At 63.5% G+C, this 54,474-nt stretch carries 62 protein-coding genes and 1 pseudogene (2 of these 63 running past the window's edge); 41 read left to right on the forward strand and 22 right to left on the reverse strand.

All coding sequences use genetic code 11. The features are described from left to right. The 8 genes from tkt to SO139_RS06660 all read left to right on the forward strand — a co-directional run. Window positions 1-768, forward strand: the end of a protein-coding gene (gene tkt, locus SO139_RS06625; RefSeq protein WP_449378719.1) for a transketolase. The gene continues 1,263 nt to the left of window position 1, outside the view; 768 of the gene's 2,031 nt are visible here — the last part of the coding sequence; the start codon falls outside the window, past its left edge; it ends in the stop codon at window positions 766-768. Continuing rightward, window positions 765-1,772, forward strand: a complete 1,008-nt coding sequence (gene gap / locus SO139_RS06630; protein ID WP_449378718.1) for a type I glyceraldehyde-3-phosphate dehydrogenase — start codon at window positions 765-767, stop codon at window positions 1,770-1,772. Before tkt ends, gap begins: the two co-directional genes overlap by 4 nt. 32 nt (window positions 1,773-1,804) lie before the next feature. Further along, window positions 1,805-2,890, forward strand: a complete 1,086-nt coding sequence (gene fba, locus SO139_RS06635) for a class II fructose-bisphosphate aldolase (RefSeq protein WP_449378717.1) — start codon at window positions 1,805-1,807, stop codon at window positions 2,888-2,890. Between the two features lie 36 nt (window positions 2,891-2,926). Continuing rightward, window positions 2,927-4,387 (forward strand): form I ribulose bisphosphate carboxylase large subunit, encoded by a 1,461-nt coding sequence (locus SO139_RS06640; protein ID WP_449378716.1) that lies wholly within the window; start codon window positions 2,927-2,929, stop codon window positions 4,385-4,387. Between the two features lie 11 nt (window positions 4,388-4,398). Further along, complete coding sequence (locus SO139_RS06645) at window positions 4,399-4,806, forward strand: ribulose bisphosphate carboxylase small subunit (protein WP_449378715.1); 408 nt, start codon at window positions 4,399-4,401, stop codon at window positions 4,804-4,806. Between the two features lie 100 nt (window positions 4,807-4,906). Continuing rightward, entirely contained in the window at window positions 4,907-5,842 is a 936-nt protein-coding gene (gene cbbX / locus SO139_RS06650; RefSeq protein WP_498539803.1) for a CbbX protein, read from the forward strand. Next, complete coding sequence (gene rpe, locus SO139_RS06655; protein ID WP_449378713.1) at window positions 5,839-6,576, forward strand: ribulose-phosphate 3-epimerase; 738 nt, start codon at window positions 5,839-5,841, stop codon at window positions 6,574-6,576. Before cbbX ends, rpe begins: the two co-directional genes overlap by 4 nt. A 466-nt stretch (window positions 6,577-7,042) precedes the next feature. Then, a complete protein-coding gene (locus SO139_RS06660) occupies window positions 7,043-7,255 on the forward strand; it encodes a hypothetical protein (RefSeq protein WP_498539804.1) in 213 nt (70 codons plus the stop codon). A gap of 15 nt (window positions 7,256-7,270) precedes the next feature. Here the strand turns inward: SO139_RS06660 and SO139_RS06665 are convergent, their stop codons facing one another. Then, window positions 7,271-8,107, reverse strand: a complete 837-nt coding sequence (locus tag SO139_RS06665) for a universal stress protein (RefSeq protein ID WP_498539805.1) — start codon at window positions 8,105-8,107, stop codon at window positions 7,271-7,273. A gap of 203 nt (window positions 8,108-8,310) precedes the next feature. Here SO139_RS06665 and SO139_RS06670 point away from each other — a divergent pair, with 203 nt between their 5' ends. Continuing rightward, window positions 8,311-9,858 (forward strand): Do family serine endopeptidase, encoded by a 1,548-nt coding sequence (locus tag SO139_RS06670; RefSeq protein WP_498539806.1) that lies wholly within the window; start codon window positions 8,311-8,313, stop codon window positions 9,856-9,858. Between the two features lie 66 nt (window positions 9,859-9,924). On the opposite strand, the gene SO139_RS06675 is transcribed toward SO139_RS06670, so the two are convergent. Further along, entirely contained in the window at window positions 9,925-10,209 is a 285-nt protein-coding gene (locus tag SO139_RS06675) for a hypothetical protein (RefSeq protein WP_449378709.1), read from the reverse strand. A 330-nt stretch (window positions 10,210-10,539) separates the two neighbouring features. Between SO139_RS06675 and SO139_RS06680 the strand changes: the two genes are divergently transcribed. Beyond that, the gene (locus SO139_RS06680) at window positions 10,540-10,902 is read left to right on the forward strand and encodes a hypothetical protein (protein WP_449378708.1); all 363 of its coding nucleotides are present in this window, start codon (window positions 10,540-10,542) and stop codon (window positions 10,900-10,902) included. A 58-nt stretch (window positions 10,903-10,960) separates the two neighbouring features. On the opposite strand, the gene SO139_RS06685 is transcribed toward SO139_RS06680, so the two are convergent. Next, complete coding sequence (locus SO139_RS06685; protein ID WP_449378707.1) at window positions 10,961-11,212, reverse strand: DUF6496 domain-containing protein; 252 nt, start codon at window positions 11,210-11,212, stop codon at window positions 10,961-10,963. A gap of 129 nt (window positions 11,213-11,341) precedes the next feature. On the opposite strand from SO139_RS06685, the gene SO139_RS06690 reads away from it, so the two are divergent. From SO139_RS06690 to SO139_RS06700, 3 genes are all read left to right on the forward strand, one after another. Further along, window positions 11,342-11,791, forward strand: coding sequence for a DUF2231 domain-containing protein (locus SO139_RS06690; protein ID WP_449378706.1), 450 nt, complete (start codon window positions 11,342-11,344; stop codon window positions 11,789-11,791). Then, complete coding sequence (locus SO139_RS06695; protein ID WP_449378705.1) at window positions 11,788-13,122, forward strand: PQQ-dependent sugar dehydrogenase; 1,335 nt, start codon at window positions 11,788-11,790, stop codon at window positions 13,120-13,122. The genes SO139_RS06690 and SO139_RS06695 overlap by 4 nt, the downstream gene beginning before the upstream one ends. A 63-nt stretch (window positions 13,123-13,185) precedes the next feature. Further along, entirely contained in the window at window positions 13,186-13,389 is a 204-nt protein-coding gene (locus SO139_RS06700; RefSeq protein WP_498539807.1) for a hypothetical protein, read from the forward strand. Window positions 13,390-13,398: 9 nt separating this feature from the next. Here SO139_RS06700 and SO139_RS06705 read toward each other — a convergent pair whose 3' ends face one another. After that, complete coding sequence (locus SO139_RS06705; RefSeq protein WP_449378703.1) at window positions 13,399-13,593, reverse strand: DUF3072 domain-containing protein; 195 nt, start codon at window positions 13,591-13,593, stop codon at window positions 13,399-13,401. Between the two features lie 61 nt (window positions 13,594-13,654). Between SO139_RS06705 and SO139_RS06710 the strand changes: the two genes are divergently transcribed. The 3 genes from SO139_RS06710 to SO139_RS06720 are packed head-to-tail and all read left to right on the forward strand — an operon-like array spanning window position 13,655 to window position 14,419. Further along, entirely contained in the window at window positions 13,655-13,933 is a 279-nt protein-coding gene (locus SO139_RS06710; protein ID WP_449378702.1) for a hypothetical protein, read from the forward strand. A gap of 18 nt (window positions 13,934-13,951) precedes the next feature. After that, window positions 13,952-14,158, forward strand: coding sequence for a hypothetical protein (locus SO139_RS06715; RefSeq protein WP_449378701.1), 207 nt, complete (start codon window positions 13,952-13,954; stop codon window positions 14,156-14,158). A 60-nt stretch (window positions 14,159-14,218) separates the two neighbouring features. Continuing rightward, window positions 14,219-14,419, forward strand: a complete 201-nt coding sequence (locus SO139_RS06720; RefSeq protein WP_449378700.1) for a hypothetical protein — start codon at window positions 14,219-14,221, stop codon at window positions 14,417-14,419. A gap of 183 nt (window positions 14,420-14,602) precedes the next feature. Here the strand turns inward: SO139_RS06720 and SO139_RS06725 are convergent, their stop codons facing one another. Continuing rightward, entirely contained in the window at window positions 14,603-14,842 is a 240-nt protein-coding gene (locus tag SO139_RS06725) for a hypothetical protein (RefSeq protein ID WP_449378699.1), read from the reverse strand. 96 nt (window positions 14,843-14,938) lie between these two features. Then, window positions 14,939-15,196, reverse strand: a complete 258-nt coding sequence (locus tag SO139_RS06730; protein WP_449378698.1) for a hypothetical protein — start codon at window positions 15,194-15,196, stop codon at window positions 14,939-14,941. 159 nt (window positions 15,197-15,355) lie between these two features. On the opposite strand from SO139_RS06730, the gene SO139_RS06735 reads away from it, so the two are divergent. Beyond that, window positions 15,356-15,577, forward strand: a complete 222-nt coding sequence (locus tag SO139_RS06735; protein WP_254107440.1) for a hypothetical protein — start codon at window positions 15,356-15,358, stop codon at window positions 15,575-15,577. On the opposite strand, the gene SO139_RS06740 is transcribed toward SO139_RS06735, so the two are convergent. Both SO139_RS06740 and SO139_RS06745 read right to left on the reverse strand, forming a co-directional pair. Further along, entirely contained in the window at window positions 15,574-17,061 is a 1,488-nt protein-coding gene (locus SO139_RS06740) for an HWE histidine kinase domain-containing protein (RefSeq protein WP_449378697.1), read from the reverse strand. The two genes, SO139_RS06735 and SO139_RS06740, sit on opposite strands and share 4 nt — an antisense overlap. Window positions 17,062-17,074: 13 nt before the next feature. Then, the gene (locus SO139_RS06745) at window positions 17,075-23,362 is read right to left on the reverse strand and encodes a HAMP domain-containing protein (protein WP_449378696.1); all 6,288 of its coding nucleotides are present in this window, start codon (window positions 23,360-23,362) and stop codon (window positions 17,075-17,077) included. A gap of 284 nt (window positions 23,363-23,646) precedes the next feature. Between SO139_RS06745 and SO139_RS06750 the strand changes: the two genes are divergently transcribed. Continuing rightward, window positions 23,647-23,937 carry a hypothetical protein gene (locus tag SO139_RS06750; RefSeq protein WP_449378695.1) on the forward strand — a complete coding sequence of 97 codons (291 nt, stop codon included), beginning with the start codon at window positions 23,647-23,649 and terminating at the stop codon, window positions 23,935-23,937. A 4-nt stretch (window positions 23,938-23,941) separates the two neighbouring features. Here SO139_RS06750 and SO139_RS06755 read toward each other — a convergent pair whose 3' ends face one another. Beyond that, window positions 23,942-24,466, reverse strand: a complete 525-nt coding sequence (locus SO139_RS06755; protein ID WP_498539808.1) for a DUF4142 domain-containing protein — start codon at window positions 24,464-24,466, stop codon at window positions 23,942-23,944. A 95-nt stretch (window positions 24,467-24,561) separates the two neighbouring features. Here SO139_RS06755 and SO139_RS06760 point away from each other — a divergent pair, with 95 nt between their 5' ends. The 3 genes from SO139_RS06760 (at window position 24,562) to SO139_RS06770 (ending at window position 25,319) form a co-directional block, all read left to right on the forward strand. Continuing rightward, a complete protein-coding gene (locus SO139_RS06760) occupies window positions 24,562-24,759 on the forward strand; it encodes a hypothetical protein (protein ID WP_449378774.1) in 198 nt (65 codons plus the stop codon). A gap of 122 nt (window positions 24,760-24,881) precedes the next feature. Further along, window positions 24,882-25,016, forward strand: a complete 135-nt coding sequence (locus tag SO139_RS06765) for a hypothetical protein (protein ID WP_449378693.1) — start codon at window positions 24,882-24,884, stop codon at window positions 25,014-25,016. A 96-nt stretch (window positions 25,017-25,112) separates the two neighbouring features. After that, window positions 25,113-25,319 carry a hypothetical protein gene (locus tag SO139_RS06770; protein ID WP_449378692.1) on the forward strand — a complete coding sequence of 69 codons (207 nt, stop codon included), beginning with the start codon at window positions 25,113-25,115 and terminating at the stop codon, window positions 25,317-25,319. A gap of 141 nt (window positions 25,320-25,460) precedes the next feature. On the opposite strand, the gene SO139_RS06775 is transcribed toward SO139_RS06770, so the two are convergent. Continuing rightward, window positions 25,461-25,697: a hypothetical protein gene (locus tag SO139_RS06775; RefSeq protein ID WP_449378691.1), complete on the reverse strand. Its 237-nt coding sequence runs from the start codon at window positions 25,695-25,697 to the stop codon at window positions 25,461-25,463. Window positions 25,698-26,031: 334 nt separating this feature from the next. On the opposite strand from SO139_RS06775, the gene SO139_RS06780 reads away from it, so the two are divergent. Then, entirely contained in the window at window positions 26,032-26,214 is a 183-nt protein-coding gene (locus tag SO139_RS06780) for a hypothetical protein (RefSeq protein ID WP_449378690.1), read from the forward strand. Here the strand turns inward: SO139_RS06780 and SO139_RS06785 are convergent. From SO139_RS06785 to SO139_RS06810, 6 genes and pseudogenes are all read right to left on the reverse strand, one after another. Further along, complete coding sequence (locus tag SO139_RS06785) at window positions 26,203-26,676, reverse strand: DUF3147 family protein (RefSeq protein ID WP_449378689.1); 474 nt, start codon at window positions 26,674-26,676, stop codon at window positions 26,203-26,205. The genes SO139_RS06780 and SO139_RS06785 overlap by 12 nt on opposite strands. Beyond that, on the reverse strand, window positions 26,676-27,023 hold the full coding sequence (locus SO139_RS06790; protein WP_449378688.1) for a DUF3147 family protein: 348 nt from the start codon (window positions 27,021-27,023) through the stop codon (window positions 26,676-26,678). The genes SO139_RS06785 and SO139_RS06790 overlap by 1 nt, the downstream gene beginning before the upstream one ends. Next, window positions 27,020-27,589: a phosphatase PAP2 family protein gene (locus SO139_RS06795; protein WP_498539809.1), complete on the reverse strand. Its 570-nt coding sequence runs from the start codon at window positions 27,587-27,589 to the stop codon at window positions 27,020-27,022. The genes SO139_RS06790 and SO139_RS06795 overlap by 4 nt, the downstream gene beginning before the upstream one ends. Before the next feature lie 77 nt (window positions 27,590-27,666). After that, window positions 27,667-28,301 (reverse strand): annotated as a pseudogene (locus SO139_RS06800) (SDR family oxidoreductase); the annotation flags it as partial. 99 nt (window positions 28,302-28,400) lie between these two features. Beyond that, window positions 28,401-28,955 carry a DUF4142 domain-containing protein gene (locus SO139_RS06805; RefSeq protein ID WP_498539810.1) on the reverse strand — a complete coding sequence of 185 codons (555 nt, stop codon included), beginning with the start codon at window positions 28,953-28,955 and terminating at the stop codon, window positions 28,401-28,403. Window positions 28,956-29,055: 100 nt separating this feature from the next. Beyond that, on the reverse strand, window positions 29,056-29,283 hold the full coding sequence (locus SO139_RS06810) for a hypothetical protein (protein ID WP_449378685.1): 228 nt from the start codon (window positions 29,281-29,283) through the stop codon (window positions 29,056-29,058). Window positions 29,284-29,472: 189 nt separating this feature from the next. Between SO139_RS06810 and SO139_RS06815 the strand changes: the two genes are divergently transcribed. The 13 genes from SO139_RS06815 (at window position 29,473) to SO139_RS06875 (ending at window position 42,470) form a co-directional block, all read left to right on the forward strand. Beyond that, window positions 29,473-29,832: a PRC-barrel domain-containing protein gene (locus tag SO139_RS06815; RefSeq protein ID WP_498539811.1), complete on the forward strand. Its 360-nt coding sequence runs from the start codon at window positions 29,473-29,475 to the stop codon at window positions 29,830-29,832. 25 nt (window positions 29,833-29,857) lie between these two features. Next, the gene (locus SO139_RS06820) at window positions 29,858-30,016 is read left to right on the forward strand and encodes a hypothetical protein (protein WP_283036784.1); all 159 of its coding nucleotides are present in this window, start codon (window positions 29,858-29,860) and stop codon (window positions 30,014-30,016) included. A gap of 359 nt (window positions 30,017-30,375) precedes the next feature. Further along, entirely contained in the window at window positions 30,376-31,413 is a 1,038-nt protein-coding gene (locus SO139_RS06825) for an HlyD family secretion protein (protein WP_498539837.1), read from the forward strand. Further along, a complete protein-coding gene (locus SO139_RS06830; RefSeq protein WP_449378683.1) occupies window positions 31,410-33,029 on the forward strand; it encodes a DHA2 family efflux MFS transporter permease subunit in 1,620 nt (539 codons plus the stop codon). The genes SO139_RS06825 and SO139_RS06830 overlap by 4 nt, the downstream gene beginning before the upstream one ends. Window positions 33,030-33,240: 211 nt before the next feature. Next, the gene (locus SO139_RS06835; RefSeq protein WP_498539812.1) at window positions 33,241-33,978 is read left to right on the forward strand and encodes an SDR family oxidoreductase; all 738 of its coding nucleotides are present in this window, start codon (window positions 33,241-33,243) and stop codon (window positions 33,976-33,978) included. A 61-nt stretch (window positions 33,979-34,039) separates the two neighbouring features. Then, on the forward strand, window positions 34,040-35,041 hold the full coding sequence (locus SO139_RS06840; RefSeq protein WP_449378681.1) for an NAD(P)H-dependent flavin oxidoreductase: 1,002 nt from the start codon (window positions 34,040-34,042) through the stop codon (window positions 35,039-35,041). 150 nt (window positions 35,042-35,191) lie between these two features. Beyond that, window positions 35,192-36,787: a flavin monoamine oxidase family protein gene (locus tag SO139_RS06845; protein ID WP_449378680.1), complete on the forward strand. Its 1,596-nt coding sequence runs from the start codon at window positions 35,192-35,194 to the stop codon at window positions 36,785-36,787. After that, the gene (locus tag SO139_RS06850; RefSeq protein ID WP_449378679.1) at window positions 36,787-37,209 is read left to right on the forward strand and encodes a c-type cytochrome; all 423 of its coding nucleotides are present in this window, start codon (window positions 36,787-36,789) and stop codon (window positions 37,207-37,209) included. Before SO139_RS06845 ends, SO139_RS06850 begins: the two co-directional genes overlap by 1 nt. Window positions 37,210-37,232: 23 nt before the next feature. Then, a complete protein-coding gene (locus SO139_RS06855) occupies window positions 37,233-37,727 on the forward strand; it encodes a RidA family protein (RefSeq protein WP_498539813.1) in 495 nt (164 codons plus the stop codon). Window positions 37,728-37,821: 94 nt separating this feature from the next. After that, on the forward strand, window positions 37,822-39,261 hold the full coding sequence (locus SO139_RS06860) for a M20/M25/M40 family metallo-hydrolase (protein ID WP_498539814.1): 1,440 nt from the start codon (window positions 37,822-37,824) through the stop codon (window positions 39,259-39,261). 136 nt (window positions 39,262-39,397) lie between these two features. Next, window positions 39,398-39,808, forward strand: coding sequence for a hypothetical protein (locus SO139_RS06865; protein ID WP_498539815.1), 411 nt, complete (start codon window positions 39,398-39,400; stop codon window positions 39,806-39,808). 112 nt (window positions 39,809-39,920) lie between these two features. Continuing rightward, window positions 39,921-41,495, forward strand: coding sequence for an alkaline phosphatase D family protein (locus tag SO139_RS06870; RefSeq protein ID WP_449378675.1), 1,575 nt, complete (start codon window positions 39,921-39,923; stop codon window positions 41,493-41,495). Between the two features lie 156 nt (window positions 41,496-41,651). After that, on the forward strand, window positions 41,652-42,470 hold the full coding sequence (locus SO139_RS06875; protein WP_449378674.1) for an aldo/keto reductase: 819 nt from the start codon (window positions 41,652-41,654) through the stop codon (window positions 42,468-42,470). A gap of 57 nt (window positions 42,471-42,527) precedes the next feature. Here the strand turns inward: SO139_RS06875 and SO139_RS06880 are convergent, their stop codons facing one another. Continuing rightward, on the reverse strand, window positions 42,528-42,749 hold the full coding sequence (locus SO139_RS06880; RefSeq protein WP_498539816.1) for a hypothetical protein: 222 nt from the start codon (window positions 42,747-42,749) through the stop codon (window positions 42,528-42,530). 108 nt (window positions 42,750-42,857) lie between these two features. After that, window positions 42,858-43,304 (reverse strand): hypothetical protein, encoded by a 447-nt coding sequence (locus tag SO139_RS06885; protein ID WP_449378672.1) that lies wholly within the window; start codon window positions 43,302-43,304, stop codon window positions 42,858-42,860. A gap of 168 nt (window positions 43,305-43,472) precedes the next feature. Between SO139_RS06885 and SO139_RS06890 the strand changes: the two genes are divergently transcribed. After that, window positions 43,473-44,753 (forward strand): amidohydrolase family protein, encoded by a 1,281-nt coding sequence (locus SO139_RS06890; protein ID WP_474800929.1) that lies wholly within the window; start codon window positions 43,473-43,475, stop codon window positions 44,751-44,753. A gap of 89 nt (window positions 44,754-44,842) precedes the next feature. Then, the gene (locus SO139_RS06895) at window positions 44,843-45,115 is read left to right on the forward strand and encodes a helix-turn-helix domain-containing protein (RefSeq protein ID WP_449378670.1); all 273 of its coding nucleotides are present in this window, start codon (window positions 44,843-44,845) and stop codon (window positions 45,113-45,115) included. 7 nt (window positions 45,116-45,122) lie between these two features. Here SO139_RS06895 and SO139_RS06900 read toward each other — a convergent pair whose 3' ends face one another. Both SO139_RS06900 and SO139_RS06905 read right to left on the reverse strand, forming a co-directional pair. Continuing rightward, window positions 45,123-46,358: an aminotransferase-like domain-containing protein gene (locus SO139_RS06900; protein WP_498539817.1), complete on the reverse strand. Its 1,236-nt coding sequence runs from the start codon at window positions 46,356-46,358 to the stop codon at window positions 45,123-45,125. Between the two features lie 53 nt (window positions 46,359-46,411). Further along, the gene (locus SO139_RS06905; RefSeq protein ID WP_449378668.1) at window positions 46,412-46,945 is read right to left on the reverse strand and encodes a DUF3124 domain-containing protein; all 534 of its coding nucleotides are present in this window, start codon (window positions 46,943-46,945) and stop codon (window positions 46,412-46,414) included. A gap of 67 nt (window positions 46,946-47,012) precedes the next feature. Between SO139_RS06905 and SO139_RS06910 the strand changes: the two genes are divergently transcribed. The 4 genes from SO139_RS06910 to SO139_RS06925 all read left to right on the forward strand — a co-directional run bounded on the left by SO139_RS06910 (window position 47,013) and on the right by SO139_RS06925 (window position 52,437). Next, window positions 47,013-48,737 carry a cation:proton antiporter domain-containing protein gene (locus SO139_RS06910; RefSeq protein WP_449378667.1) on the forward strand — a complete coding sequence of 575 codons (1,725 nt, stop codon included), beginning with the start codon at window positions 47,013-47,015 and terminating at the stop codon, window positions 48,735-48,737. Between the two features lie 172 nt (window positions 48,738-48,909). Next, on the forward strand, window positions 48,910-49,986 hold the full coding sequence (gene ribB / locus SO139_RS06915; RefSeq protein ID WP_449378666.1) for a 3,4-dihydroxy-2-butanone-4-phosphate synthase: 1,077 nt from the start codon (window positions 48,910-48,912) through the stop codon (window positions 49,984-49,986). Between the two features lie 128 nt (window positions 49,987-50,114). Then, complete coding sequence (locus SO139_RS06920; RefSeq protein WP_449378665.1) at window positions 50,115-51,329, forward strand: acyl-CoA dehydrogenase; 1,215 nt, start codon at window positions 50,115-50,117, stop codon at window positions 51,327-51,329. 184 nt (window positions 51,330-51,513) lie between these two features. After that, entirely contained in the window at window positions 51,514-52,437 is a 924-nt protein-coding gene (locus tag SO139_RS06925; RefSeq protein WP_498539818.1) for an MBL fold metallo-hydrolase, read from the forward strand. A gap of 98 nt (window positions 52,438-52,535) precedes the next feature. On the opposite strand, the gene SO139_RS06930 is transcribed toward SO139_RS06925, so the two are convergent. Together SO139_RS06930 and SO139_RS06935 are read right to left on the reverse strand one after the other, a co-directional pair. After that, window positions 52,536-53,390: a DUF1499 domain-containing protein gene (locus tag SO139_RS06930; RefSeq protein WP_498539819.1), complete on the reverse strand. Its 855-nt coding sequence runs from the start codon at window positions 53,388-53,390 to the stop codon at window positions 52,536-52,538. Window positions 53,391-53,621: 231 nt separating this feature from the next. Next, window positions 53,622-54,474, reverse strand: partial view of a fatty-acid--CoA ligase gene (locus SO139_RS06935; RefSeq protein ID WP_449378662.1) — the 3' portion only. 776 nt of this gene lie beyond the right edge of the window; only the last 853 of its 1,629 coding nucleotides appear in the window; the start codon falls outside the window, past its right edge; its stop codon occupies window positions 53,622-53,624.

The following is a 54,474-nucleotide window of genomic DNA, read 5'->3' on the forward strand; positions in this document are numbered from 1 at the left end:
GCCGCGATGAACGGCATTGCGCTGCATGGCGGCTTCATCCCCTATGGCGGGACGTTCCTCGCATTCTCCGACTACAGCCGGCCGGCGATCCGGCTTGCAGCCCTGATGCAGCTGCGTGTCATCCACGTGATGACCCACGACTCCATCGGACTTGGTGAGGACGGGCCCACGCACCAGCCGGTCGAGCATCTCGCGGCGCTGCGCGTGATCCCGAATCTCCTGGTGTTCCGTCCCGCTGATGCCGTTGAGACGCTGGAAGCCTGGGACTGCGCGCTGGAAGCGACGACGCGTCCCTCCGTGCTGTGTCTGTCGCGTCAGGCTTTGCCGACCTTCCGCAGCGATGCGCGCGGCACAAATCGCGTTGCACGCGGCGCCTATCTCGTCGTCACGCCTGACGGCGGCCGCGATGTGACGCTGATTGCAACCGGCTCGGAGGTTTCGATTGCGATCGAGGCCGCGCGCCTGCTCGCGACCGAGCACATCCGCGCGGCTGTTGTCTCCGCGCCCTGCTTCGCGCTGTTTTGGGAGCAGCGAGAGGAGTACCGCGCTGCCGTGCTGGGCACTGCGCCGCGCGTCGGCATCGAAGCCGCGGTCCTCGGCGATTGGCCGCGCTGGATCGGCGCGGACGGCGAGTTCGTCGGCATGCGCGGCTTCGGCGCTTCTGCGCCGGCGCCTGTTCTCTACCGCGAATTCAACATCACACCACCGAGCGTTGCGGAAGCGGCCAGGCGCTCGGTCGCCCGCGCGAGGGAAGGAAAAGCAGCATGAGCTTGCGTGTCGGCATCAACGGATTTGGACGGATCGGCCGCAACGTGCTGCGCGCGATCGCAGAGTCCCGCCGCAACGATATCGAGGTGGTGTCGATCAACGATCTCGGACCGGTCGAAACCAATGCACATTTGCTCCGATATGACTCTGTCCACGGCCGCTTCCCGGGCGAAGTCAGGGTCGACGGCGACACCATCGACATAGGTCGAGGTCCAATCAAGGTGACCGCGATCAAGGACCCTTCGCAGCTTCCGCATCGCGCGCTCGGCATCGATATTGCGCTCGAATGCACGGGCCTCTTCACCTCCCGCGACAAGGCGGCTGCGCATCTTCAGGCCGGTGCAAAGCGCGCGCTGGTCTCGGCGCCCGCGAGCGAGGTCGATCTCACCGTCGTGTTCGGCGTCAACCATCTTAAGTTGACGGGCGATCACGTCGTAGTCTCCAACGCCTCGTGCTCGACCAACTGCCTCGCGCCGCTTGCCCAGGTGTTGAATGAGACCGTCGGCATCGAGAAGGGTTTCATGACCACGATCCACTCCTACACCGGAGATCAGCCGACCCTCGATACTCTTCACACGGACCCTTACCGCGCCCGCGCCGCGGCGCTGTCGATGATCCCGACATCGACTGGCGCGGCCAAGGCGGTCGGGCTGGTCCTGCCGGAGCTCAAGGGCAAGCTCGACGGCGTGGCGATCCGCGTGCCGACACCAAACGTCTCGGCGGTGGATTTCAAGTTCGTGGCCAGGCGCGCAACGAGCGCGAAGGAGATCAATGACGCCGTGCAGGCCGCCGCGAATGGCCGGCTCAAGGGCGTTCTGGGCTTTACCGGCGCGCCCAACGTCTCGACCGATTTCAACCACGACCCGCGCTCCAGCATCGTCCATCTCGACCAGACCAAGGTCATGGACGGCAATCTGGTGCGGGTGATGAGCTGGTACGACAACGAATGGGGTTTTTCCAATCGCATGGCCGACACCGCGGTAGCGATGGGCCGGCTGATCTGAACCGAAAGACGAGAAACGAACGGAGACGTCCCTTGGCTCGCATTACCCTTCGGCAACTGCTGGATGACGCAGCTCACCACGGCTATGCCGTTCCGGCGTTCAACATCAACAACATGGAGCAGGGCATCGCGATCATGCAGGCGGCGGCCGAGGTCGATGCGCCCGTGATCATGCAGGCCTCGCGCGGCGCGCGCAGCTATGCCGGCGATCTCATGCTCTCGCACATGATCGATGCGCTGGAGCGGACCTATCCGGACATCCCACTCTGCCTGCATCAGGACCACGGCAATGACGAGGCGACCTGCGCCAGTGCAATCGCCCATGGCTTCACCTCCGTCATGATGGACGGATCGCTGAAGGCCGACGCCAAGACGGCGGCTGACTACGACTACAACGTTGCAATCACCCGCCGCGTCGCCGACCTCGCGCACTGGGTCGGCGCCTCCGTCGAAGGCGAACTCGGTGTGCTCGGCTCACTCGAACATGGTGCAGGCGAGCAAGAGGATGGCCACGGTGTCGAGGGCAAGGTTAGCCACGATCAGTTGCTGACCGATCCCGATCAGGCCGTCGATTTCGTCCGTGCCACCGGGGTCGATGCGCTGGCGATCGCGATGGGCACCTCGCACGGCGCCTACAAGTTCAGCCGCAAGCCGGATGGCGACATTCTGGCGATGCGGGTGGTCGAGGATATCAATCGTCGGCTGCCGAACACGCATCTCGTCATGCATGGGTCTTCATCGGTGCCGCAACCACTCCAGGACATGTTCAACGCGTTCGGCGGCGAGATGCCCCAGACCTGGGGCGTGCCGGTGGAGGAGATCGTCCGCGGCATCAAGAGCGGCGTGCGCAAGGTCAACATTGACACCGACTGCCGTCTGGCGATGACAGCCGTGTTCCGCAAGGTTGCATCGCAGGCGCGCTCGGAGTTCGATCCGCGCAAATTCCTCAAGCCTGCGATGGACGCGATGCGCGATCTCTGCCGTGAACGCTTCGAGCAGTTCGGCACCGCGGGCCACGCCAGCAAGATCAAGGTCATTTCCATGAGCGAGATGGCGCGGCGATACCGCGCCGGCGAATTGGACCCGCGCATCGACGCCCGCGAACCCGTCGCGGCCTAATCAATCAGAAAGAGCAGAGAAGAGCAGGAGAGAGACATGAACGCACATGCAGGCACGGTCCGCGGCAAAGAGCGCTATCGCTCCGGCGTCATGGAATACAAGCGCATGGGTTATTGGGAGCCCGACTACACGCCGAAGGATACCGACGTCATCGCGCTATTCCGCGTGACGCCGCAGGAGGGTGTCGATCCAATCGAGGCCTCGGCGGCGGTCGCCGGTGAATCCTCGACCGCGACCTGGACGGTGGTGTGGACTGATCGTCTGACCGCGGCGGAGAAATATCGCGCCAAGTGCTACCGCGTCGATCCGGTGCCGGGCACGCCGGGCTCGTATTTTGCCTATATAGCCTACGACCTCGACCTGTTTGAACCGGGCTCGATCGCGAACCTCTCGGCTTCGATCATCGGCAACGTTTTCGGCTTCAAGCCACTGAAGGCGTTGCGACTCGAGGACATGCGCTTCCCGGTCGCCTATGTGAAGACGTTCCAGGGGCCAGCCACCGGTATCGTGGTCGAACGTGAGCGGCTCGACAAGTTCGGCCGGCCGCTGCTAGGGGCAACGGTGAAGCCGAAGCTGGGCCTCTCCGGGCGCAACTACGGCCGTGTCGTCTACGAAGCACTTAAAGGTGGGCTCGACTTCACCAAGGACGACGAGAACATCAACTCGCAGCCTTTCATGCATTGGCGCGACCGCTTCCTCTATTGCATGGAGGCCGTCAACCGCGCACAGGCCGCCTCGGGCGAGGTGAAGGGCACGTATCTCAACGTCACCGCTGCGACGATGGAGGATATGTATGAGCGCGCCGAGTTCGCCAAGGAGCTCGGCTCGGTCATTGTCATGATCGACCTCGTCATCGGCTACACCGCGATCCAGTCCATGGCGAAATGGGCGCGCCGCAACGACATGATCCTGCATCTGCATCGTGCGGGTCACTCGACCTATACGCGGCAGAAGAGCCACGGTGTGTCGTTCCGCGTCATCGCCAAATGGATGCGGCTTGCCGGCGTCGACCACATCCATGCCGGCACCGTGGTCGGCAAGCTCGAAGGTGACCCGAACACCACGCGCGGCTATTACGACGTCTGCCGCGAGGACTTCAACCCATTGAAGCTCGAGCATGGCCTGTTCTTCGACCAGTCCTGGGCGAGCCTCAACAAGATGATGCCGGTTGCCTCCGGCGGCATCCATGCCGGCCAGATGCACCAGTTGCTGGACCTTTTGGGCGAGGACGTCGTGCTGCAATTCGGCGGCGGCACGATTGGTCATCCCATGGGGATTGCTGCAGGCGCGACAGCCAACCGCGTGGCGCTGGAAGCGATGATATTCGCCCGCAACGAGGGCCGCGACTACGTCCACGAGGGGCCGGAGATCCTGGCTAAGGCAGCGCAGACCTGCACGCCGCTAAAGGCTGCGCTCGAGGTCTGGAAGGACGTGACCTTCAACTACCAATCCACCGACACGCCGGACTTCGTGCCCACGGCGCTGGAATCCGTTTGAGGAGACATGCGATGAAGTTGACGCAAGGGTGTTTTTCCTTCCTGCCTGATCTCACCGATGATCAGATCTACAAGCAGGTGCAGTACTGCCTCGCCAACGGCTGGGCCGTGAACATCGAGTTCACCGATGATCCGCATCCCCGCAACACCTATTGGGAGATGTGGGGTCTGCCGATGTTCGATCTCGCGGACGCCGCCGGCGTGATGATGGAGCTCGCCGAATGCCGCAGAGTTTATGGCGACCGCTATATCCGCATCAGCGGCTTCGATTCCAGCCATGGCTGGGAGTCGGTGCGGATCTCCTTCCTCGTCAACCGGCCTGCAAAGGAAGCCGAATTCGAGCTGGTGCGGCAGGAGGTTGCTGGACGCGCGATCCGCTACACCACCGTTCGCAAGCCGGTTGAGCACGCTTCGACTTAGAGAGCATTCATTTCCGCGCGGAGCTCTCCCTGCTCCGCTTCCTTGGCGGACAACTGCTTCGCCGTTCGTTCGCGGCGAAGCCCTTTTCTTCGAGATGCCCATGCTTGATCTGCCCGATGTGAAAGCCACCGAGACGAGCGAGGCCATTTTCGATCTCCGCAAGGAGGCCGAAGCGGCAGGAATCACCGAGACGCTGCGCGAGCTCGATCAGGAGCTGATCGGACTAAAGCCGGTGAAAAGCCGGGTGCGCCAGATCGCTTCGCTCCTCCTCATCGAGCGGATACGCCAACGCGCCGGCCTCGTCGCGGCGCCACCGACGCTGCACATGTCCTTCACGGGCAATCCGGGCACCGGCAAGACCACCGTCGCGCTGCGCATGGCAAAGATCCTTCACGGCCTCGGTTTCGTGCGGCGGGGGCAGGTGATCTCGGTGACGCGTGATGATCTCGTCGGGCAATATATCGGCCATACTGCGCCGAAGACGAAGGAGATCTTGAAGAAGGCAATGGGCGGCGTGCTGTTTATCGACGAAGCCTACTACCTGCATCGTCCCGACAACGAGCGAGACTACGGCCAGGAGGCGATCGAGATCCTGCTCCAGGTGATGGAGAACCAGCGCGAGGACCTCGTGGTCATTCTCGCCGGCTATGGCGAGCGGATGACGAATTTCTTTGCCTCCAATCCCGGCTTCCGCTCGCGCATCGCCCACCACATCGAATTTCCCGACTATTCGGAGCCGGAATTGCTCTTTATTGCGGACTTGATGTTACAGGAGCGGGGATATCGCTTCTCTACTGCCGCGCGCGAGGCTTTCGAAAGGTACATCGCGCTGCGCCGTACGCAGCCGTTCTTCTCGAATGCGCGTTCGATCCGCAACGCGGTCGATCGCATCCGCCTGCGGCAGGCCGATCGGTTGGTTACCGATCTCGATCGCATGCTTGGGATCGCGGATCTCGAGACCATCGATTCCTCGGACGTGCTGGCGAGCCGCGTATTCAGCGGCGGCGGGGCCGGTGAGCGGAGCGCAAAGCCATGATACCCGAGATTGTCATCGCCCCCTCGATCCTTGCCGCGAACTTTGCGAGTCTCGGTGAAGAGATCGCCGCGATCGATGCGGCCGGAGCCGACTGGATTCATTGCGACGTGATGGATGGGCATTTCGTGCCCAACATCAGCTTTGGTGTCGACGTGATCAAGGCGATCAGGCCGTTCACGACCAAGACGTTCGACGTTCATCTCATGATCGCGCCGGCCGATCCCTATCTCGAAGCCTTTGCCAGGGCAGGTGCCGACATCATCACGGTCCATGCCGAAGCCGGTCCGCATCTCGATCGCTCCTTGCAGGCGATCCGCGCGCTTGGCAAGAAGGCCGGCGTGAGCCTGTGCCCGGCAACGCCGGAAGCCGCGATCGAATACATACTCGATCGCGTCGACCTCATTCTTGTGATGACGGTCAATCCGGGCTTCGGCGGGCAATCGTTCCTGGGATCTCAGATCGAGAAGATCCAGCGTATCCGCGCGATGATCGGCGATCGGCCGATCCGGCTTCAGGTCGATGGCGGCGTCACGCGCGACAACGCGGCCGTCGTTGCGGCTGCCGGCGCGGATGCGCTGGTGGCGGGATCGGCGGTGTTCCGCGGCGACGGCAGTACCAACTACGCGGACAACATCGCCGCGATCCGACTGGCTGCGGAGGCCGGCCGGGTTCCGAAGCTGCAATATGGTTCGTCTTCGCTGGCGCGAAAGGGCAAGAGCGAGCTGATTCGATAATCGCGGGGCAAGCGACGCCTTCGGGGCGATGTAGGGTACGAAGTCGGGCATCCACTTGGTCGAACGGTATTCCGATCCGATCGGCTCAATCTCCGCTGCACCAAATGAGAGAGCCGCCGGTTCCAGTTCCGCGCGGCTCGGGAAGTCGCGAGCTGCATGCTGATCTGTCGCAGCCCCTGTGTACCGCCGTTACCTTGTTTGCGGCCATACGAGAAAATTTGTACCGAAAATTGCTGCATTTGGTTGTGACTTGCCCCACAGATGCCGCAACTTTGTGGCACCAACAGAATTGAGGGCTCGGCGAAACTTTCCCAAAGTTTGACCCAGGGCAATGCCAGCGGGTCGACGTTCGCGTTAACTCTTTCAGAGTAAAGAGTGGTCCACGCAACAAATGTTTCGCACGAGTGCAATGGGTGTGACGCAAACCGGCGAAATAAGCCGGGCGTAGCCAAGGTGGGAGATTCTCATGGAGAACGTGCGTCGGTACCGTGCTCTGGCGTCCTTGTGCCGTCAGCAGGCGGCATATCGACCCCTGCAGAGCTGGGATCTTCTCGGTCAGGCCGAGCATTTCGAACATCTCGCCGAAGCCGAGCTGAAGGCTCACTTCGATGCGTGCAATACAAAGGGCTCTGACGACGCAGCAGCCCCGACAGATTGGCAGCATACCGCCGCCGCGTGAGGCGCAAAGCTGGCGCTAATGCGACATCAGCGTCGGGACCGTCATGGTTTGCAGCATCGCGCGCGTGACGCCGCCCAGCACGCGCTCCTGCAAGCGCGAATGGCCATAGCCGCCCATCACGAGGAGATCGAGGCCCTCGTCGGCCGCGAGTGACAGGATGGTCGGCTGAATGTCGGCGCGGGTCGCCGACAGGCCGACGATCCGTGCTTCCAGCCCGAGCCGTGCCAGATGCCTTGCGAGCTGATCGGCCGGAGCCGCGCCGGGCCCTGACGTCGATTCGTTCACCGTCATGATGACGATCTCCCCGGCCCGCGACAGGAACGGCATCGCGTCGCGCAGGGCGCGCGCCGCGACGCGGCTGCCATCCCAGGCGATGCCGATACGCCGTGTCTTGAAGGGGGCGCGGAAGATATGCGGCAGGAACAGCACCGGCCCACCCGCCTGGAACAGGATTTCCTGCGGCAGGTCGCTGTCGAAGGATCCATGATCTGCATCGGGCTGCAGCACGACGCTGAGGTCATGGAGACGCGCCATCGCGCCCACCATGTCGATCGCATCCGCCGGGATCGCTCCGATTGGGTGGCAGTGATGGGAAATGCCGGCACGCTCGGCTTCCGTCTCGAACACCGTGAGCGCCGTTTCAGCGCGCTCCATCGCTCGTTCGCGCTCCATCTCGAACACGGCGGCCACCGCCGCTCCGCCTTCCATCACATAGGCCGTGCTGGTTGCGACATAGCCGACCGACACCGCATCGAGGTGGGCGTTGAAGCCGGCTGCGAGCGACACCGCGCCGTCGATGACCGGGCGCATTGGTCGTTCGGTCGGAATGTGGACGAGAATGTCTTTGATCATGGCGACGCCTCCGGCGGAGATCATTTCCACGCCGTAATTTTTCACCGATCCTTCGATGCGCGTTGACCTGCATCAAGCCGGCCAGCCGCGGCGGCGCGTCGCAGCTTCTTTGCCAAGAATTAATCGCGCGGACGGGACGTCGTAATGTTGCGTCGTCAATGTTGAGAGCAAGGCGACTGCTCATACAACATGGACATTTCGACATGAACGATCACATCAATTCCGATTCCGCCAAGCCGCGTGCGATCCTGAAACCCCGGCGCCTCGCGCTGCTCGGCACCGTGGCCGCGCTCGGCGTTGCCGTGCTTGCCGGTGCTTCGAACTCGCCGTTCAACGGCGCGTCCTTCACCTCGCCGGCGCTGGCTGCCGAGTCGGCGCAGACTCCACCCGGCTTTGCCGATCTGGTAGCCAAGGTGAAGCCCGCCGTGATTTCGGTGCGCGTCAAGATCGACCAGACCGACGACAAGAATGCGATGCTGCAGCAGAACCGGATGGATTCGGATGAGGATTCACCGTTCGATCAGTTCCCGAAGGAGTTCGGCTTCCGCCTGCCGAAGGGCATGCAGCAGATGCCCAATGGCATGCCGCAGCGCCACCGCGTGATCACCGGCGAGGGCTCGGGCTTCTTCATCTCGGCCGACGGCTACGCGGTGACCAACAATCACGTCGTCGACCACGCCCAGTCCGTGCAGGTGACGGCGGACGACGGTACGATCTACACGGCGAAGGTTGTCGGCACCGATCCGAAGACCGACCTCGCGCTGATCAAGGTCGACGGCAAGAAGGACTTTCCGTTCGTGAAATTCTCCGAGCAGCGCCCGCGGATCGGCGACTGGGTGGTTGCCGTCGGGAACCCGTTCGGCCTCGGCGGCACGGTGACGGCGGGCATCGTCTCGGCCAATGGCCGCGACATCGGCGCGGGTCCCTATGACGATTACATCCAGATCGACGCGCCCATCAACAAGGGCAATTCCGGCGGTCCGGCCTTCGACATGAACGGCAACGTGATCGGCGTGAACACTGCGATCTTCTCGCCGTCTGGCGGCTCGGTCGGCATCGGCTTCGACATTCCGGCCAATACCGCGAAGCTCGTCGTCGCCCAGCTCAAGGACAACGGCTCGGTCACGCGCGGCTGGCTTGGCGTCCAGGTGCAGCCGGTGACGGCTGATATTGCCGACAGCCTCGGGCTGAAGGAAGCCCGCGGCGCGATCGTCGATACCCCGCAGGACAACAGCCCGGCGTCCAAAGCCGGCATCGAGGCCGGTGACGTCATCGTTGCCGTCAACGGCACGGCGATCAAGGACTCCCGCGATCTTGCCCGTACCATCGGCACGATGGCGCCGGGCAGCTCGGTAAAGCTCGACGTCTGGCACAAGGGTGAGAGCAAGACCGTGAGCGTGAACCTCGGCGAGCTTCCGAACGAGCGTCAGGCCAAGGCGAATAGCAAGGCGGACGAAGGTCAGCCGACCGCAGGCACGCCGCGTCTCGGCCTCAGCCTCGCTCCGGCCGGGGACGTACAGGGCGCGGGCCAAAAGGGTGTCGTCGTCACCTCGGTTGATCCGGAAGGCCCAGCGGCGAGCCGCGGCATCCAAACCGGCGACGTCATCCTCAATGTCGGCGGCAAGGCTGTCGCCAGCATCGACGACGTCCGCGCTGAGCTGAAGCAGGCGAAATCCGCTGGCAAGCGCAGCGTGCTGTTGCAGGTGAAGAGCGCGGAGGCGACGAAATTCGTCGCGGTGCCACTCGCCTGAGCAAAGGAAGTTTGCGCAAAAAGTAAAGAGGCGGCCTTGCGGCCGCCTCTTTCGTATCGGCTCGGCTTACCAGCAGCGGTGTCGCAAGCCGTCTGGACCGATATAGGTCATGCCGGGTTCGCAATACCCGCCGCGGAACGGCGCGGTCGCAATCGCACCTGCCGTTCCGATCGCGCCGCCGACCACGCCGGCGGCTAGGTCGCCCGGCCAGAAACCCGAGCCCTCATGGTAGTAAACCTCTCCATGGTGGTTCCTTGCGGCTACCGAACGCGCGTGAGGCTCCTGCGCCAACGCAGGCGCAGCCATGGCGGTGGTGAGGACTGCGGCTGCGGCAAATCGTTTCCAGTTCATGTGCTGTCTCCGTTGTCTTCACACGCCGGACCAACACCTGCCGCCGATAATCGTTTCGGGAACGCTGCTGGTTTGATTTGGAAGTTTGGCCGCGTTCCACGATGATCGCCATCGGCGAAAGCGGCTCAGTTGAGGGGATAAGCCGGCGGCGACCGATAACATTCGCGTTAACGGATCTGTTACGGACAGGGTTCGGCCCAAAAATCCACATTCACTCAAAGTGGTCGCGAGTCGCCTTTGCGACTCGGCGGGCGAGCAACGGTTGCATCGGCGGAACTCCCCGAGGGGGCTGCTTTGTGGAACCGGACCTCGTCAGGGATCGGTGCAACGATGGATCGATTGAAGGCCTTCAGCAGGCGCGCGTTACTGCTGGTGCCGCTTGTGCTCTGCACCCAAAGCGCGCTGGGTCGCGACGACGGACGCTATGCGGATTCGCCGCTCAAGCCATGGTTCGACAGCCTGCGCAGCCATCTCGGTCCATGTTGCTCAGATGCCGATGGCGTGGCTGTAGCCGATCCCGATTGGGAATCATATGGGGGGCACTATCGCGTGCGCATCGACGGTCAGTGGGTCGAGGTGCCCGATGAGGCCGTTATCACGGAGCCAAACCGCGCCGGGCGAACCATGGTCTGGCCGGTGAAAACGGCGTTCGGCATTTCGATCCGCTGCTTCATGCCCGGCACCATGATCTGAAGGGCAGGCATCGACATTGCGCGGCGCACGAGAACTTCGCGCGCCGCCGGATGTCGTCTCACCCGGAACGCTTCTTGCTCGACTTCTTCTTCGAGCTCTTCCGTTTCGACGTCTTCTTCTTCGGGACCTTCTTGCCCTTCTTGCGCGCCTTCGACAAGCCGATCGCGATCGCCTGCTTGCGGCTCTTTACGCGCCCACCGCGTCCACCACGACCGCTCTTGGCCGTGCCTTTCTTGTAGCGACGCATCTCGCTTTCGACGTCCTTGCCGGAGCTTCTCGAATAGCGCCGTTTCTTTGCCTTGCGTGCCATGAGCATCCTCCCTTCAAGGACAGAACCGCTCCACATATGCATGGTTCCGTTTGGAGCGGCCGAGATAGGAACGGCCGCGATATGAAACTGTTGGTCCAACACGCATTCCTCAGCGTGAGGTTCTCAGTCTTGACGACCACCGATCTCGGCCCCACCGTCCACATTGCCAAGCATCCGATCCATCCAATGCTGGTGCCGTTTCCGATCGTCTGCTTCGTCGGAACGCTGGTCACCGATCTTGCCTATTGGCGGACGGCGGACGTGATGTGGGCGAACTTTTCATCCTGGCTGCTGCTGGCGGGCCTTGTCATGGGAACGCTGGCCGCGATTGCCGGGCTGACGGATTTTCTCAGCAATCGCCTGGTGCGAGCGCATAGCGCAGCCTGGCTGCATCTGGCCGGCAATGTGCTGGTCATGGTGTTGTCGCTCGCCAACGCCTTCGTCCACAGCCGCGACGGCTGGACCTCGGTCGTGCCCACTGGGCTGATCCTTTCCGCCATCGTGGTGCTGCTGTTGTTGTTCACGGGCTGGCAGGGCTGGACGATGGTCTATCGTGACCGGATCGGGATCGCGCGATGATGTCGTTCTCGTGCAAACGGCAGATCGCGAAGCTCGCACTTGCCGGAACGTCTCTGGCGCTTCTCGCTGGCTGCAATGATGGCGGTGGCGATCCGGCGGCGCAGGTCGGATCGCAGCCCAATCTGCCCGCGATTCAGCAATATTTGTTTCCGCCCATGAACGTTGCCCGCATCATCGGCTGGAAGGAGAACGAGACGCCGGCTGTAGCGAAAGGCTTGAAGATCAAGGCCCTCGCCAAGGGATTGCAGCATCCGCGATCGATCTTCGTGCTGCCCAATGGCGACGTGCTGGTGGTCGAGTCCAAATCGCCGGCGATCGAGCCGGTCCATCGTCCCAAATCCGTAGTCATGGGCTGGATCGAGAAGATGGCGACGTCCGGCGGCGAGGAGGCAGCGAGCAACCGGATCACGCTGTTGCGCGACAGCAATGGCGACGGCGTACCGGAGGTGCAGAGCACCTTCCTCGATCAACTCAAATCGCCCTTCGGCGTGGCGTTAGTCGGCAACGATCTCTACGTCGCCAACACCGATGCGATCGTGAAATATCCTTACCATGAGGGCGACACCAGGATCACCGCGTCCGGCACGGTGTTGACGCCGTTGCCGGGCGGTCCGATCGACCACCACTGGACCAAGGCGATGATCGCGAGCCCGGACGGCTCGAAGCTCTATGTCGGCGTCGGCTCCAACAGCAACATCGTTGAGAACGGGATCGGCGCCGAGCGCGATCGCGCCGCGATCTGGGAGGTCGATCGTGAGACGGGACGCTCGCGCCTGTTCGCGGAAGGTTTGCGCAATCCAACCGGGCTCGGCTTCGAGCCGCAGAGCGGAAAACTCTGGACTATCGTCAACGAGCGCGACGAGCTCGGTCCCGATCTCGTGCCCGACTATCTGACCTCGGTGAAGGACGGCGGCTTCTACGGCTGGCCGTACAGTTATTATGGCAAGCACCTTGATCCGCGCGTGCAGCCGCAGCGGCCGGATCTCGTGGAAAGCGCGATTGTACCCGACTATGCGCTGAGCTCGCACGTCGCTCCCCTGGGGCTTGCCTTCTACACAGCGAGCGCGCTGCCAGAGAGCTACCGCGGCGGCGCCTTCGTCGGCGAGCACGGTAGCTGGAATCGCCAGACGCTCAACGGCTACAAGGTCGTGTATGTACCGTTCAGGGACGGCCAGCCCGACGGCAAGGCACAGGACGTCGTGACCGGCTTTCTCGACAGCGACAACAAGGCGCGCGGTCGCCCGGTGGGGCTGGCGGTCGACAAATCCGGTGCGCTTCTGATTGCGGATGATTCCGGCAACACCGTCTGGCGCGTCACCGCCGGCGGTTGACGCGTGGCGGAGAACAAAATCATCCCGCGCGGAACGGACCGGCAGCAGTGCGGATTAACCGCAATGGTCACGATCAACATCCTCGACAGGCCGATCGAACGCATCCGCGAGACCTGCGAGATGATGGGCGCGCGCGACAAGTTCGAACGCGCGCTCCCTGAGCTCGAGACCTTCCTCGAAGCGGAGATCGCCAGAGGGGAGACGGGCGAGGCGCGGCTTACCTATGACGGGCTCTGCTTCCTCAATGAGGCCTTTGCGCGGAAGTGAGCCGGCAGGTCAGAACGAATTGGCAAGCTCGATCTCGGCCTCCAGCGCCTGGATGCGCTTTGCGGCCTCGTCGAAGCTGAGATCCCTCGCATACTGACCGGGCTGATAGGCCTCCTCGCTGAGCCGCCTCAGCCGCAGGACCTGGGCCCGCGTCATCTGCGCGGTGAGGAAATCCTTGGCGTCGTATTTACCTTCCACTCGCATTTCCACTCTCCATCCCTGAATCGTGACTTGACTATATGTTCTTATTTTGTTCTAACAAGCCATGGACAACAGAATTAATGAAATTCGTCGTAAAATCAGTGCTTTAAGGTCGGGTATGATCGACCTTGAGACGTCGGTGCGCGACCTGGTCAACCGCGATCGCGATTGCAGCGAAAGCGCGGTGCGATTGCTCGGATTGCGCCAGGACATGAAGCGGCTGATCGCCGACTGGAAGTCGGCCGGTGGCGGCGATTTCGTGCCTAATATCGGAGAGCGGGTAAGACTACGCGCCGAGGTGAAGAATGCGGGCAAACCGCAGCGCATCGCTGCTCGCTGCTAAACTTTTCGGAGGCTCGCCGTGGATGAGGACCCGGACTCGTACCGGATTCTGAAACTGCGTGCAGAGATTCTCGAACTGGGCTCAGCCATTCGCCAGTTGCAGCGTGCGGGCCTCGACGATGCCGCAGCCCTGCTTTTGATTGCGCGAAAGCGCGCGATGCTCGAAACCCTCGTGAAGTGCGAGCCGCAAAGCATAGCGCTGTCCCGTTCCGACCTTAAGCCTTAACATGCCTGACATCCGACGGGGCTATGTCGGACACGTCCCGCGACGTGCCGGAGTTTTCCGATGTCGGACACCGAGACGACAGCGCTGCTGCGCGCGGTTCTCGCTGAGATCTGCGCGGGCATACCCGCATCCGAGACGGCCGCGCGCGAGCGCGTTGCCGCGACAGTCATCGAGATGATCCGGATGGGCTGCTGCTCGGCCGACGAACTCAGTCGCGCCGGCCGCGATGCGCTCAACCGTGCCCCCACGATGTGGCGCTAAATCATGATCCGGAAGCGTCTGGAGCGTTTTTTCCGAAGAGATCATGCTTAAACAACATCCCAAAGCGCGATGACGATTCGTCCTCATCTCATTGCGCCTTAGTTAGCCGCATCGCGCGTCGGATCCTGTCAAGCAAGAAAAAGCCCCGCAGATGCGGGGCTCTTCCGGGTGGTGCAAATGCGCTCACTTCGAGCTGCTCGGCGTGTTCATGCTGCCGGCTTGATTGGTGCCCGGGCCGACATTGCCCTGGCTCGATGGATTGGCGGCTCCGCCGCCGCTCGATTTCATGTTCGCACCGGTCGTGGTCTGCGACGACGTCGCGGACGAATGGTGCTTTTTGTGCGTTTTGGCTTGGGCAGCCAATGGCGCGGCGGCGAGGCCGGTGGCCAGGATCATGGCTAAGGCGAGCTTGGTTTTGTTCATGCGCGGAACTCCCTTGAGTAAAATTGACGCAGGGAGCCAACAGCGATTGGGCGCGAGAGTTCCAGCGCGAGCTCAACATGCGCCGTCGCGCGTGCTTCAAGTTTCCTTGTCATCCATCAAAACGAATACGGCACCGGTCAGCGTTGCGCCGATCGCAAAGCTCGTCACGAGTGTGATGACGAACACGAAAATGGTCGGGCTTCCGCCAGCCCTGAGCAGTGTCGCAACGGCAGGATTGATGAGCACCAGCGCGAGGCCGAAGGTGAGTCCGAGAGCGGCGCCCATCATCGCCTGCGTCATCAACGTGATGGCGCCGGCCGTCGAAACCAAACGTGGCGATTTTCGCGTTCGCATTGTCGCCCTCGGCAATCGTCCGGAAAAACGCACTGGATCATCGCGAGTTCCTCTGAGGCCGCGTCTTCCTGAACAAATATTCATAGTGCGCGATCTTCAGGTGGCGTTCATGAGAGGCGTGAGAAGGTCGGGACTGAAGCAACGACAAGGAAAGCTCGAATGGGAAAGGTGATCTTTCTGTACCGCTCCCTTGCCTATCGCAACGCGGCGGCGGAAATGCTGCGCAAGGCGCGCACGCTGCCGCGTGGTGCGGAGCAGCGCGCCGCGCGAAGCTACGCAATGGCATTGCGCGATCTGGAGCGGAGCGAAGCCTGGCTTGAGGGGCGCATCGCTGATGCGCCGTTGCAGATGCAGGCGGTGAGGGTGCGGGCCCGGCGCTAGCCCGAGGCGCGCTGCAATTCGCCGGCGATCGCTGCGTCGAAATTTCCGGCTGCCGGCAGCGTCGCCTTCCGTGTCAGCGGCACTTCGAGGCGGCACAGAAGACCCTCGGCGCGCCAATCGAATTGCGCCTGTCCGCCGAGTTGGGACTCGACGCTCGCGAGCAGGCTCTTGGTACCAAAGCCGCGCGCCTTCGGCTGCCTGACCAGGGGCCCCCCGGATTCCTCCCAGGTCAGCGCGAGCATCTCGCCACTCACCTCCCAGCCGATCGCAAGCCGCCCCGACCGTGTCGACAACGCGCCGTATTTGGCCGAATTGGTGAACAGCTCGTGCAGCGCCAGCGCCAGCGTTTGCGCGGTAGCCGGCACGAGCTGCACTTCGGGACCCGACAGACGGATCTGGCCGCCGAGTGAATAGGGCGCGAGCTCCTCCTCGATGAGCTTGTTGATCTCGGCGCCCTGCCAGCTCGACAGCGACAGGATGGTGTGCACGCGCGCCAGCGCATTGATACGTCCTTCGACGGCATTGACGTAGGTCTTGACGTCGTCGGCGCGGGTCAGCCGGACGATTGATTGCGCGAGCGCCAGGGCGTTCTTGGCGCGGTGGTCGACTTCGCGGGCGAGCAGGTTCTGCCGATCTTCGGCGCGCTTGCGCTCGGTGATGTCGACAGTGACGCCGCTCACCCGCACCACGCGACCGTTTCCGTCCAGCGTTGCCGCCGCCGTTCCGACGCACCAGCGCACCTCGCCATCCGGCCGCTGAATGCGGAATTCGGCTTCGTAGGCGCGCGTGCCCGTGTTGAATTCGGCGATCGCCTTGCGGAATTGATCGACATCGTCGGGGTGCAGCAGCGCCTGCACGCTGGCCGAGGTGACGTAGAAGGTCTCCGGGCTGACGCCGAAGATGCGATACTGACCTTCGTCCCACATCCAGTCGCCGTTGATCCAGTCCCAGTCCCAGGATCCCATCTTGCCGGCGGCGATCGCCATGCTGCGCCGTTGCTCGCTCTCGAGCAGCTTGGCGGTGGAGCTCTCAAGCTCGGCGGTGCGCGCGCGAACGCGATCCTCCAGTTCCTGGTTCAGCCGCTCGAGCTCGCGCGTCTTGCGATAGAGTTCAGCGAACACCTTGATCTTGGCTCGCAGCACCTCCGGCACGACCGGCACCGGAACGTAGTCGACCGCGCCCATCTCGTAGCCGCGCAGGCGATCGATGTCGGAAACCTGGATTGCCGAGATGAAGATCATCGCGATCTTCTGGAAGCGCGGATGCTCGCGGATCATCGCCGCGAGCTCGAAGCCGTCGAGCTCGGGCATGCACACGTCGACCAGGATCACCGCGATCTCGCTCTTCAGCAGGATTTCCAGCGCCTCGCGGCCGGAGGAGGCGATCACGAGGTTCTCGCCGAGGTCCTTCAGGATCACCTCATAGGCGAGCAGCTTGGCCGGCTGGTCGTCGACGAGGAGGATGTTGACCTTTTCGTGGTCCATATTCGGATCCCACTCAGCGATGCAGCCACATGCGGATCGCAAGCAGCAATTGATCGGTGTTGACGGGTTTGGCGAGATAGTCGGAAGCGCCCGCTTCCAGACATTTCTCCCGATCGCCCTTCATCGCCTTCGCGGTCAGCGCGATGATCGGCAGGCGCAAAAAGGCCGGGTTCTCCCGAATCACGCCGATGGTCTGATAGCCATCCATCTGCGGCATCATGATGTCCATCAGCACGATCGCGATCTCCGGATTGGATTCCACCAGCGCCACCGCCTCGCGGCCGGTGGTGGCGGTCAGCACCTTCATGCCGCGACGTTCCAGCACGCTCGACAGCGCGAAGATGTTGCGGGCATCGTCGTCGACGAGCAGGGCGGTCTTGCCGATCAGGTCCTCGTCGGAACTGTTCAGCTTCTCCAGCATGCGCTGCTTCTCGGTCGGCAGCTCCGTGATCACCCGGTGCAGGAACAGCGCGGTCTCGTCAAGCAGGCGTTCGGGCGACTCCACACCCTTGACCACGATGCTGCGCGCCATGGTGTGGAGCTCGGCATCCTCTTCGGCCGAGAGCTCGCGCCCCGTGAAGACCACGACCGGAATGTTCGACAGCCTCTCGTCGCTGCGGATTTGGTCCAGCACCTCGAACCCGCTCATGTCCGGCAAGCGTAGATCCAGCACCACGCAATCGCAAGGAGCGTCGCGCAGCGTCGAGAGCGCGCCAGCGCCGGTGTCGGTCGCCACGATCTCGATGTCGTCGTGATGCAGCAGCTCGCGGATCGAGAGCTGCTCCGCTTCGTTGTCCTCGACGATGAGGAGCCGCTTGCGCCGCGGCCTTGCGTATTCCTTGATCTGGGTCAGCGCGGCGGAAACGCCCTCGGTCGTCGTCGGCTTGTTGACGAAGGAGAAGGCACCGCGAGCGAGTGCGTGCTGGCGGTCCTCGTCCAGCGTGATGATCTGCACGGGGATGTGGCGGGTCAGTGGATTATGCTTGAGCTGGCTCAACACCGTCCAGCCCAGCATGTCCGGCAGGAAGACGTCGAGCGACACCGCCGTCGGCTGATATTGCTTGGCGAGCTCCAGGGCTTCAGCGCCGCGTGCGGCGACCAGCACCTTGAAACCCTTGTCGCGGGCGAGATCGACCAGCACGCGGGCATAATGCGGGTCGTCCTCGACGATCAACAGAATGGTGTCTCCCGGCTCGAGATTGAGCCGGTCGTCAGGAAGTTGCTCGATGACCCGCTCGGGCGCAGTCGCCTGCGCCTGGAGCGCGGGCGGCTGGTTGGCCGTGGGCGCGGCCCGTGGCGCGAGCGTCGGCCCCGAGTATTTGAGCGGCAGGTACAGCGTGAAAGTGGAGCCCTTGCCAGTCGCGCTGCGCAGATGGATCTCGCCGCCAAGCAGGCTTGCGAGCTCGCGGCTGATAGCGAGCCCGAGGCCGGTGCCGCCATATTTGCGACTGGTGCCGGCGTCGGCCTGCTGGAAGGCCTCGAAGATCAGCTTCTGCTTCTCCAGGGGAATGCCGATGCCGGTATCCGAGACCTCGAACGCGATCACTGCCGGTGCAGCGTTGAGCACGGGGTGATCCGGTGTCCAGCCGCCGGGCGCATCGGCGACCTTCAGGCGCACGCCGCCATCGGCCGTGAACTTGAAGGCGTTCGACAACAGGTTCTTCAGCACCTGTTGCAGCCGCTTGGAGTCGGTGACGATGCTGCGGGCGAGGTTCGGATCGACCTCGATGTTGAAGGACAGGTTGCGGTTCTCCGCCTCGTGCCGGAACGGACGCCCGACGGTCTCCAGCAGGTTCGCGGTCAGGATCTCCTCGGCATCGACCGTCACTGTGCCGGACTCGATCTTGGAAAGATCGAGAATGTCGCTGATCAGGTTCAACAGGTCGGTGCCGGCGCCGTGGATCGTGCGGGCGAACTCGACCTGCTTCGCCGAGAGGTTGCCATCCGGATTGTCGGTGAGCTGCTGGCCGAGGATCAGGATCGAGTTCAGCGGCGTACGCAGTTCGTGGCTCATATTGGCGAGGAATTCGGACTTGTATTTCGAGGTCAGCGCAAGTTCGGTTGCTTTCTCCTCGAGTGCGCGGCGGGCCTGTTCGATCTCCTGGTTCTTGCGCTCGACTTCCACGTTGCGCTCGGCGAGCTGCTGCGCCTTCTGCTCGAGCTGGTCGTTGGTCTGCTGCAATTCGCGCTGCTGGGCCTGGAGCTCACCTGCAAGCTGTTGCGACTGCTTGAGCAGGCCTTCGGTCTGCATCGTCGCCTCGATCGAGTTGAGCACGATGCCGATGGAGTCCGTGAGCTGCTCCAGGAAAGTCATTTGCGAGGTCGTGAATGAGGCGAGCGAGGCGAGCTCGATCACAGCCTTGACCTGGCTCTCGAACAGCACCGGCAGTACCACCAGATTCTTCGGCACGGCGCGCAGCAGCGCCGAGTTGACCGGCACCACGTCGGCCGGGATGTCCGCGATCACGCGCGGGCGCTTGTCGAGCGCACATTGCCCGGAGAGACCGTCACCGAATTGCAGCACCTGCGGATAGGGATAGGCGCCGTCGCCGGCATAGGAGGCTAGTAGGCGGAGCTGCGGGCTGTCCTCGTTCTCGATCTGGTAGATCACGCCGGTATGGGCATTCACCAGCGGCGACAGCTCGGAGAGCAGGAGACGGCCGACGGTGGTGAGGTCGCGCTGGCCCTGGAGCATGTTGGTGAATTTGGCAAGGTTCGTCTTCAGCCAATCCTGCTCGGTGTTCACGTCCGTGGTGAGACGCAGGTTGGTGATCATGGTGTTGATGTTGTCTTTCAGCTCCGCGACCTCGCCGCGGGCATCGACCTGGATCGACCGGGTCAGGTCGCCCTTGGTCACGGCGGTCGCGACCTCCGCGATGGCGCGCACCTGCGAGGTGAGATTCGCCGCCAGCAGATTGACGTTGCCGGTCAGGTCCTTCCAGGTGCCGGCCGCGCCCGGCACGTTGGCCTGGCCGCCAAGGCGTCCCTCGACGCCGACCTCGCGCGCCACCGACGTAACCTGATCGGCGAAGGTCGCGAGCGTCTCGGTCATGTTGTTGATGGTATCGCCCAGAGCGGCGACCTCGCCCTTCGATTTCACCGTGAGATTCTGCTTCAGGTCGCCGTTGGCAACCGCGGTCACGACCTTGACGATGCCGCGCACCTGCTCGGTGAGGTTCGCCGCCATGAAGTTCACGGTGTCGGTGAGGTCCTTCCAGGTGCCGGCGACGCCAGGCACCTGGGCCTGGCCGCCGAGCTTGCCTTCGGTGCCGACCTCGCGCGCGACGCGCGTCACCTCGCCGGCGAAGGCGTTGAGCTGGTCCACCATGGTGTTGATGGTGTTCTTCAGCTCGAGGATCTCGCCCTTCACATCGACGGTGATCTTGCGGGAGAGGTCGCCGCGGGCCACGGCGGTCGTGACCTCGGCGATGTTGCGCACCTGCGTGGTGAGATTTGCGGCCAGGAGATTGACGTTGTCGGTGAGGTCCTTCCAGGTGCCACCCACGCCGGGCACCACGGCTTGACCGCCGAGCCGACCCTCGGTGCCGACCTCGCGCGCGACGCGCGTCACTTCGGCGGCGAAGGAGCGGAGTTGCTCGACCATCGTGTTCAGAGTGTCCTTCAGCAGCAGGATCTCGCCGCGCACGTCGACCGTGATCTTCTTCGAAAGGTCGCCGCCGGCAATGGCGGTGGCGACCTCGGCGATGTTGCGCACCTGTGCGGTCAGGTTCGAAGCCATGAAGTTGACGTTGTCGGTGAGGTCCTTCCAGGTGCCGGCGACTTCAGGCACTTGTGCCTGGCCGCCGAGCTTGCCTTCGGTGCCGACCTCGCGCGCGACGCGCGTCACTTCCGAAGCGAAGGCGTTGAGCTGGTCCACCATGGTGTTGATGGTGTTTTTCAGCTCAAGGATCTCGCCGCGCACATCGACGGTGATCTTGCGCGACAAGTCGCCGCGCGCCACGGCAGTCGTCACTTCGGCGATGTTGCGGACTTGGGCGGTGAGGTTGCCCGCCATCGAGTTCACGCTATCGGTGAGGTCCTTCCAGGTCCCGGCGACGCCGGGCACGTTGGCCTGGCCGCCGAGACGGCCTTCGGTGCCGACCTCGCGCGCCACGCGTGTCACCTCGCCCGCGAAGCGGTTGAGCTGGTCGACCATCGTGTTCAGCGTGTCCTTGAGCTGAAGGATCTCGCCGCGCACGTCGACGGTAATTTTTCGTGACAAGTCGCCGCCGGCGATTGCGGTTGCCACTTCGGCGATGTTGCGGACCTGGGCGGTGAGGTTACCCGCCATCGAGTTCACGCTATCGGTGAGATCCTTCCAGGTGCCGGCGACGCCGGGCACCTCGGCCTGGCCGCCCAGCTTGCCTTCGGTGCCGACCTCGCGCGCGACGCGCGTCACCTCACCGGCGAAGGCGTTGAGCTGGTCGACCATCGTGTTCAGCGTTTCCTTGAGCTGAAGGATCTCGCCCGACACGTTCACGGTGATCTTCTTCGACAGGTCGCCCTTGGCCACGGCGGTCGCGACCTCGGCGATGTTGCGGACCTGGCCGGTCAGGTTCGAGGCCATCGAGTTGACCGAGTCGGTCAAGTCCTTCCAGGTGCCCGCGACGCCACGCACCTGAGCCTGACCGCCGAGCTTGCCTTCGGTGCCGACCTCGCGCGCGACGCGCGTCACTTCGCCTGCGAATGCGTTGAGCTGGTCCACCATGGTGTTGATGGTGTCCTTCAGCTCCAGGATCTCGCCGCGCACGTCCACGGTGATCTTCTTCGAGAGATCGCCGCCCGCGACGGCCGTCGTCACCTCGGCGATGTTGCGGACTTGCGCCGTAAGGTTCGACGCCATCGAGTTGACGCTCTCCGTGAGGTCCTTCCAGGTGCCGGCGACGCCGAGCACGTTGGCCTGGCCGCCGAGCCGCCCTTCGGTGCCGACTTCGCGCGCCACGCGTGTCACTTCGCCGGCGAACGCGTTGAGCTGGTCGACCATGGTGTTGAGCGTTTCCTTGAGCTGAAGGATCTCGCCCGACACGTTCACCGTGATCTTCTTGGAGAGGTCGCCGCTCGCGATCGCGGTCGCGACGTCGGCGATGTTGCGAACCTGCGCAGTCAAGTTCGAGGCCATGAAGTTGACGTTGTCGGTGAGGTCCTTCCAGGTGCCGGCCACACCGGGCACTTGCGCCTGGCCGCCGAGCTTTCCTTCCGTACCGACCTCGCGCGCGACGCGCGTCACTTCGGATGCAAAGGAGTTGAGCTGGTCCACCATGGTGTTGATGGTGTCCTTCAGCTCCAGAATTTCGCCGCGCACGTCCACGGTGATCTTGCGGGACAGGTCGCCGCGCGCCACGGCGGTGGTCACGTGGGCGATGTTGCGAACCTGCGCGGTCAGGTTGCCACACATCGCATTGACGGAGTCGGTGAGGTCCTTCCAGGTGCCGGCGACGCCGGGCACGATGGCCTGGCCGCCGAGCTTACCGTCGGTGCCGACCTCGCGCGCCACGCGCGTCACTTCCGAGGCGAAGGAGCGAAGCTGGTCCACCATCGTGTTGATGGCTTCCTTGAGCTGCAAAATTTCGCCGCGGACGTCGACCGTGATCTTCTTGGAAAGGTCGCCATTGGCCACCGCGATCGTCACCTCTGCGAGGTTGCGCACCTGGTTGGTCAGGTTGTTCGCCATCGAGTTGACGCTCTCGGTCAAATCCTTCCAGACGCCGGTCACTTCCGGTACCTGGGCCTGACCGCCGAGCTTGCCTTCGGTGCCGACCTCGCGGGCCACGCGCGTCACCTCGGAGGTGAACACGCCGAGCTGCTTGATCATGGTGTTGACGATGGTCGCCGATTGCAAGAATTCGCCGCGCAAGGGGCGGCCGTCGACGTCGAGCTTGACGGTTTGCAGCAGGTCGCCTTGCGCCACCGCCGCGACTGCGCGCGTCACCTCGCGGGTCGGCCATAGGAGATCGTCGATCAGCGTGTTGACCGAGCCTTCCATGTCGGCCCATGAGCCGGAGGCGAGACCGAATTTGACGCGCTGGCGCGTCTTGCCTTCACGCCCCACCACCTGGCCGACCAGCTCGAGCTGCTGTGCCATGCGCTGGTTCGCGGCGATGATCTCATTGAAGGTGTCGGCGATCTTGCCGTCGATGCCGAGATAGTCGCCGCTCATGCGCACGGAGAAATCACCGCTGCGCATCGCTTGCAATGCCAGCAGCAATTCCTGCCGGGAGTCGGCTTCCGGAGTGCCATTCACTTTTCGTTTGGGGACGCGACGACCGGATTGCGAAAGTGGTCCGGGATCGAGGTCGCTCATTTCATTCCCCCCGCAGGTGCGTTTCCGAATCCAAAGCAGTACGCAGTTCTGGAAATAGAACGTCAGCTAAATTCCAAATCAAGCTACAACATTGGAGCACGAATAACTGGAACCTGCCTCGCTCAGCCCGGCCGAAACAACGCGGGGGAGGGAACAGGGTTCCATCGATTTCAGGAATTTTTTCTTTGGCTTGCGAGCGTCGTTCCCAACGCGGAACGGCAGAACGGGACGTTCGGAACGGAGCGCGCGACCTCCGGTTAGCCCGTGAAAAGAAGGAGCGTGTTATGAGAATAGTAACCGTAGCCATTGCGGCCACCTTGCTGATCGCCGGCGCGGCCTATGCGCAAAACGGTGCACCGAGCGGCCGAGGGGCCGTCACGGGAGACCCGGCGGCGAGTTCAGCTACACCCGGCTCCGCACCGACAACGGGAGCGGCAACGCAGCCGAGCCGGAGCGGCAGCGGCACATCTACCTCGGGCGGCCGGGACAACAATGGCGACCAGGGCAGGGACAAGATGCCCGAGAGCAATCGCACCGTGAAGCCGGAGAGCGAGCAGCATCATCCCGAACGGTGAGTGTCTACTTGTCGGCCATCGTACGCGCGGCGTCCCTGAGCTGCGACCGCAGGACCGGCAATTGTTCGCGCGCGAAGACGCTGAGCGCGTCATTGTCGGGCGCTCGCAGATAGCGCTCGAGCAGGGCGATGGTCTCTTCATATTCGGCGACTTGCGCCGCGTAGAATTGCCTGACGCAGGTCGGCCCTTCAGAGTCGTCGGGGCCGGTGAGTGCGGCGCCCGCTGTCGAGGCCTTGCGAACGTTCGGCTCGGCGCCGATCGCTTGCTGGATCTGCTTCAGCGCCTTGTCGCGCTTTGCTGCATCCTCGGCCCGCGAGATCGCCAGGGTCTTGACCTCCTGATTGCCCCTGAGATCGGCGCTCTCGAGCAGGCCTTGCTGGAATCGCCCGAACGCATAGAGGCCGCTGATGACGTCGGTTGCCGTCGGTGTGCGCACGGAATCGTGCCCTGCCCATGTTCGCTCGTCGCTACTGTCGGCGAGCACGGCGGTGTTGATGAACAACAGGACGGTGGCGACGATCATGCGCATGGACCGTCAATAGCGGGTTGCAGCAGAAGTTCCCGCGACATTACGATCCGGTAAGGGCGGTTGCGTGCAGCACCCTTGCTTCCCACCTGTCCGATATGAAGCAATCCGATATTTTCAGGGAAAACGCCGAGAACTGCCTGCATCTTGCCGAGCGGGCCGAGGGACAACCCGCCTTCAAACGCTACCAGCGGATGGCGGAAGCCTGGTCGGCGCTGGCGGAGGAGCAGGACTGGCTCGACGGCGAAATCCCGCCAGTCACCCAACGCGTGCCGCAAAAGAAGCCGACATCATAGCCGCTCTCGCGTTCGTGAGTCCTCGTGTGAGACCGCTCACGGACGATGCGCGACCAACTGACGATGATCCGGAGTAAGGTCACTACAGACCCCGTTTGTTCATTTCCAGCAGGAGGATTGCAATGGCTCCCCGTCTGGCTCTGTTCGTCCTCATCATGGCGTTTGGCATTTCCGCCACCTTCGCGACGGTGACGACGCTGCGGCAAGTCCATTTGGCGCATTCGTCGCGGCCTGTCGCGCAGCATGCGCGCAGTTAGGCACGGTTGACCTCCCTGATTCCCCGCTGCTCCGGAACCATTGCGGTTGCGGCGCGTAAGCGTCTTTAAGACAGACGAAACGCGGGAAGTACAATCATGACGCATTCCAACCATGGCATCGTTCGCGACAAGCGCGCCGAGGAGCAGCCGCGCGACAAGCAGCGCGCGCAGTCCGTACACAAATCCGGTGCGAAGGGTTCGCCGTCGAAGGAAGCAACGCGCGATCCCGAGTTGAACGATCAGGCCAAGACGCCGGGGTCGGGCATGACCCCTGATGATTCCGGCACGCCGCCGACCGGTTGAGACCTAGAGGAACGAATTCATCTCGGACGCGTAAGTGGATTGCTTGCGGCTTCATACCCCGGTGGGCCGGAAGCAATCTCCAAGGACGGCCCTGGCATACCCGTGCCGGGGTCGTTTGCCGTTGTGCTCTCGCAAGTGCGATCAATCCTCGGCATCGCTCGGCGTGTGGCCGGCAGGGCCGCGACCGAACACGCCATAGTCGCTCGACTTGACACCAGCCAGGCCATCGATGCCGGCACTGGCGAGACCAAGCTTGAGAAGTTCGCGCACCGCGGCGGCGCGTGTCGGCATGCGGTGGCGGAAGCGGAAATCGTCGACTGCACTCAGTTCTTCAGGCGAGAGCATGACTTGCAGTCGCTCGGCGCGAAGATCGTTCATGTTCAGCCACTCAAAATTGGCAAGGTTAGTAGTTTACTCAACGAACCAACTCGGCGCGGGTTCCGCAAGCTCCTCAAATTTCGCCAAATGAGTGAATTTATCATGCAAAATCAATAACTTATGTAATTGCGGGAGCGGCTATAAGTGTGCATGCTGGACTTCAATATCGCTCCAAGAAACTGGAGAGAAGCGATGCCCGATCAGGTCAGACTGCCGCGCAGACTATCCGAAGAGCCCGAGGCGCCGGAGCCGCGCCGGCCAAGTCATCGGAGGGTGATTGAGCAACTCGACCGGTGGGCCAATAGCCCGGGCCTGCAACCCCCACGAGGTCGCGATGCGGAAACGGAAACGTTCTGATCCCCACACATTCGAGCAACGGCTCGAAGAGCACCGTCGCCGGCTCGAGGACGAGCTTGCAAAACTGCGAGGTGGACGGCAGCGCGAGTTGCTTCTGGCGCGTCTCGAGCAGCTTCAGTCTGCCGCCGAGATGCACGAGTTTCTGTCACTACGACGCTAGCCGGTCGGCAGATGTGTGGCCGTGCTGCCGGTCATGGCGTGCGACGCGCAGCTTGCGACGCAGCCACCACATCGACACGGCAACGATTCCCCACGCGAGCAGCGCGACTGCGAAGGCCACTGCAACGCTTGCCAGGACGGTGATGTAGAACACAGCTGCGAAGGTGACGAGGCCGACGCTTCCCAATCCGGCGCCCGCGGCATCGAGTGCGGCAGCCTGTCGGCCACGTCTTTCGCCGCTCAGACCAGCCTTCTCCTTCTTGTGGCGTTCGTGGCGATCGATCAGCGTGGCGCTGGCACAGAAGATCGCGGGCAGCGCGAGGAACAGGCCGCCCACGGACGTACCGAATTGCTTGCCGATGAGACCGGCCAGGACGGTCGCGGCACCGCCGAGCACGAAACGGATGAGATATTCGTACCAATGCGTTTGCTTCAGGGATGACGTCGACAGCTTGACGGGCATCACGTGAATCCCCCGAAGCTCGTCAGCAGGCCGAACGCGACGGCGAGCCAGACGACGAAAGAGATGATCGTCGCGGACAGTGCCGCCATGTGCCATCGCATCAGCAATTGGCACACGACGAAGCTGTAGCAGGCGAGCGCAACGGCGCCATAGATCATTGTCCAGCTTTCGGCCGCGGCGTAAGTCGCGCCATGCTGGGCGACGGCAATGCCGAGTGTCGCCAGCGCGACCGAGGGTGCGGCGCTCAACAGGCCGGCAAAGCTCTTGGGCCGCAGCATGTCGCTCAGGATCGCGAAGGCGGATACGATCAGGCCTCCCGCAACGAAGCGTAGGACCTGCTCGGTCACGGCCGTTCCCGCGCATTGCGCTTCATGAGCGCGCGCGGTCTCAACAGCCGCTCGACCGCGGCGCCGAGCGCAAAGCCCGCCACCACGTCGCTCGCCCAATGCGCCAGCAGGACGATGCGTGTCAGCGACAGTCCGATGGCAACGGCGCGCAAAGCGCGACGCGGACCGCGCGGTAACAGGCCAGCAGCAGAGGCAAGCGCACCCATGTGAACGGCATGTCCGGATGGAAAGGCGTCGCGCGATTTCCCCGACATCGGAATGCCGCGGCGATGGCCGCGGATGGTGAGCCTGTCCGGCCTGGTCTGATCAAAGACCGATTTCAGAATATGCGGCAGCACCGCCGTCACGAGCGACACCGCAAGCACGTGGTTGGCAACCGGCCGCGCTGCCGGACGTCGCGTCGAGGCGTAGAGCCAGCCGGCGGCGGCGAGGGCCAGCAGCACGTGCTCGTCGGCGCCCCAAGTGAGGGCCTCCGCGGCCTCTTCCATGCGTGGGTTGGCATGAGCGGCGATTTCATCGGCGATCGCAATATCGATCCGGGTCGGCTTGACTGTAGCGAGTGCCATCGTTGGTCGGTCGGCGAAGGAGCTCCGTGTCAAGGTTGTAAAGCGGGGGCGCGAGCGAAGTTCCGCTTCCGTGGCCTTTAAGGCTGCCCCGATCCGCCCGCCGAACCATAGATCTGCCCCGTGGCGTAGCTCGCGTCCGCTGCGGCCAGCTGCACATAGATCGAGGCGAGTTCCGCCGGCTGGCCGGGACGACCCATCGGCGTCTGGCCGCCGAACTTTTCCAGCTTCCGCCGGAGACCTGAAGCGGCGTCCAGATCGGGCCTGGCGCGACGCCGTTGACGCGGATACCGCTTGGGCCAAGCTGCTTTGCCAGCGACTTGACGTAGTTCATCGTCGCCGCCTTGGTCCGTGCGTAGTCGTAGAGGTCGGGCGAGGGATCGTAGGCCTGCTCCGACGTGGTGCCGATGATGCAGGCCCCCGGCTTCAGATGCGGCAGCGCCGCCTTGATGATCCAGAACGGCGCGTAGATATTGGTCTTCATTGTCGCATCGAAATCATCCGAGGAGACATCGAGGATCGAGTCGCGTGCCTGCTGCCGCGCGGCGTTGCAGACGATGACGTCGAGCCCGCCGAGGCCCTGCATCGTGCGTTCGACGAGCTCCTTGCAGAACGTTTCGCTCCGAAGGTCGCCGGGAATGGCAATGCCGATGCGGCCTTCCTTCTTGATCAGCGTGATGACGTCCTGTGCATCCGGCTCCTCGTTCGGCACGTAGACGCGCGATGACGATATCTCATCGCGCTCTTAGTGCTTTTAGTTAAGAGGCGGTGAGATGCCGACAAGTCTGTCGGCATTCACAAAGCGGCGCAGTTCTCACTTTCTGGACTGGCCGACGCTCGGCGCCTTGCCGAGCTCCTGTGCCATGTCGAAATGGTGTTTCAGTGCGGGCAGCGTCTTGCTGGCCCAGTTCTTCAGCTCGGGATTGTCGCCGCCATTGGCATAGCGCTCGAACAACGATACCGCGTCCTTGTGTGCGCTGGCTTGGTAGGAGTCGTAATCCGAGCTGAAATCCTTGCCTGATGCGCCCTTGAGTTTGTCGAGCTTGCTCTGATGCGAGCTGTCGAGGATCGTCGGCACCGTCGCCTGGACCTTGCCGCTGCTGACGAGCTGCTTCAGCTCCGTCGAGGTCTTGGTGTGATCGGTCACCATCTGCTGCGCGAAGGTCTTCTCCTGCGCATTGCCCTTCTGCTCGGCGAGCTTGCTTGATTCGATTTCGAACATGTCGCTGATCGCAACTTCCTTGACGAAATCGGCCGTGGCGGGAGCCACGCCGAGCACCGAGTTCACGCCGGTTTTCTCGCCGACCGATTGCGCGAGCACGGGGCCTGCGAGCAGGCAACAGCCGACTGCGATCAGTGTGCGTCTCATGGTCCTCATCCTCCGACTTGGCGGCGTTCAGAACGTGGTCGCTGCGCTGGTGTTGTGGGGCGACCAACATTCGGTTTGAGCGCTTGTTCCAATGCCCCCGCTAGTCAGTTGGATTGCGGCCGGTGCGCGGGTTGAGCGGCTTGGTCGGCGGCCGCCGTAGCCCTTCAGGCAGGAACGGCTCGCCGGCTTGCGCACTCGGCATCGCGCGCACGTCGGCGTAGCGCTGCGCCCTCTCATGCGGGGTCTCGTTGTTGTTAATCCGCCGCTTCACGTCGACGCCGCCGACGGGATCATTGACGCCATGCTGGATGTCGCGGAAGTCGCTCATGTCTCACTCCTTTCAAGGCAGGATGGATTCGAGCATATGGCGCGCGGTGCTCTTGAATTCGCGTCAGGGAAAACCGCTGCTTTTCAGCCTTGTTCCAGGCCGCGGCGGGGAACACGTGGCGGGAGCGCCGGAACGATCGCTTCGCGGTTTGGTTGATCCGCAAAAGCGAGTCTCAACGGAGATCTCACCATGATGGATCAAAGCGAAACAGGCGCGCTGATCGGCAGCGACAAGGTCGAGGGGACTTCGGTCTATGGCGTCGACCACAACAGGATCGGTTCGATCGAGCGCGTCATGATCGACAAGAAGAGCGGCAGGGTTTCTTACGCCGTGCTCGGGTTCGGCGGGTTCCTCGGGCTCGGCAACGATCACTATCCGCTGCCCTGGCAGTCTCTGAAATACGACACCGACCTCGGCGGCTACGTCACAGGCATCACCGCCAGGGAGTTGCGCGGTGCCCCGCACTACGGCGAGGCGGCCGAGTGGAACTGGAGCGACGAGGCCAAGGTGCGCGCGCTGAACGCCTACTATGGCGTGCCGATCATCTAGCGCAAATTCCGAATAGGAGTTTCCGATGAGCAGGGAAAAGCCCACGGACGATCCCCGACAGCAAAACGACTGGGGATCGCATGCACAGACGGACAAGCCCTGGAAAGGCAATCCGGAGAAGGAACAGAGATCGGGCGAGGCGAAGCCCGATCTGGAGAAGTGGCACGAGAGCAAGACGCATTGACCGTGCGAGGGCCGGGGAGTTCGTCTCAACGGGCGAAAGCGCGCGCCACTTTGTCGGTGTCATCGCCCGGCTCGACCGGGCGATCCGGTATTCCAGAGACGGTTGTGGCTTCGCGGATGAGCCGCGGCGTACTGGAGGCCCCGGTCAACCGGGCATGACGGCGGTCGCACGCGTGAAATGCGGACGAGCTGTCAGTACGTCTGAACTAATCGAGGTACTGAATCGTGGATGCTCAAACACGAGCGCGTGGGCCGTCCGCGGAGCAGCCGCTGTTGCCGGAGCAGCCGCTGTTGCCCCCGCACAAGGACAGCCCCCAGGACGTCTCGAACAAGGCCCGCGAGGCGGCGGATGCATCACCTGTGCCCTCGTTGCGCAACCGCCTGCGCGAGCACTGGCTGCTCACGGCCGCGGGTGCCCTCGTCCTGGTCGCTCTGCTCGTGGCCGGCATCGTCTACTGGCTCAACATCCGGCACTTTGAATCGACCGACGATGCTTTTGTGGCCGCGCGCAGCTTTTCCGTCGCCTCGAAGGTCGCCGGCTACGTCACCGACGTCCCTGTCACCGACAACCAGCACGTCAATGCCGGCGATCTGCTGGCGCGGATCGACGAGCGCGACTATCGGATCGCGCTTGACCAGGCCGAGGCGCAGCTCGCGGCCTCGCAGGCCAATATCGGCAACGTCGAGGCCCAGATCGACTCCCAGAAGGAGCAGATCAACCAGGCCAAGGCACAGCTCGAACAGGCCCAGGCCCAGCTCAAATTCGCGCAGGAAGAGGACGCGCGGGCGCAGGATCTCGTCCAGAAGGGCGCCGGCACTGTTCAGCGCGCGCAGCAGACCCACTCTGACCTTCAGGCGCAGCAGGCCAACACCGAGCGTGCGAAGACTGCGGTAATCAGCGCCGAGCTCGGCATCAAGACGCTTGAGGCGCAGCTCGAAGGTGCGAAGGCGCAGGCGAAGCAGTCCGAGGCGCAGCGCGATCAGGCCAGGCTGAACGTCGACTACACCAGCGTGCTAGCGGCGCAGCCTGGGCGCGTCGTCAAGCTCAGCGGTGCCAAAGGCACCTACGTCACGCCGGGCCAGAGCTTGATGATGTTCGTGCCCGATGATGTCTGGATCGTTGCGAACTACAAGGAAACGCAGCTCAAGGACATGCGGCCTGGCCAGTCTGTCGAGATCCGCGTCGACGCCTATCCCGACCGCAAGCTCACTGGTCGCGTGGCGTCGGTGCAGCCGGGCTCCGGCACGGCATTCAGCCTCCTGCCGGCGGAGAACGCGACCGGCAATTACGTCAAGGTGGTGCAGCGCGTGCCCGTGAAGATCGTGGTCGACAGCTGGCCGGCCGATCTGCCGGTGGGACCGGGCATGTCGGTCGTGCCCTGGACGAAGGTGCGATGACCGACATCGCGCAGGGTGGCGCGGCGGCGGGTGGCTGGTCGCCGGAGCGCTCCGCGGCGGGCGGACACAATCCCTATCTGATCGCCTTCGTGGTCTCCATCGCCACCTTCATGGAGGTGCTCGACACCACCATCGCCAACGTCTCGCTACGCCACATCGCCGGCGGGCTCGCGGTCGGCCTCGACGAAAGTACCTACGTCATCACGAGCTACCTCGTCGCCAACGCCATCGTGCTGTCGATCTCGGGCTGGCTCTCCACCGTGATCGGCCGCAAGCGCTTCTACATGATGTGCGTTGCGACCTTTGCGGCGGCATCGCTGCTCTGCGGCTTCGCCTGGAGTCTCGAGGCTCTGGTGCTGTTCCGTATCTTGCAGGGTCTCGGTGGCGGCGGCATGGCTACGAGCGAGCAGGCAATCCTTGCCGACTCCTTTCCGCCCCACAAGCGCGGGCAGGCGTTCGCGATCTATGGCGTCGCCGTCGTGGTCGCGCCCGTGATCGGCCCGACGCTCGGCGGCTGGATCACCGATACCTATTCTTGGCATTGGGTGTTCTTGATCAACGTACCGATGGGCCTCGTCTCGTTGTTCCTGGTCGGCACGCTGGTGAAAGAACCATCCGGTGCGGAAGAGGAGAGGGCAGCCCTGCTCGCGAGAGGGCTACGTGTCGACTACATCGGATTTATTCTTGTCGCGGTCGGTCTCGGCTCGCTCGAATTCGTGCTCGATGAAGGCCAGCGCAACGATTGGTTCGGATCGAACATGATCGTCGCCTTTGCCTGTCTTTCCGCGTTTTGTCTGCTAGCGCTAGTTCCCTGGGAATTGCTGCGCGACGATCCCATCGTCGATATTCGCCTGCTCGGGCGGCGACAGTTCGGCGCCTGCTTCGTGGTCATGTTGGGCACCGGCGCGGTGCTGATCTCGACGACGCAGCTCATTCCGCAGCTCTTGCAGACCGAGCTGAACTACACGGCGATGCTTGCGGGCCTCGCTCTGTCGCCCGGCGGCGTCGCAACACTGGTTCTGATGCCGGTGGTCGGCCGCCTCGTCAGCATGGTGCAGCCGAAATATCTCATCATGACGGGTGCGGCCATCTGCGCCGTCGCGATGTGGCATCTCACCGGACTCAACGGCGACATCACCTATGGCTATGCGGCGATGGCGCGCATCTTACTCGCCCTCGGTCTGCCCTTCCTGTTCCTGCCGGTGACGACGGCCTCTTATGATGGCGTGCCGCCGGACAAGACCAACCAGGCATCTGCGCTCATCAACGTCGCGCGCAATATCGGCGGCTCGATAGGCGTTGCACTCGCGCAGACCATCCTGGCGCAGCGCCAACAATTTCACCAGAGCCGGCTGATTGAGCATCTTGCGCCGTCCGATCTCGGCTATCAGCAGGGTGTGGATGCGATGACACGGTTCTTTCAGGCGCAAGGCTCGAATGCATCGGATGCGGCCTCGCAGGCGATCGCCTGGGTCGGCAGGACCTTGCAGCAGCAGGTCGACTTCCTCGCCTATATCGACGTGTTTTGGACGCTCGCGATCATCGCCGTCCTGATGATCCCCGTCGCTGCGATGCTTCGTCCGATCGACCTGCATGCCCCGGCGCGCGGGCATTAATTGCTTGGCCGTTCGCAAGGTCCAATGACCTAAGTCTGAAAAAGGAACTAATCTGAAAGATCAGGATATTTTGACCTATTACCCTGGAAGTGCAGCGAAAATTTGACAGTTCTATTTTAGAACTACAGGTTTGCTCTCGATATCACCCGACGACCTGTGCTGCGTGAGCGGTCGATACTGCCACGGCGCAGCCCCTCATGAGGAGGCGACCTTGTCCAAGCGAAACGCCACGGCCGCCATCATCGGCGCCGGCGACTATATCGGCGCCGAGATCGCGAAGAAGTTCGCATCTGAAGGCTTCACCGTTTTTGCCGGCCGTCGCAACGGCGACAAGCTCGCGCCGCTGGTGAAGGACGTTGAAGCGGCCGGCGGCGAGATCCACGCCCGCTCGCTCGATGCGCGCAAGGAGGAGGAGATCATCTCCTTCCTCAATGACGCCGACAAGCACGCGCCGCTCGAGGTCTGCATCTTCAATGTCGGCGCCAACGTCAATTTTCCGATCCTCGACACCACCGAGCGCGTATTCCGCAAAGTCTGGGAGATGGCATGCTATTCCGGCTTCCTTGCCGGGCGCGAGGCGGCGCGGCTGATGCTGCCGCGTGGCGGAGGCAACATCTTCTTCACGGGCGCGACGGCCTCCTTGCGCGGCGGCAGCGGCTATGCGGCGTTCGCCAGCGCCAAGTTCGGCCTGCGCGCGGTCGCCCAGGCGATGGCGCGCGAACTAGGCCCGAAGAGCATCCACGTCGCGCATCTCATCATCGATTCCGGTGTCGATACCGAATGGGTGCGGCAGCGTCGCCTGGAGGCGCTCGGTCCCGATGCGCTTGACAATCCCGATCTCCTGATGCCGCCGGCCTCGGTCGCGGAGTCCTATTGGCAGCTCTATCAGCAGCCCAAGAGCGCCTGGACATTCGAGGTGGAGATCCGTCCCTTCGGAGAGAAATGGTGACCGTGGCGCGGATCTACGGCTAAACTCGCGCCAGACAAACATCCAGGAGGAGGACGCTTACGTGAAGACCGCGATCACCGAACTTTTCGGCATCGAGCACCCGATCATCCAGGGCGGCATGCATTTCGTCGGCTTTGCGGAGCTCGCCTCCGCCGTCTCCGACGCCGGCGGACTCGGCATCATCACCGGGCTCACCCAGAGGACGCCGGAGCTGCTCGCCAAGGAGATCGCGCGGTGCCGCGAGATGACCGACAAGCCGTTCGGCGTGAACCTCACTTTCCTCCCGACTTTCTCGGCACCGCCTTATCCCGAGTACATTGCAGCCATCGTCGAGGGTGGTGTCAGAATCGTCGAGACCGCGGGCCGCAGCCCGGAGCAATACATGCCGGCGCTGAAGGCAGCCGGCGTCAAGGTGATCCACAAATGCACTTCGGTGCGCCATTCCCTGAAGGCCGAGCGGATCGGCTGCGATGCGGTCAGCGTCGACGGCTTTGAATGCGGCGGCCATCCCGGCGAAGACGACATCCCCAACATGATCCTGCTGCCGCGCGCGGCGGAGGAGCTGAAGATCCCCTTCGTTGCCTCCGGCGGCATGGCCGACGGACGCAGCCTCGTCGCAGCACTTTCGCTGGGTGCCAGCGGCATGAACATGGGCACGCGCTTCATCGCCACCAAGGAAGCCCCGGTGCACCAGAACGTGAAGAACGCGCTGGTCGCAGCGAGCGAGCTCGATACCCGCCTGATCATGCGTGCGCTGCGCAACACCGAGCGCGTGCTGAAGAACGCCAATGTCGACCGTCTGCTGGAGATCGAGCGCGATAAGCGCGACAAATTGAAGATCGACGACATCCACGACCAGGTGGCTGGCGTCTATCCCAGAATCATGATCGAGGGCGAGATGGATGCCGGGGCCTGGAGCTGCGGCATGGTCGCAGGCCTCATCCACGACATTCCCTCCTGCAAGGAACTCGTCGACCGCATCATGAGCGAGGCCGACGAGATCATCCGCGACAGGCTGATGGGCTTCCTCGACGGCAAGGCGGCGGCGCGCAAGGTCGCGTGACGTTGAATTTGCGACCCAAACGATGAGGATCGCGATCAGCGATCCTCATCGCGCCGCGTCATGGCGAGCCGATCAACAACGCGTGTGTTGCCTCGCTCCGCGGCGTACTGTTTGCTGACGGGTCAGGACTGGGGCCTCTCCCGAAACGCCATGGACAGCGAACCCGTAACCGTCAGGCGACGTGATCTTCTTGCGTTGATCGGCACGGTAGCCGGCAGCGCTGCCATGTATCATGCGATGACGAGCCTCGGGCTCGCATCGGAATCGCGCTACAAGGGGCCGATCCGGCTGGAAGGCGATCCCAAAGGCGCCTCCGTGCTCGTGCTGGGCGCGGGCCTAGCCGGCATGACCGCGGCGCTGGAGTTGCGCAAGGCGGGCTACACAGTCCAGATCCTCGAATTCAACGGTCGTGCCGGCGGCCGCAACTGGACGCTGCGGGGCGGCGATGCCTTCACCGAGCTCGGCGGCCACAAGCAGGTGTGCGAGTTCGAGGATGGTCTCTATCTCAATCCCGGGCCGTGGCGCATTCCCTATCATCACCGCGCGCTGCTCGATTACTGCAGGCGCCTGGGCGTCGCCCTCGAGCCGTTCAATCAGCTCAATCACAACGCTCTCTTGCATTCGGTGCGCGCCTTCGACGGCAAGCCGCAGCGCCTGCGCGCCGTGAAGGCGGATTTCCAGGGCCAGATCGCCGAGCTGCTCGCAAAGGTCACGCAGCAGGGCAAGCTCGACGAGACCGTCTCGAAGGAGGATCAGGAGATCCTGCTCCAGGCGCTGCGCTCCTGGGGCGCGCTCGATAATGGCTATGGCTACAAGGCAAATCTGATCTCGGCGGAATTCCGCGGCTACACCAAGGATCCCGGTGGCGGATTGACCGCGATGCCGGAGCCGAGCGAACCGGTGGGTCTGTCGGAAGTGCTGAAGTCGCGGCTCTGGCGCTATTTGCGCGGCTTTGCGCACTACAATTTTCAGACCACGATGTTCCAGCCGGTCGGCGGCATGGACATGATCGGCAAGGCCTTTACGAAGGAGGTCGGCGATCTCATCCGCTACAACGCCAAGGTGACGCAGATCCAGCAGGACGCGCGCGGCGTCACCGTCAGCTATGTCGATGCCAAGAAGCCCGGCGCGGTGCAGCAGGTCCATGCCGACTGGTGTGTCTGCACCATCCCGCTGACGATTCTGAGCCAATTGCCGCTTGACGTCAGCGCCGCCATGAAGTCGGCGATCGATGCCGTTCCCTATGCCGCTTCCGTCAAGATCGGCCTGCAATTCAAGCGTCGGTTCTGGGAGGAGGACGAGGCAATCTATGGCGGCATCAGCTACACCGATCTCCCGATCCGCCAGATCGCCTATCCGAACTATCACTACAACCGCGCCGGGCGCGGTGTGCTGCTCGGCGCCTATCTGTTCGACGGCCCTAACTCCTACGAATTCACTGCGATGTCGCCGGCCGAGCGGATCGCGCGCGCCGTCGAGTTCGGCGCCGTCATTCACCCGCAATACAAAAGCGAATTCGAAAATGGCATCGCCGTCGCCTGGCACCGGGTGCCCTTCGTGCTCGGTTGTAGCGGCGACTGGAGCGACGAGACGCGCGCCGCGCACTACGACAACCTCTGTCAGATCGACGGCCGCATCGTGCTCGCGGGCGAGCACGCCTCCGCACTGCCGGCCTGGCAGGAGGGTGCGATCCTCTCCGCGCTTGACGCGATTGCGAGGCTGCATGACCGCGTGGTGAGAACATGATGAGTGAGGGTTTTCGATGGGAGCGATGGCCGGTGCGGCTTGCCTTGTCGGCCCTCATGATGCTGTCGGCAACCGCGCGGGCGCATGACGGTCCCGAAAACCGCATCTTCAGCTCTGGCTTCAATTTTGCGGAGACCACGGGCGAGGAGCTATTCGCCAATGTCTGCCAGGGCTGCCACATGCCGGATGCCGGCGGGGCCTCCGGCGCCGGCGCCTATCCGTCGCTCGTCGCCGACAAGAATCTGGAAGCGCGCGGCTATCCCGTCTATCTCGTGCTTAACGGCCGGCGCGCCATGCCTCCGTTCGGCGAGATGATGACGGATGCGCAGATCGCCGCCGTCGTGAATTATCTGCGCACGCATTTCGGCAATGCGTACGGCGATGCAGTGACGGCGAACGAGGTGAGGGACGCGCGTCGTTGACGTCCCGGCAAGAAGGGGAGCCAATGAAATTCACCACCGCGGCCGTCATTGGCGCGCTGCTTGCGATTGCCCATGCGGGCACGGCTCACGCCGAGGTCATCCGGCACCCCATTCCGAACTCGATCTTTCCGATCGCGCAGGCGGTGCAGGTCACCGGCAATGCCACGACCTATTATGTCAGCGGCCAGGTGCCGCCGGCCGCCAACAAGGATGCCGATCCTCAGAGCCGAGAGGCCTACGGCGACACCAAAACTCAGACTGTCGGCGTGCTCAACCGCATCAAAGGCATTTTGGAGGGGCTCGGCCTCACCATGGGCGATGTCGTCAAGATGCAGGTCTTCCTGGTGCACAATGCGTCGGCACCGATGGACTTCAAGGCCTTCATGGAGGGCTACACCCAATTTTACGGCGGCAGCCAGCCCAACCTTCCAGCCCGTTCGGTGGTTGGCGTCGCTGCGCTTGCCAATCCCGGCTTCCTGGTCGAGATCGAGGTGATCGCGGTGAAGGACGCGAAATAAGACGGGGGCGGTTGCAAAAACGGCAGAACGATCGCGCTTGCCAAAGCGCGCCTCCGCTGTCTGAATTCAGCGAGGCTGCATTCTGGAGCACGCGATGAAGACGACGATCACCAACAACGGTGTTTCAGGCCGGAACGCGCTCATCCTGGTGGCGTGCGCGGCCCTGCTGCTCACCGGCGGGGCGGTGGCTGCAGAAGGCCTGAGCCCGCAGCAACAGCTTTCCCATGACGTTTACAAGGAACTCGTCGAGATCGACACCACCACCGCGACCGGCGACACCGCACGCGCGGCCGAAGCGATGGCGGCACGACTGAAGGCGGCGGGCTTTCCCGATTCGGACGTCCACGTCTTCTCGCCCGCGCCGCGCAAGGGCAATCTTGTCGCCCGTATGCACGGCAGCGGTGCACGCAGGCCGATCCTGCTGGTTGCGCATCTCGACGTCGTGCCGGCACTGCGGGAGGATTGGTCGGTTGATCCGTTCAAGTTCACCGAGAAGGACGGCTACTACTACGGTCGCGGCACGGCCGACGACAAGCATATGGCGTCCGCCTTCATCACCAGCATGATCCGTTTCAAGCAGGAGGGCTACAAGCCCGACCGCGACATCATCGTCGCGCTGGAGACGGACGAGGAGATATTTGACCGAGACGGTCTCGGCATTCAGTGGCTGATCCGGAACAAGCGCGACCTCATCGACGCCGAATTCGCGCTCAACGAGGGCGCCGGCGTGGGCCTGAAGGACGGCAAGCCGATCCGCGTCGGCGTCCAGACCAGCGAAAAGATCCCCGTCAGCTTCCAGCTCGACGTCACCGATCCCGGTGGTCACAGCTCGGTGCCGCGCAAGAGCAACGCGATCTACAAGCTCGCCGAAGGCCTGGTGCGCCTGTCCAAGTTCAGTTTCCCGCTCAAGCTGAACGCGACAACGCGCGGCTATTTCGAGAAGAGCGCGCAGTTCGAGAACGAACAGACCGCGGCCGACATGCGCGCCGTGATGTCGGACAAGCCAGATCCGGCGGCGCTGTCCTTTGTCCGGCTCGCTGCGAACCCCGTCTACAACGCCCAGCTCCGCACCACCTGTGTTGCGACGATGCTCCAGGGCGGGCATGCCATCAACGCGCTGCCGCAGTCGGCGAGCGCCAAGGTGAATTGCCGCATCATGCCGGGCGAACCGGTCGAGGAGATCAAGGCGACGTTGGAGCAGGTGCTGGCGGATCCCGACATCAAGCTGACGCAGATCGATACGGCTGTCATCAGCGCCCCCAGCGAGCTGCACGAGGAGATCATAGGCGCGATCGAGAAGCTCTCGGGCGAATTCTTCCCCGGTGCCATCGTGCTTCCGGTCATGAGTTCCGGCGCCACCGACGGCAGCTACCTGCGCAATGCGGGCATCCCGACCTACGGCCATTCGGGCATGGCGATCGACATTGGGGAAAACCGCATCCATGGCAAGGACGAGCGTGTTCCCGTGGCGTCGTTCTACAAGGGACAGGAGTATCTCTATCGGTTGGTCAAGATGCTGGCCGGAGGTTCCTGAGCCTGCGAAAGGCCTGTGAATCGGGGGATCGACTTCGGCGGCCGCTAACCCTGATGACAATCTGCCGCTGGAAATCCGTCTCGCGCCTCCTAAATAAGGGTAAAATTGCCCTTAGTTGAATTTCAGGAGGCTGTTCTTGGTCCTGAAAGGTGTTTCTTTCGGCCTCGCCACCGCGCTCGTGCTGGCATGCAGCAACGCGGCGATGGCTGACGACTACAAGCCTGACGAATATCTCGGCCTCGATCTCTCCAAGGCGGTGCTGTCGCCGAAACGGCTTGGGCCGACGACGCAGTTCGCGCCGGTCCAGGTGGAAGCAAGAAGTGACGCGGCGCGTGCCGTGCCTGACGTCACGCCGAAGACGGTCGCGACCGAGCGCGTGAAGGCGCCGGAGCAACGGGTTGCTCGCGCGAAGAGCGCGCAACCGCGTGGCGTTGCCCGCACCAAGCTTGCGCATCGGCACACGAATCCGCTGGACGCGCAGGCTATGGACGCTCGCGTCCAGACCTGGCCGTGCAGGTCGGGCGGCATCTGCAACTGGAAACGTTGACGCGCAGCGTCATCCGTCCGTCGCAAAACGGTGGGCGCGGAGTCAAAAAACCGTCGGCTTGGAGTCAAGGAGCGCAGGCACCTTTCGTCGCGATTCGACGAAGGTTTCCTGAATGGCAACGCTCCGCGCATCGCGCGCATGGACCCGGCGGCAGTTTCTCGTCCGCTCTGCATCCTCCCTCGCGCTCGCCGGTCTCGGCCCTCTCGCGAAACCAAATCTCAGCCTCGCCGCTGACCGCCCGCTGATTGCGGGCGGCATCCAATCGGGCGACGTGTCCGAAGGCTCTGCCGTCATCTGGTCGCGCGCCGATCGGCCCGCGCGGATGCAGGTCGAATGTGCCACCGACGAAAGCTTCAAGACGATCCTGTCCGCGGCATCCGCCAACGCACTGCCAGATGCCGACCTCACCTCAAAAGTGCTGCTGCGCGACCTCCCGCCCGGGCAGGACATCTTCTATCGCGTGCGCTTCGACGACATCGCGACCGGCGTTGCCGGCGAGACGCGCACGGGACATTTCCGCACCGCGCCGGCCGCTGGCCAGTCGGTCTCTTTCGTGTGGTCCGGCGACACCGCCGGGCAGGGCTGGGGCATCGATACGTCGCGCGGCGGCATGCGCACCTATCGCACGATGCTCGACAACCGTCCGGACTTCTTCATCCATTCGGGCGACCATATCTATGCGGACTGCACCATTCCTTCCGAACTGAAGCTGCCGAACGGCGAGATCTGGCGCAACCTCGTTACCGAAGAGAAATCGGAAGTCGCGCACACGCTGGCGCAGTTTCGCGGCAACTACAAATACAATCACCTCGACGAGAATTTCCGCGCCTTCCATGCGGAGGTGCCGATGTTCGCGCAATGGGACGACCACGAGGTTACCAACGATTGGTCGCCTTATGGCAGCGTCGACGAGACCGGCTTTGATGCCAACGGTACCTCGCGCCTTGTTTCGCGCGCCCGGCGCGCGTTCTTCGACTTCATGCCGATCCGCGAGATCCCGCAGCTGCAAGGCCGTATCTATCGGAAGATTGCTTACGGGCCGCTGCTCGACGTCTTCATGATCGACATGCGTAGCTACCGCGACGGCACCTGGAACAAGGGCGAGGACCGCAACGGTTGGATCCTGGGCCGCGAGCAGCTCGCCTGGCTGAAGCGGGAACTCGCCGCTTCGCGCGCGACCTGGAAGGTGATCGCGGCCGACTTGCCGATCGGGCTGATCAGCCTCGACGCCGTCGCGCTCGGCGACGGTCCGCCCGACCGGCGTGAGCACGAGATCGCGGATCTGCTGTCCTTCATCAGGCGCGCCGGCGAGCGCAACATCGTCTGGCTCACCGCCGACATGCACTACACGGCGGCGCACTACTACGATCCCAACCGCGCGGTCTTCCAGGATTTCGAACCGTTCTGGGAGTTCGTCTCAGGCCCCCTCCATGCCGGCACCTGGGGACCGGGCGAGCTCGACAACACCTTTGGACCGGTCGCGATGTACCAGCATGGCTGCAATGCCGAGCAGGGTGAGAACCTTGCGCCCTGCTTCGGACTCCAGTTCTTCGGCCGCGTGGACATCGATGGCCGCACGGGAGTCATGACAGTGACGCTGAAGGACGTCGACAACCGCGACCTCTGGTCGGTTGACATCCTCCCGCAGCCGCAAGTGCGGCCTGCCGTGGTGGCACAGCATTCGTAAGAGGCTGGCGCCAGCTAACCCGATCTTGATTGGCCCCGCCTTAGCCGCCCAGCTATAGTGCTCAGCTCGCCATCGCTCTTCCACCACCGAAAATTCTGCTTGCGCGGCCCTTTGCGGCGCGCATCCGGCGGGCTGGAATTCGTCAGGAGTGTTCTCATGGAAAATCTCAAAACCCAGGGCATCAGCATGCCCAAGCTCGGCCTCGGCACGTTCCGCATGCAGGGCGATGTCTGCCGCGCCGCGGTCGAAAGTGCGCTGTCGCTCGGTTATCGCCACATCGACACCGCCGAGATGTACGCCAATGAGGAGCCGATCGGTGCGGCGATTGCCGGCGCCGGCGTGCCGCGCGGCGAGCTGCACGTCACGACGAAGGTCTGGCACGAGAACCTCGCACCGGACGCGATCCGCAGCGCCTTCGACGCCAGCCTCAACAAGCTTCGGCTCGACCACGTCGACCTTTATCTTGTGCATTGGCCGTCGCGGAGTGCGAACTGGCCGGCGGTTTTCGAGACGCTGATGAGGCTGAAGGAAGAGGGCCGGACCCGCGCCATCGGTGTCGCCAATTTCACCACCGCGCTGCTCAAGCTCGCGGTTGAGGAGATCAGGGCGCCGATCGCCTGCAACCAGATCGAATATCACGTGATGCTCGACCAATCGAAGGTCATTGACTATCTCGTCGCAAAATCGATTCCGCTGATTGCATATTGCCCGCTGGCGCAGGGACGCGTCGCCTCTGATGCGGTCCTGGGCGAGATTGGCCGCAAGCACAACGCGACCGCTGCGCAGGTCGCGCTGAAGTGGTTGCTCGATCGGAAGGATGTAGCGGCGATTCCAAAGGCGTCGCGGCCGGAGAGCCAAAAGGCCAATCTCGACGCGCTGAAGATCACGCTCGATGACGACGATCGCAGAAAAATCGCCGCGCTGCCCAAGGACAGGCGCTGCGTCAATCCCGGCTTCGCGCCGGCATGGGACTGATCTTGCCGCGTGCGCATGCAAGGAAATGGCCCCACCGGGGCCATTTCAGCGTGCGCATTAGTCGTAGTGGCGGTGGCCACGCTTGATCACCACAACCCTGTCGCCGTGATGATGCCAGCCACGATGCATGCCGTAGTCACGGTGCTCGCGGAATTCGGCGCGGGCGCCGTAGGGGCCGTGATAATGGTTCTTGATCACCACCGTCTCGGCGCTCGCCATCGTCGGCACCGCGATCGCAAGTGCGCCGAGAGCCGCGACGACATAGCCAAGCTTCCTCATGATGTCCTCCTCCAATGAACGCCAATTTAAACCGCGCATGCGCGCGAACGTTCCGGAGGAACCGCCAGGAAAATTCTGAACGGTTGTTCAGTTTCGGCTTGCGTGCACTCACGTGCTGTTGCCGCAGCGGTGCTGCGCAGGTGTCGGCGCGCCGGTCTTGACGAACTTGCCGTCGCGGATGGTGTAGTCGCCGCGCTCGCCGCGATTGAAGATCGCGCGCAGGCTGCCGTCCTCCTGCAATGCGAGGCCAAACTCGCGCGCCTGATGCAGCGATGGGAAGAACACCATGATGTTGAGCAGGCCGTCTGCGTCGGTCGAAGCACCCACGACTTCGTTCTCATCTCTGGCATCACCGAAGTCGCGGCGATACATCACCCGGCCGTCCGGCCTGACCTCGTAGGTGAGCATTGCGCCCTTGTCGCGATCGGGCGGGAGCGAGCAATCGATCGCCCAGGAGCCGAGCAGCCCCCAATTGTCGATCGTTGCCGCGAGCGTCTCGGCGTCGACTGCGGATACGAGCGTAATCCAGACCAGCGCGGCCATCATCCCGCGCATCAAGAATAATCCCGTCACTTCCGAAAATCCCCGCCACGGTCCGCCGCAATGGCTTCAAGCCTAGCATTGTTATGCCGCACTGCAACTCGGCATGCTTATGCATGATGCTTGCACCTGCACACCGCGCGGCGCATCATCTCCACAATAAATAGAAGGGGGAACGTCGCCATGACCGGGTTGTCGCGTCGCCAGCTTCTCATGTTCGCCGGATCGTCTGCCGCGGCGGCTCTCTCGGGTCGGGCCGAGGCGGCGATGGGGCCGGGCGACAAGTTCGATCTCGTCATCAAGGGTGGCGACGTGATCGATCCCAGCCAATCGTTTCGCGGCAAACGCGATATCGGCATCCGCTGGGGCGTGATCGAGGCGGTCGAACCCGAGATTCCGGCGGAGCGCGCGCTGAAAAGCATCGACGCTTCCGGCAAGCTGGTGACGCCCGGGCTCGTCGACCTGCATTGCCACGTCTATCCCTATGGCTCGGCCATCGGCATTCCCGCAGACGAGCTGGTACAGTTTCAGGGCACCACCACCGTGGTGTCGGCTGGCGATGCCGGCGTGAACAATCTCGCGGCGCTGCGCCGCTACATCGTCGCGCAGTCGCGGGCGCGAATCTACGCCTTCGTGCATATCGCCAATAACGGGCTGTCGGCGTTCCCCGTTGCCGAGCTCTACAACATCGACAATGCGCAAATGGAGGCCTGCGCGATGGCGCTCGCGGAAAATCCGGACTTTCTCATCGGCGTCAAGGTGCGCATGTCCGAGAACGTCATCTTCAAGCATGGGCTGGAGCCGCTCAAGCGCGGCATCCAGGCCTGCGAGCTCTGCGGCTGGCCGGCCAAGATGATGGTCCATATCGGCGGCGTCGAGTCCAAGGAGCTGATGTCCGACATCCTCAACCTGCTGCGCCCTGGTGACGTGCTGACGCATGCCTATTCCGGTGCGCCGAACATGTCGGGCGCTTTCACCAACATCGTGCAGGACGGCCGACTATTGCCCGCCGCGCTCGCCGCCAAGCAGCGCGGCGTTATCTTCGATGTCGGCCATGGCGGCGGCAGCTTCGATTTCACGGTCGCGGAGGTCGCGATTCCCGGCGGCTGCACGCCGGACACCATTTCGTCCGACATCCACGTCTTCTCCGGCAACTCGCCGGGGATACCGTTCCTCCCCAACGTCATGAGCAAGTTCATGACGCTCGGCTTCTCGCTCGAGCAGGTGGTGTCGATGGTAACGGTCGCGCCGGCCAAGATCATCAATCGGGCGCCCAAGCTTGGCACCCTCCAGCTTGGCGCTCCCGGCGACGTCGCGATCATGGAGCTTGTCGAGGGCACCGTTACCTTCGTCGACACCCGCAACAACAAGCGCGAAGGCAAGGCCTACCTGAAGCCGGTCCAGACCGTGATCAACGGGGTGCCGTTCGGCCGGCCGTATCAGTCGCCGTTCGCGGTGCGCTAGCCGATCGCTCCGCTATTTGATCCGCGTCAATCAGGCGGCCCGAAGCTGCGCCATAATGCCGGCTTCGGGAGGCGATCGTGGATAGATCAATGCTGGATGAAGTCACCGATTTCGCGGGCGAAGCGCTGCCGGGCAGTGACGCCGTTCCGCGTTATTCCGAAACCGAATTCCTGGCGGAGCTTGGCGAGCGGGTGCGGTCCTCGCGCATGCGCTGCGAGCTGTCGCGGCGGGAGCTCGCGCGCAGGTCGGGAATCTCCGAGCGCTACATCGCGCAGATCGAGGCCGGAAAGGGCAACGTCTCGATCGTCCTCCTGTTGCGGCTGGCCTCCGCGATCCACGGCAGCCGGGCACAGGCGGCCTGAGGCAGCTTCAACCCTGCGCCCTCTCCACGTTCGCGATTCGCGCCGGCACCCCGAACTCCTTGCGGCAGACTTCGGCGAGCGCGGCGACACCCTCGCGGATCTGCTGGTGCGTGGGGCTGGCAAAGCAGAGCCGCAGCCGCGGGCCGGAATGGCTCTTGCTGGTCGACCATTCCGGACCAGGATTGATCGAGACGCCGGCCGCGAGTGCGGCCTGGTACAGTTTTAGCGTATCGACATGGTCTGGCAGCTTCACCCAGAGGAAGATGCCGCCTTTGGGCTCCTCGAACTCGGCAGCCGTACCGAACTGCTCGTTCAACGCCTCCATCAGCGTGTCGAGTTTTGAGCGCAACGCACGGGTGAGAGTCGGTACGTGGGTCGAAAAATGCGGCCTGCAATATTCGGCGAGCACCATCTGCTCCAGCGCGCCGGATCCGGCGTCCGTCTTCAGCGCCAGCATCCGCGACATCACCTCCCAGGGCGCGACGATGAAACCGACCCGGAGGGCCGGCGCGATCGATTTGGAGAACGAGCCGATATGGATGACGCCGCCCTTGTCGCTCATCGCATGGATGGCCGGCGGCCGCTCTCCGGACCAGACGAGGTCGGCATAGCAATCATCCTCGAAGATTGGCACGCCGTAGTCGGCCGCAAGCCGCAACAGCTCGGCGCGGCGACTTTCCGGCATGATGCTGCCGGTCGGATTCTGCACTGTCGGGATGGTGTAGATGTACTTCGGCTGGATGCCGCGGCTCCTTAGGTCGGCAAGCGCAGACGCCAGAGCATCCATCCGCATGCCCTCGCCATCGAGGGGAATGCCGACCGTAGTCACGCCGAGCCGTGTCAGACGATTGAGCGCGCCCTGGTAGGTTTCCTGCTCGACGATCACGGTGTCGCCGCGCGCGAGCATCGTGTGGTTGACGAGGTCGAGCGCCTGCAAGGAGCCCGACACGATCAGGAGGTCGTCGACCGTGCAGATAATGCCGGCATCGCGTTTCAGCTTCGCGCTCAGGAATTCGCGTAACGGAAGGTAGCCCTGCGGACCATGCGCCAGTCCGTAAGTGGCGAGGTTGCGGCCCTCACGCCGCAGCACCGCATCGGCCGCCGTGATCAAATCATCGACCGGCACCTGCTCGGAATCATTGTTGCCGCCGACGAAGCTGTATTTTGCAAGCCCGGTCCAGCGCGCAGAAGGAGCCGGCAGCCCCGGCGGGAACAGGGGCGCGAAGTCGAAGTGGGCAGTCATGGGCAGTTTCCTCTGTTCTTGTTGAGCCAGACGGCATTGCGCCGGCCGGCCTGTTACTTCTTGCCGACCGTCCGGGTCGGGCGGCCCTGGCTGATGAAAGCGTAGTGCGCATTGGCGACGCCGCCAACCATCAAGGCCTCGATCACGGGCTCGGCGATCTCGCTCGCTGCCGCCCAGTCGACGATGAAGTTGGCGCCGGTCCCGCCGCGCACGTCCTCGGTCGGGATGACGACTGAGACCGTCGCAAGCGGCTTCAGCGCGACCGGCGATTTTAGATAGCTCTCGATCATCTTGCCGGCTGTGTCGAAATAGGCGATCCGATTCAGTACCAGGGGCTGGGTCTCCGACGCATTGTGGATGCTGAGGGTCACCGAGAAGTCGACGCGCAACTTGCCCTGGCTCATCGCGACGCTGGAATAGGCCGGCACGTAGAAGCCGCCCGAAACGGCGAGTTCCTCCTTCGGCATCACCGTGAGCGAATCAGCAAAGCCCTGTTCGATATTGACCTTCGGCTGTGCCGCGGCGGGCAGCGTCACGCCGAGCAGGCCGGCTATCAATGCGAGCACGATTTGCAGGACAATTGGCATGTGACGAATTGCTCGTTTGCCGCGCTGCACCGTGCCTCTAGGGTGCGGCAAAAAGGACTGCTTTGAGATGCACGAACTCATTGGCGATATCACTCTTTGTATTTTGTTCGCTTGGATGCTCGGGCTTTTGGCCCATTTCGCCCGCCAGCCGTTGATCCTGGCCTACCTTATCGCCGGCTTCTGCATAGGTCCATTCGGCGCCGGCTGGGTCAAGTCGCAGGAATCGATCAGCGTCATTTCGGAGCTTGGCCTGATCTTCATGCTGTTCATGATTGGGCTCGAGATCGACCTGAAGAAGATCGTGCGGGCGGGACGGGTGATCCTGTTCGCGGCCGGTGGCCAGCTCCTCGGCGGCTGTTTGCTCGGCATCTCGTTCTTCGCCGCCATCGGCCTGACGCTCGGCGGCGGTCATTTCGATGCCCTTTATCTCTGCGTAGCCTGCGCGCTCTCCAGTACAGTCATCATCGTCAAGGTGCTCTATGAAAAGCGCGAGCTGGATACGCTACCCGGCCGCATTACCCTTGGCGTCCTGGTGCTCCAGGACATCTTCGCCATCCTGTTCCTCGCCGTGCAGCCGAGCCTTGCCGACCTGCAAGCGAGTGTCATCCTGCTCTCAATTCTCCGCGTCGTGGTGCTGGTCACGGCAGCGCTCCTCGTCAGCCGCTTCGCGCTGCCGCGCCTGTTCCACCAGATCGCGCGCCGCCCCGAGCTGATTCTGCTCGGCGCGCTTGCCTGGTGCTTCCTGGTCGCCGAGACCGCCGAGCGGCTGTCGCTATCGCGCGAGATGGGAGCGCTGATCGCCGGCGTCTCGCTCTCGACTTTCCCGTACGCGCTCGATGTCACCGCCAAGGTCACGACCTTGCGCGATTTCTTCATCACGCTGTTCTTCGTCGCGCTCGGCATGACCATTCCCGTGCCGAACATGTCGGTGATCGGGCTTGCCCTGATGATTGCGGCCTTCACGGTCGTGAGCCGGCTCGTCACCACTTTCGTGCCGCTCTATCTGATGCAGCAGGGCCTGCGCGCGAGCCTGCTGCCGGCGATCAACCTCGCGCAGATCAGCGAGTTCTCGCTGGTCGTGATCCAGACCGGCGTCACCGACAACCATATCGCCCAGGAGACCGCCAACGCTGCCTCCTTCGCCTTCGTTGTGCTCGCGGTGCTCTCGACCTTCGTGATGGTGAGGAGCGACGAGATCACGCGCCGGGCGATCGGTCCCTTGAAGCGGTTCGGCCTTCGCGACCTCGATCACGCTCACGCCGAGGAGGGGCACGAAGGCGGCCATGGCGAGGCGCGGCGCATCGTCATCCTCGGATTTTTCCGCGCCGCGAGCGCGCTGCTCGCGGAGATCGAGCGGCAGGCGCCGGTGCTGCTCGAGCAGATCACGGTCGTCGATTTCAACCCCAATGTGTACCAGACGCTGCTTTCGCGCGGCCTGCATGTCATCTACGGCGACATCAGCAACGTCGACACGCTCGTCCATGCCGGCGTCGGCAAGTCCGAGATGATCATTCTCAGCGTGCCTGATGCGCTGTTGAAGGGGGCCACCAACGAGAAGCTCGTCCGCCACGTCCGCGTACTCAACCCCAGCGCCCTGATCGTGGCGACCGCCGATCTGCTGTCCGACGTCGGCGACCTCTACGCGGCGGGCGCCGACTATGTCACCGTCACCCGCCTCAGCGATGCGCATGAGCTGTTCACGATCATCGAGGCGGCCCAGGCTGGCCTGCTGGAGGACAAGCGGTCGGAGCTTGATCTACGGTTGAGCGAACGGCGCGAAGTGCTGCCCTAGGCGCGCTCGGCAACCTTCCACGCGGCCCGGGAGGGGCCTATATCCTTGGTATTTCCGGTGCAAGCCGGGCCCCGCGGGACTTGTTGAAGGCATAAGCGGTTGCGCCCGGCGCACTAGCGCGCGGATCGGAGTCCGGCTAAGCCTCCGGCCCACAACAGTCAGAGATTGGGAAATGCCCGATACCGTTCAGGAAGTTTTGCAGGCCTTCGCCAAGGGTGAGCTCGTCGTCGTCACCGATGACGAGGACCGGGAAGGCGAGGGCGATCTGATCGTCGCCGCCTCGCTCTGCACCGCCGAGAAGATGGCGTTCATCATCCGCCATACCTCGGGCATCGTCTGCGCGCCGATCACCACGGAGGACGCGCGGCGCCTGCGGCTCGATCCGATGGTCGCCCACAACGACTCCGCCCACACCACGGCCTTCACGGTCTCGATCGACTACAAGCCCGACGGTGGCACCGGCATTTCGGCCGAGGAGCGCGCCTCCTGCTGTCGCGCGCTCGCCAATCCCAATGTCGGCGCCGGCGACTTCGCCCGTCCGGGCCACATCTTTCCGTTGATCGCCAAGGATGGCGGCGTGCTGCTCCGCTCCGGTCATACCGAGGCCGCCGTCGACCTCTGCAAGCTCTCCGGTCTGCCGCCCGTCGGTGTCATCAGCGAACTGATGAACGACGACGGCAGCGTGATGAAGGGTGAGCAGGTCGCGCAGTTCGCCGTCCGGCACAAGCTCAAGCATGTCACGATTGCGGACCTGATCGCATACCGCCAAGCGCGCGAAAAGCTGATCGAGAGGGTCGCGACCTTCGTGACCGAAAGCCCGATCGGGCCGTTGCAGGGCTATGCCTACCGCTCGCCCTTCGATTCCATCGCCCATGTCGCCTTCGTCTATAACGGCGTCGGCGACGGCAAGAACGTGCTGACGCGCTTCCACAAGCCGAACATCGTCAAGGACATCTTCACCGGCCATAAGCGCATGCAGCTCGTGCTCGATCATTTCAAGAAGGCTGGCCGCGGCGTCCTGGTCTACTTGCGCGATGGCGCCGCCGGCGTTCCCGTGGAGCCCTTGCCGGACGAGTCGACGGCGGAGGCCGACCGCAACCGGCAGTGGCGCGAGGTCGGCGTCGGCGCGCAGATCCTGCGCGATCTCGGTGTCACCTCGATCCGGCATCTGACGTCGTCGGTGCATGACTACAAGGGCCTGTCCGGCTTCGGCATCGAGATCGTCGCCAACGAGCAGCTCGAGACCTGATGCGCCGTCATTCCGTGCGCGCGCCACGCGGCGCCGGAATGACCGAAACCAGGACGCAATTGCAACTGGAGCGGCGGCGTTTTAATTTAACGGTCAATTAGACGGAACCAGACGCGAAAGGACGTTTCATGAGCGTGCGCCCTCAGGCCAAGGACAAGCCGGCTGCGGCTTCTTTCCAGTGGGACGATCCGTTCCTGCTCGACGAGCAGCTCACCGAAGATGAACGCATGGTGCGCGACACTGCGCGAGCCTACGCCCAGGACAAGCTGCTGCCGCGCGTCACCAAGGCGTATCTCGAAGAGAAGACCGACCGTGAGATCTTTAACGAGATGGGCGAGCTCGGCCTGATCGGCATCACGCTGCCGGAGGAATATGGCTGTGCCAATGCGGGCTACGTCGCCTACGGCCTCGTCGCCCGCGAGATCGAGCGGGTCGATTCCGGCTATCGCTCGATGAACTCGGTGCAGTCCTCACTGGTGATGTATCCGATCTATGCCTATGGCGACGAGAACCAGCGCAAGAAGTACCTGCCGAAGCTCGCCAGCGGCGAGTGGGTCGGCTGCTTCGGCCTCACTGAGCCCGACGCCGGTTCCGATCCGGCCGGTATGAAGACCCGCGCCGAGAAGGTCTCGGATGGCTATCGCCTGACCGGCAGCAAAATGTGGATCTCGAATGCGCCGATCGCCGACGTGTTCGTGGTCTGGGCCAAGTCGGCCGAGCACGACAACCAGATCCGTGGCTTCGTGCTGGAGAAGGGCATGAAGGGCCTCTCCGCGCCGAAGATTGGCGGCAAGCTGTCGTTGCGCGCCTCCATCACCGGCGAGGTCGTCATGGACGGCGTCGTGGTGCCCGAGAGCGCGCTGCTGCCCAACGTGTCCGGCCTGAAGGGGCCGTTCGGCTGCCTCAACCGCGCCCGCTACGGCATCTCCTGGGGGGCGTTAGGGGCGGCTGAGGACTGCATGCACCGCGCCCGGCAATACACGCTCGACCGCAAGCAGTTCGGCAAGCCGCTCGCCGCGACCCAGCTCGTGCAGAAGAAGCTCGCGGACATGGAGACCGAGATCGCGCTGGGCCTCCAGGCAAGCTTGCGCGTCGGCCGCCTGATGGACGAAGGCAAGTTCGCGCCCGAGATGATCTCGATCGTCAAGCGCAACAATTGCGGCAAGGCGCTCGACATCGCGCGGGTCGCGCGCGACATGCACGGCGGCAACGGCATCCAGATCGAATATCACGTGATGCGCCATGTCCATAACCTCGAGACGGTCAACACCTACGAGGGAACGCACGACGTCCACGCCCTGATCCTCGGCCGCGCGATTACGGGCATCCAGGCGTTTTTCTGATCGCCACGGAAGTCGAACGCGGTTGGTATGCTCCGCTGTCATGGTCCGCCTGTGCGCGATTGCGCACTGGAGCGGACGATCCAGTACCCGGAGACTTCGTCTTCCCCTCCGGCGCCGCGGCATGCTGGATACGCCGCTTTCGAGGGGGATGACGAAGAGTGTGACGGTACGTACAGGAAATGCCATGTCCGATAATGACGACGTCCCGTTCAACCGCAATTTTCCGCTGAAGCCGGGCGTCGTCGAGGAAGTCCGTCCCGGCGTGCGCCGTGTGCTCTGCAACAATCCGAGCCCGTTCACCTTCACTGGCACGGTCAGCTACATCGTGGGCCAGGGCAAGCTGGCGATCATCGATCCGGGTCCGGACAACGAGGCCCATGCGGCGGCGCTGCTCGATGCCGTTAGCGGCGAGACCGTGACGCACATCCTGGTCACCCACACCCATCGCGACCATTCGCCCAACTCCGGCCGGATCAAGGCGGCGACCGGCGCGACCGTCTATGCCGAAGGCCCGCATCGCGCCTCGCGCCCGCGCTTCGAGAGCGAGAAGCACAATCCGGAATCGGGTGCCGACCGCGACTTCGCGCCTGACGTGACAGTTGCCCATGGCGACGTCATCGAAGGCTCAGGCTGGCGGCTCGAAGCCGTCGCGACGCCGGGGCACACCGCCAACCACCTTGCCTTCGCCTGGCCCGAGCGGAAATTCAGCTTCGTCGGCGATCACGTGATGGGTTGGTCGACCTCGATCGTCGCTCCGCCCGACGGCTCGATGATCGACTATATGGACTCGCTCGACCGGCTCGCAGCACGCGAGGAGGATCTGTATTTCTCCGGCCACGGCGCCGAGATTCCCGAAGGGCCGCGCTATGTGCGCTTCCTGATCCGCCATCGCAAGGCGCGCGAAGCCTCGATCCTGCATCGCCTCGCCAAGGGCGAGGCCGACATCCCGACCATGGTGCGTGCGATCTATATCGGCATCGATCCGAGGCTCACGACCGCGGCCGGCTATTCCGTGCTGGCGCATCTGGAGGACCTCGTCGCCCGCGGCGTGGTGGCGACGGACGGCGATCCCGTGATTTCGGGCACGTATCGATTGGCCGCAGCCTAGCCTCCGTCCGGGGCTATGCGCAGCATCGAACCCGGAATCTCGCGCCACAATCTCTGGATTCCGGGTTCGCGCTTTGCTCACCCCGGTATGATGGAAGGTTATTTCTTCACCGTTTTCGCCGGTGGCTTGACCGGCACGACGGGCGCCTTCTTCGCCGGCTTCAGCGCATCGGCGTCGGCTGCGGTGTTGAGATCGTCGATGAACTTGCTGACGCGCGCGGCGTTGCTGCCGAGGTCGCTCTCGAAGTAGCGCGAGGCCGAGCGGATATCGACGCGGGAATCGTCGCCGTCAGGCACGATGCGGATCGAGACATCCTCGCGGAAACCCATGATCGGCGTGCGCGCTACCGCCTCGATGCGGCCGATGCGGCGCGGAGGCTGCGGCGGACGCTCGTCGATGATCAGCCACTTTCGCTTGCTGGCGATCTGGAGCGACAGCGCGTAGGCCCGGTCGACGGAAATCTCGAGCTCGATCGGCTCGATGTCCGGATAGAAATGGCGCTGCTGCTCGGCCGAATAGAGGCCGGCATAGGCAGCCGGATTGGCACCGTCGCCGGTGCGAAGGCGCGCCAGCGCCTCGAAGCGCGGCGGGTCGATCGGATCGGTGGTGATGTCGTGGATCGCCGGCAGCCTGCGGTATTGGAAGGCGAGATAGGCGGGATAGGCGAGGATCAGCGCGTTGATCAGGAAGGCGAGCAGGATGCGCCCCATGCCGCGCGAGCCGTTCTGCCAGATCGCCGCAAAGCCCGCGAGCCCGAACAGGATGGAGAGCCCTGCGATCGCAAGCCCGCCGAAGAAGGTCGCCAGCGCCGGCTTGATCTCCAGAAAGCCGAAACGGACGATGAGGATCGAGACCAGGACCGCCACCACCGCGAACACGGCCAGATTGCGCGCCCAGCTGGCGAGCCCGGACACGGGCTCCGACTGGTAGGGAGCGGAAAACCTGCGGGCCATGCTGTTCCATCACCGATGTCAGTCGCCGGTTGCGGAGCACGGGCGACGGGAGCAAGCTGACCTAGCGCATTTTCCGCAGGGCTGTGAAGCGGTTTATCCCCCGCCTTCATCCCCGTTCCGGATCCTTCTGCGGCCGGAGGCGGCTTTCGCCGTTCGCGATTGTGAGCGCTTGAAAACGACGTGGCCCCGCGGATCGCGCAGGGGCCGCGCCGCTGATGCTCTTGCGATGCCCTACGCCGCGGCGTTCGGGAAACGGTAATCCTTGAATTGGTCCCGCAGCGCCGTCTTCAGGATTTTGCCCGTGGCGGTATGCGGAATGCCGTCGACGAAGGCGACGTCATCGGGCATCCACCATTTCGCGATCTTGCCGTCCATGAACTTCAGGATGTCGTCGCGGGTCGCCTGCTGGCCCTGCTTGAGCTGCACGATCAGCAGCGGGCGCTCGTCCCATTTGGGATGGAAGACGCCGATCACGGCCGCTTCCGCCACGGCCGGATGGCCGACCGCGAGGTTCTCCAGATCGATCGAGGAGATCCACTCGCCGCCGGACTTGATGACGTCCTTGGAGCGGTCGGTGATCCGCATATAACCGGCCTCGTCGATGGTGGCGACGTCGCCGGTGTCGAAGAAGCCCTCTTCATCAAGGATGTTGGCGTCGACGCGGTAATAAGCCTTGGCGACCGCAGGTCCCGACACTTTCAGGCGGCCGAACGTCGTGCCGTCCCAAGGCAGTTCCTTTCCGGCGTCGTCGGTGATCTTCATCTGCACGGCGAACGGCGCATAGCCCTGCATTTGGAGCACATCAAGCCGTTGTTCGCCCATCGCGTTGGCAAACGGCGGCTTCAGCGCCGATACACTGCCGATCGGGCTCATCTCGGTCATGCCCCAGGCATGGCGCACGTTCGAGCCCATGTCGAGAAATGCCTTGATCATCGAGCGCGGCATCGCCGAGCCGCCACAAATGACCATCTTCAGATGCGGCAGCTTCAGATTGTTGGCGGCCATGTGCTGCAGAAGCATCAACCACACGGTCGGAACGCCCGCGGTGTGCGTCACCTTCTCGGTCTCGAGCAGCTCGTAGACC

Source organism: Bradyrhizobium sp. UFLA05-89 (assembly GCF_059803475.1).

Bases quoted from the DNA above. Each gene is read 5' to 3' on its own strand.
- SO139_RS06900 (WP_498539817.1), bottom strand. From the start codon at position 46,358: ATGACTGCCCACTTCGACTTCGCGCCCCTGTTCCCGCCGGGGCTGCCG.
- SO139_RS06670 (WP_498539806.1), top strand. From the start codon at position 8,311: ATGAACGATCACATCAATTCCGATTCCGCCAAGCCGCGTGCGATCCTG.
- SO139_RS06855 (WP_498539813.1), top strand. From the start codon at position 37,233: ATGAAATTCACCACCGCGGCCGTCATTGGCGCGCTGCTTGCGATTGCC.
- SO139_RS06805 (WP_498539810.1), bottom strand. From the start codon at position 28,955: ATGAGACGCACACTGATCGCAGTCGGCTGTTGCCTGCTCGCAGGCCCC.
- SO139_RS06895 (WP_449378670.1), top strand. From the start codon at position 44,843: ATGCTGGATGAAGTCACCGATTTCGCGGGCGAAGCGCTGCCGGGCAGT.
- SO139_RS06740 (WP_449378697.1), bottom strand. From the start codon at position 17,061: ATGGACCACGAAAAGGTCAACATCCTCCTCGTCGACGACCAGCCGGCC.
- SO139_RS06770 (WP_449378692.1), top strand. From the start codon at position 25,113: ATGACGCATTCCAACCATGGCATCGTTCGCGACAAGCGCGCCGAGGAG.
- SO139_RS06705 (WP_449378703.1), bottom strand. From the start codon at position 13,593: ATGCGAGTGGAAGGTAAATACGACGCCAAGGATTTCCTCACCGCGCAG.
- SO139_RS06880 (WP_498539816.1), bottom strand. From the start codon at position 42,749: ATGAGGAAGCTTGGCTATGTCGTCGCGGCTCTCGGCGCACTTGCGATC.
- SO139_RS06680 (WP_449378708.1), top strand. From the start codon at position 10,540: ATGGATCGATTGAAGGCCTTCAGCAGGCGCGCGTTACTGCTGGTGCCG.
- SO139_RS06695 (WP_449378705.1), top strand. From the start codon at position 11,788: ATGATGTCGTTCTCGTGCAAACGGCAGATCGCGAAGCTCGCACTTGCC.
- ribB (WP_449378666.1), top strand. From the start codon at position 48,910: ATGCCCGATACCGTTCAGGAAGTTTTGCAGGCCTTCGCCAAGGGTGAG.
- rpe (WP_449378713.1), top strand. From the start codon at position 5,839: ATGATACCCGAGATTGTCATCGCCCCCTCGATCCTTGCCGCGAACTTT.
- SO139_RS06720 (WP_449378700.1), top strand. From the start codon at position 14,219: ATGTCGGACACCGAGACGACAGCGCTGCTGCGCGCGGTTCTCGCTGAG.
- cbbX (WP_498539803.1), top strand. From the start codon at position 4,907: ATGCTTGATCTGCCCGATGTGAAAGCCACCGAGACGAGCGAGGCCATT.
- SO139_RS06910 (WP_449378667.1), top strand. From the start codon at position 47,013: ATGCACGAACTCATTGGCGATATCACTCTTTGTATTTTGTTCGCTTGG.
- SO139_RS06775 (WP_449378691.1), bottom strand. From the start codon at position 25,697: ATGAACGATCTTCGCGCCGAGCGACTGCAAGTCATGCTCTCGCCTGAA.
- SO139_RS06810 (WP_449378685.1), bottom strand. From the start codon at position 29,283: ATGAGCGACTTCCGCGACATCCAGCATGGCGTCAATGATCCCGTCGGC.
- SO139_RS06930 (WP_498539819.1), bottom strand. From the start codon at position 53,390: ATGGCCCGCAGGTTTTCCGCTCCCTACCAGTCGGAGCCCGTGTCCGGG.
- SO139_RS06765 (WP_449378693.1), top strand. From the start codon at position 24,882: ATGGCTCCCCGTCTGGCTCTGTTCGTCCTCATCATGGCGTTTGGCATT.
- SO139_RS06735 (WP_254107440.1), top strand. From the start codon at position 15,356: ATGGGAAAGGTGATCTTTCTGTACCGCTCCCTTGCCTATCGCAACGCG.
- SO139_RS06795 (WP_498539809.1), bottom strand. From the start codon at position 27,589: ATGGCACTCGCTACAGTCAAGCCGACCCGGATCGATATTGCGATCGCC.
- SO139_RS06905 (WP_449378668.1), bottom strand. From the start codon at position 46,945: ATGCCAATTGTCCTGCAAATCGTGCTCGCATTGATAGCCGGCCTGCTC.
- SO139_RS06845 (WP_449378680.1), top strand. From the start codon at position 35,192: ATGGACAGCGAACCCGTAACCGTCAGGCGACGTGATCTTCTTGCGTTG.
- SO139_RS06890 (WP_474800929.1), top strand. From the start codon at position 43,473: ATGACCGGGTTGTCGCGTCGCCAGCTTCTCATGTTCGCCGGATCGTCT.
- SO139_RS06660 (WP_498539804.1), top strand. From the start codon at position 7,043: ATGGAGAACGTGCGTCGGTACCGTGCTCTGGCGTCCTTGTGCCGTCAG.
- SO139_RS06870 (WP_449378675.1), top strand. From the start codon at position 39,921: ATGGCAACGCTCCGCGCATCGCGCGCATGGACCCGGCGGCAGTTTCTC.
- SO139_RS06640 (WP_449378716.1), top strand. From the start codon at position 2,927: ATGAACGCACATGCAGGCACGGTCCGCGGCAAAGAGCGCTATCGCTCC.
- SO139_RS06815 (WP_498539811.1), top strand. From the start codon at position 29,473: ATGATGGATCAAAGCGAAACAGGCGCGCTGATCGGCAGCGACAAGGTC.
- SO139_RS06875 (WP_449378674.1), top strand. From the start codon at position 41,652: ATGGAAAATCTCAAAACCCAGGGCATCAGCATGCCCAAGCTCGGCCTC.
- SO139_RS06730 (WP_449378698.1), bottom strand. From the start codon at position 15,196: ATGCGAACGCGAAAATCGCCACGTTTGGTTTCGACGGCCGGCGCCATC.
- SO139_RS06745 (WP_449378696.1), bottom strand. From the start codon at position 23,362: ATGAGCGACCTCGATCCCGGACCACTTTCGCAATCCGGTCGTCGCGTC.
- SO139_RS06665 (WP_498539805.1), bottom strand. From the start codon at position 8,107: ATGATCAAAGACATTCTCGTCCACATTCCGACCGAACGACCAATGCGC.
- SO139_RS06850 (WP_449378679.1), top strand. From the start codon at position 36,787: ATGAGTGAGGGTTTTCGATGGGAGCGATGGCCGGTGCGGCTTGCCTTG.
- SO139_RS06885 (WP_449378672.1), bottom strand. From the start codon at position 43,304: ATGCGCGGGATGATGGCCGCGCTGGTCTGGATTACGCTCGTATCCGCA.
- SO139_RS06755 (WP_498539808.1), bottom strand. From the start codon at position 24,466: ATGCGCATGATCGTCGCCACCGTCCTGTTGTTCATCAACACCGCCGTG.
- SO139_RS06685 (WP_449378707.1), bottom strand. From the start codon at position 11,212: ATGGCACGCAAGGCAAAGAAACGGCGCTATTCGAGAAGCTCCGGCAAG.
- SO139_RS06750 (WP_449378695.1), top strand. From the start codon at position 23,647: ATGAGAATAGTAACCGTAGCCATTGCGGCCACCTTGCTGATCGCCGGC.
- SO139_RS06760 (WP_449378774.1), top strand. From the start codon at position 24,562: ATGAAGCAATCCGATATTTTCAGGGAAAACGCCGAGAACTGCCTGCAT.
- SO139_RS06710 (WP_449378702.1), top strand. From the start codon at position 13,655: ATGGACAACAGAATTAATGAAATTCGTCGTAAAATCAGTGCTTTAAGG.
- SO139_RS06820 (WP_283036784.1), top strand. From the start codon at position 29,858: ATGAGCAGGGAAAAGCCCACGGACGATCCCCGACAGCAAAACGACTGG.
- SO139_RS06920 (WP_449378665.1), top strand. From the start codon at position 50,115: ATGAGCGTGCGCCCTCAGGCCAAGGACAAGCCGGCTGCGGCTTCTTTC.
- gap (WP_449378718.1), top strand. From the start codon at position 765: ATGAGCTTGCGTGTCGGCATCAACGGATTTGGACGGATCGGCCGCAAC.
- SO139_RS06785 (WP_449378689.1), bottom strand. From the start codon at position 26,676: ATGCCCGTCAAGCTGTCGACGTCATCCCTGAAGCAAACGCATTGGTAC.
- SO139_RS06645 (WP_449378715.1), top strand. From the start codon at position 4,399: ATGAAGTTGACGCAAGGGTGTTTTTCCTTCCTGCCTGATCTCACCGAT.
- SO139_RS06700 (WP_498539807.1), top strand. From the start codon at position 13,186: ATGGTCACGATCAACATCCTCGACAGGCCGATCGAACGCATCCGCGAG.
- SO139_RS06725 (WP_449378699.1), bottom strand. From the start codon at position 14,842: ATGAACAAAACCAAGCTCGCCTTAGCCATGATCCTGGCCACCGGCCTC.
- SO139_RS06925 (WP_498539818.1), top strand. From the start codon at position 51,514: ATGTCCGATAATGACGACGTCCCGTTCAACCGCAATTTTCCGCTGAAG.
- SO139_RS06675 (WP_449378709.1), bottom strand. From the start codon at position 10,209: ATGAACTGGAAACGATTTGCCGCAGCCGCAGTCCTCACCACCGCCATG.
- SO139_RS06860 (WP_498539814.1), top strand. From the start codon at position 37,822: ATGAAGACGACGATCACCAACAACGGTGTTTCAGGCCGGAACGCGCTC.
- SO139_RS06830 (WP_449378683.1), top strand. From the start codon at position 31,410: ATGACCGACATCGCGCAGGGTGGCGCGGCGGCGGGTGGCTGGTCGCCG.
- SO139_RS06780 (WP_449378690.1), top strand. From the start codon at position 26,032: ATGCGGAAACGGAAACGTTCTGATCCCCACACATTCGAGCAACGGCTC.